General features: G+C 70.1%; 55 protein-coding genes (1 of these 55 only partly in view). 21 read left to right on the top strand and 34 right to left on the bottom strand.

Annotated elements, in window-relative coordinates; all coding sequences use genetic code 11:
- The 3 genes in view from VLK61_RS08380 to czcI are tightly spaced (at most 56 nt apart) and all read right to left on the bottom strand, a layout consistent with a single transcriptional unit that may run on beyond the window.
- Positions 1-1079: the 5' portion of an efflux RND transporter periplasmic adaptor subunit gene (locus tag VLK61_RS08380; protein WP_325420084.1), read on the bottom strand. It extends 148 nt beyond the left edge of the window; 1079 of the gene's 1227 nt are visible here — the first part of the coding sequence; its start codon is at positions 1077-1079; the stop codon falls past the left edge of the window.
- The gene (locus tag VLK61_RS08385) at positions 1076-2362 is read right to left on the bottom strand and encodes a TolC family protein (RefSeq protein WP_325420086.1); all 1287 of its coding nucleotides are present in this window, start codon (positions 2360-2362) and stop codon (positions 1076-1078) included. The genes VLK61_RS08380 and VLK61_RS08385 overlap by 4 nt, the downstream gene beginning before the upstream one ends.
- Before the next feature lie 56 nt (positions 2363-2418).
- A complete protein-coding gene (czcI, locus tag VLK61_RS08390; protein ID WP_325420088.1) occupies positions 2419-2826 on the bottom strand; it encodes a cation efflux protein, CzcI family in 408 nt (135 codons plus the stop codon).
- Positions 2827-3046: 220 nt separating this feature from the next.
- Here czcI and VLK61_RS08395 point away from each other — a divergent pair, with 220 nt between their 5' ends.
- The 7 genes from VLK61_RS08395 to VLK61_RS08425 all read left to right on the top strand — a co-directional run bounded on the left by VLK61_RS08395 (position 3047) and on the right by VLK61_RS08425 (position 7893).
- A complete protein-coding gene (locus VLK61_RS08395; RefSeq protein ID WP_325420090.1) occupies positions 3047-3439 on the top strand; it encodes a DUF4398 domain-containing protein in 393 nt (130 codons plus the stop codon).
- 30 nt (positions 3440-3469) lie between these two features.
- Positions 3470-4423, top strand: a complete 954-nt coding sequence (locus tag VLK61_RS08400) for an OmpA family protein (RefSeq protein ID WP_325420091.1) — start codon at positions 3470-3472, stop codon at positions 4421-4423.
- A 12-nt stretch (positions 4424-4435) separates the two neighbouring features.
- On the top strand, positions 4436-4957 hold the full coding sequence (locus tag VLK61_RS08405) for an OmpA family protein (RefSeq protein WP_325420093.1): 522 nt from the start codon (positions 4436-4438) through the stop codon (positions 4955-4957).
- A gap of 105 nt (positions 4958-5062) precedes the next feature.
- Positions 5063-5695 carry a response regulator transcription factor gene (locus tag VLK61_RS08410; protein ID WP_325420197.1) on the top strand — a complete coding sequence of 211 codons (633 nt, stop codon included), beginning with the start codon at positions 5063-5065 and terminating at the stop codon, positions 5693-5695.
- Positions 5696-5771: 76 nt separating this feature from the next.
- Complete coding sequence (locus tag VLK61_RS08415; protein WP_325420095.1) at positions 5772-6137, top strand: response regulator; 366 nt, start codon at positions 5772-5774, stop codon at positions 6135-6137.
- A gap of 144 nt (positions 6138-6281) precedes the next feature.
- On the top strand, positions 6282-6590 hold the full coding sequence (locus VLK61_RS08420) for a c-type cytochrome (protein WP_325420097.1): 309 nt from the start codon (positions 6282-6284) through the stop codon (positions 6588-6590).
- 16 nt (positions 6591-6606) lie between these two features.
- Positions 6607-7893, top strand: coding sequence for an NAD(P)/FAD-dependent oxidoreductase (locus VLK61_RS08425; protein WP_325420099.1), 1287 nt, complete (start codon positions 6607-6609; stop codon positions 7891-7893).
- Positions 7894-7935: 42 nt separating this feature from the next.
- On the opposite strand, the gene soxB is transcribed toward VLK61_RS08425, so the two are convergent.
- From soxB to VLK61_RS08510, 17 genes are all read right to left on the bottom strand, one after another.
- Positions 7936-9675, bottom strand: a complete 1740-nt coding sequence (gene soxB / locus VLK61_RS08430; protein ID WP_325420101.1) for a thiosulfohydrolase SoxB — start codon at positions 9673-9675, stop codon at positions 7936-7938.
- A gap of 70 nt (positions 9676-9745) precedes the next feature.
- Complete coding sequence (soxX, locus tag VLK61_RS08435) at positions 9746-10390, bottom strand: sulfur oxidation c-type cytochrome SoxX (RefSeq protein ID WP_325420103.1); 645 nt, start codon at positions 10388-10390, stop codon at positions 9746-9748.
- Positions 10391-10410: 20 nt separating this feature from the next.
- Positions 10411-11214 carry a sulfur oxidation c-type cytochrome SoxA gene (soxA, locus tag VLK61_RS08440; RefSeq protein WP_414636786.1) on the bottom strand — a complete coding sequence of 268 codons (804 nt, stop codon included), beginning with the start codon at positions 11212-11214 and terminating at the stop codon, positions 10411-10413.
- Positions 11215-11260: 46 nt separating this feature from the next.
- Positions 11261-11572: a thiosulfate oxidation carrier complex protein SoxZ gene (soxZ, locus tag VLK61_RS08445; protein ID WP_325420105.1), complete on the bottom strand. Its 312-nt coding sequence runs from the start codon at positions 11570-11572 to the stop codon at positions 11261-11263.
- A 31-nt stretch (positions 11573-11603) separates the two neighbouring features.
- Complete coding sequence (soxY, locus tag VLK61_RS08450) at positions 11604-12059, bottom strand: thiosulfate oxidation carrier protein SoxY (protein ID WP_325420107.1); 456 nt, start codon at positions 12057-12059, stop codon at positions 11604-11606.
- A gap of 50 nt (positions 12060-12109) precedes the next feature.
- Positions 12110-13201, bottom strand: a complete 1092-nt coding sequence (locus tag VLK61_RS08455) for a c-type cytochrome (protein ID WP_325420109.1) — start codon at positions 13199-13201, stop codon at positions 12110-12112.
- On the bottom strand, positions 13185-14567 hold the full coding sequence (gene soxC / locus VLK61_RS08460) for a sulfite dehydrogenase (protein ID WP_325420110.1): 1383 nt from the start codon (positions 14565-14567) through the stop codon (positions 13185-13187). The genes VLK61_RS08455 and soxC overlap by 17 nt, the downstream gene beginning before the upstream one ends.
- A 146-nt stretch (positions 14568-14713) precedes the next feature.
- Positions 14714-16132: a CHASE3 domain-containing protein gene (locus VLK61_RS08465; RefSeq protein WP_325420112.1), complete on the bottom strand. Its 1419-nt coding sequence runs from the start codon at positions 16130-16132 to the stop codon at positions 14714-14716.
- A 13-nt stretch (positions 16133-16145) separates the two neighbouring features.
- Complete coding sequence (locus VLK61_RS08470) at positions 16146-16310, bottom strand: DUF1328 domain-containing protein (protein WP_325420114.1); 165 nt, start codon at positions 16308-16310, stop codon at positions 16146-16148.
- Positions 16311-16335: 25 nt separating this feature from the next.
- Entirely contained in the window at positions 16336-16665 is a 330-nt protein-coding gene (locus tag VLK61_RS08475; RefSeq protein WP_325420116.1) for a BON domain-containing protein, read from the bottom strand.
- A gap of 186 nt (positions 16666-16851) precedes the next feature.
- Positions 16852-25593: a GH36-type glycosyl hydrolase domain-containing protein gene (locus VLK61_RS08480; RefSeq protein WP_325420118.1), complete on the bottom strand. Its 8742-nt coding sequence runs from the start codon at positions 25591-25593 to the stop codon at positions 16852-16854.
- 1 nt (position 25594) lies between these two features.
- A complete protein-coding gene (locus VLK61_RS08485; protein WP_325420120.1) occupies positions 25595-25858 on the bottom strand; it encodes a hypothetical protein in 264 nt (87 codons plus the stop codon).
- Between the two features lie 191 nt (positions 25859-26049).
- The gene (locus VLK61_RS08490) at positions 26050-26664 is read right to left on the bottom strand and encodes a PqiC family protein (protein WP_325420121.1); all 615 of its coding nucleotides are present in this window, start codon (positions 26662-26664) and stop codon (positions 26050-26052) included.
- 45 nt (positions 26665-26709) lie between these two features.
- Positions 26710-27741, bottom strand: a complete 1032-nt coding sequence (locus VLK61_RS08495) for an MlaD family protein (RefSeq protein WP_325420123.1) — start codon at positions 27739-27741, stop codon at positions 26710-26712.
- Entirely contained in the window at positions 27738-28517 is a 780-nt protein-coding gene (locus VLK61_RS08500; RefSeq protein ID WP_325420125.1) for an ABC transporter ATP-binding protein, read from the bottom strand. Before VLK61_RS08500 ends, VLK61_RS08495 begins: the two co-directional genes overlap by 4 nt.
- A complete protein-coding gene (locus VLK61_RS08505; protein ID WP_325420127.1) occupies positions 28514-29284 on the bottom strand; it encodes an MlaE family ABC transporter permease in 771 nt (256 codons plus the stop codon). Before VLK61_RS08505 ends, VLK61_RS08500 begins: the two co-directional genes overlap by 4 nt.
- Before the next feature lie 83 nt (positions 29285-29367).
- Entirely contained in the window at positions 29368-29754 is a 387-nt protein-coding gene (locus VLK61_RS08510; RefSeq protein WP_325420129.1) for a BON domain-containing protein, read from the bottom strand.
- Between the two features lie 153 nt (positions 29755-29907).
- Here VLK61_RS08510 and VLK61_RS08515 point away from each other — a divergent pair, with 153 nt between their 5' ends.
- From VLK61_RS08515 to VLK61_RS08540, 6 genes are all read left to right on the top strand, one after another.
- Entirely contained in the window at positions 29908-30414 is a 507-nt protein-coding gene (locus VLK61_RS08515) for a CreA family protein (RefSeq protein ID WP_325420131.1), read from the top strand.
- Positions 30415-30492: 78 nt separating this feature from the next.
- On the top strand, positions 30493-32511 hold the full coding sequence (locus VLK61_RS08520; protein ID WP_325420199.1) for an AsmA family protein: 2019 nt from the start codon (positions 30493-30495) through the stop codon (positions 32509-32511).
- Positions 32512-32549: 38 nt separating this feature from the next.
- Positions 32550-33737, top strand: a complete 1188-nt coding sequence (locus tag VLK61_RS08525) for a phospholipase D-like domain-containing protein (protein ID WP_325420133.1) — start codon at positions 32550-32552, stop codon at positions 33735-33737.
- A 48-nt stretch (positions 33738-33785) separates the two neighbouring features.
- Entirely contained in the window at positions 33786-35369 is a 1584-nt protein-coding gene (locus VLK61_RS08530; protein ID WP_325420135.1) for an ATP-binding protein, read from the top strand.
- A gap of 129 nt (positions 35370-35498) precedes the next feature.
- The gene (locus tag VLK61_RS08535) at positions 35499-35954 is read left to right on the top strand and encodes a PA2169 family four-helix-bundle protein (protein ID WP_325420137.1); all 456 of its coding nucleotides are present in this window, start codon (positions 35499-35501) and stop codon (positions 35952-35954) included.
- 63 nt (positions 35955-36017) lie between these two features.
- On the top strand, positions 36018-37250 hold the full coding sequence (locus VLK61_RS08540; RefSeq protein ID WP_325420139.1) for a cation:proton antiporter: 1233 nt from the start codon (positions 36018-36020) through the stop codon (positions 37248-37250).
- 15 nt (positions 37251-37265) lie between these two features.
- Here VLK61_RS08540 and VLK61_RS08545 read toward each other — a convergent pair whose 3' ends face one another.
- The 4 genes from VLK61_RS08545 to VLK61_RS08560 form a co-directional block, all read right to left on the bottom strand.
- Entirely contained in the window at positions 37266-38645 is a 1380-nt protein-coding gene (locus tag VLK61_RS08545) for a sigma-54-dependent transcriptional regulator (RefSeq protein WP_325420141.1), read from the bottom strand.
- Positions 38646-38652: 7 nt separating this feature from the next.
- Positions 38653-38859, bottom strand: a complete 207-nt coding sequence (locus VLK61_RS08550; RefSeq protein ID WP_325420143.1) for a hypothetical protein — start codon at positions 38857-38859, stop codon at positions 38653-38655.
- Complete coding sequence (locus VLK61_RS08555) at positions 38856-39113, bottom strand: hypothetical protein (RefSeq protein ID WP_325420145.1); 258 nt, start codon at positions 39111-39113, stop codon at positions 38856-38858. Before VLK61_RS08555 ends, VLK61_RS08550 begins: the two co-directional genes overlap by 4 nt.
- Before the next feature lie 141 nt (positions 39114-39254).
- A complete protein-coding gene (locus VLK61_RS08560) occupies positions 39255-40304 on the bottom strand; it encodes an alpha/beta hydrolase family esterase (protein WP_325420147.1) in 1050 nt (349 codons plus the stop codon).
- A 200-nt stretch (positions 40305-40504) separates the two neighbouring features.
- On the opposite strand from VLK61_RS08560, the gene VLK61_RS08565 reads away from it, so the two are divergent.
- The 8 genes from VLK61_RS08565 to mnmH all read left to right on the top strand — a co-directional run bounded on the left by VLK61_RS08565 (position 40505) and on the right by mnmH (position 47177).
- Entirely contained in the window at positions 40505-41053 is a 549-nt protein-coding gene (locus tag VLK61_RS08565; RefSeq protein WP_325420149.1) for a hypothetical protein, read from the top strand.
- 29 nt (positions 41054-41082) lie between these two features.
- The gene (locus VLK61_RS08570; protein WP_325420151.1) at positions 41083-41613 is read left to right on the top strand and encodes a DUF421 domain-containing protein; all 531 of its coding nucleotides are present in this window, start codon (positions 41083-41085) and stop codon (positions 41611-41613) included.
- Positions 41614-41683: 70 nt separating this feature from the next.
- Positions 41684-42127 (top strand): CBS domain-containing protein, encoded by a 444-nt coding sequence (locus VLK61_RS08575; protein WP_325420153.1) that lies wholly within the window; start codon positions 41684-41686, stop codon positions 42125-42127.
- 52 nt (positions 42128-42179) lie between these two features.
- Positions 42180-43619: an RNA polymerase factor sigma-54 gene (gene rpoN / locus VLK61_RS08580; RefSeq protein ID WP_325420155.1), complete on the top strand. Its 1440-nt coding sequence runs from the start codon at positions 42180-42182 to the stop codon at positions 43617-43619.
- A 9-nt stretch (positions 43620-43628) separates the two neighbouring features.
- Positions 43629-43850: a hypothetical protein gene (locus tag VLK61_RS08585; RefSeq protein ID WP_325420156.1), complete on the top strand. Its 222-nt coding sequence runs from the start codon at positions 43629-43631 to the stop codon at positions 43848-43850.
- 316 nt (positions 43851-44166) lie between these two features.
- The gene (locus VLK61_RS08590; protein WP_325420158.1) at positions 44167-45036 is read left to right on the top strand and encodes a LysR family transcriptional regulator; all 870 of its coding nucleotides are present in this window, start codon (positions 44167-44169) and stop codon (positions 45034-45036) included.
- Complete coding sequence (gene selD / locus VLK61_RS08595) at positions 45029-46087, top strand: selenide, water dikinase SelD (protein ID WP_325420160.1); 1059 nt, start codon at positions 45029-45031, stop codon at positions 46085-46087. The genes VLK61_RS08590 and selD overlap by 8 nt, the downstream gene beginning before the upstream one ends.
- A gap of 16 nt (positions 46088-46103) precedes the next feature.
- Complete coding sequence (mnmH, locus tag VLK61_RS08600) at positions 46104-47177, top strand: tRNA 2-selenouridine(34) synthase MnmH (protein WP_325420162.1); 1074 nt, start codon at positions 46104-46106, stop codon at positions 47175-47177.
- Here mnmH and VLK61_RS08605 read toward each other — a convergent pair.
- The 10 genes from VLK61_RS08605 to VLK61_RS08650 form a co-directional block, all read right to left on the bottom strand.
- Positions 47156-47356: a heavy-metal-associated domain-containing protein gene (locus VLK61_RS08605; RefSeq protein ID WP_325420163.1), complete on the bottom strand. Its 201-nt coding sequence runs from the start codon at positions 47354-47356 to the stop codon at positions 47156-47158. The genes mnmH and VLK61_RS08605 overlap by 22 nt on opposite strands.
- 71 nt (positions 47357-47427) lie before the next feature.
- Complete coding sequence (locus tag VLK61_RS08610) at positions 47428-50586, bottom strand: efflux RND transporter permease subunit (RefSeq protein WP_325420165.1); 3159 nt, start codon at positions 50584-50586, stop codon at positions 47428-47430.
- Positions 50583-51893, bottom strand: coding sequence for an efflux RND transporter periplasmic adaptor subunit (locus VLK61_RS08615; protein ID WP_325420167.1), 1311 nt, complete (start codon positions 51891-51893; stop codon positions 50583-50585). The genes VLK61_RS08610 and VLK61_RS08615 overlap by 4 nt, the downstream gene beginning before the upstream one ends.
- A 2-nt stretch (positions 51894-51895) precedes the next feature.
- A complete protein-coding gene (locus VLK61_RS08620; RefSeq protein ID WP_325420169.1) occupies positions 51896-53197 on the bottom strand; it encodes a TolC family protein in 1302 nt (433 codons plus the stop codon).
- 140 nt (positions 53198-53337) lie between these two features.
- Positions 53338-53775, bottom strand: coding sequence for a hypothetical protein (locus VLK61_RS08625; RefSeq protein ID WP_325420171.1), 438 nt, complete (start codon positions 53773-53775; stop codon positions 53338-53340).
- Between the two features lie 51 nt (positions 53776-53826).
- A complete protein-coding gene (locus tag VLK61_RS08630; RefSeq protein WP_325420173.1) occupies positions 53827-53988 on the bottom strand; it encodes a hypothetical protein in 162 nt (53 codons plus the stop codon).
- Between the two features lie 59 nt (positions 53989-54047).
- Positions 54048-54716 (bottom strand): hypothetical protein, encoded by a 669-nt coding sequence (locus VLK61_RS08635; protein WP_325420175.1) that lies wholly within the window; start codon positions 54714-54716, stop codon positions 54048-54050.
- 1 nt (position 54717) lies between these two features.
- A complete protein-coding gene (locus tag VLK61_RS08640; RefSeq protein ID WP_325420177.1) occupies positions 54718-55101 on the bottom strand; it encodes a hypothetical protein in 384 nt (127 codons plus the stop codon).
- A 25-nt stretch (positions 55102-55126) separates the two neighbouring features.
- Positions 55127-55525 (bottom strand): hypothetical protein, encoded by a 399-nt coding sequence (locus tag VLK61_RS08645; RefSeq protein WP_325420178.1) that lies wholly within the window; start codon positions 55523-55525, stop codon positions 55127-55129.
- Positions 55526-55560: 35 nt separating this feature from the next.
- Positions 55561-56085: a pyridoxamine 5'-phosphate oxidase family protein gene (locus VLK61_RS08650; protein ID WP_325420180.1), complete on the bottom strand. Its 525-nt coding sequence runs from the start codon at positions 56083-56085 to the stop codon at positions 55561-55563.
- Positions 56086-56115: the final 30 nt, after the last annotated feature.

The raw sequence follows: 56115 nt of genomic DNA on the forward strand, positions 1-56115 counted from the left end.
TAGGCGCCATGCTCGAACACGAAGACCGTGGGCACGCCCTCCAGCAGCACGATCGCGGCATCGGGCAGTGCGATGGCTTCGCGCTTGTCACCGACGGCTTCAATGGTGGCGGTGGCAAACATCTCGGGCTTCAGGCGGCCATCGGCGTTCGGCAGCTCGATGCGCGCGGCCACCGTGCGCGTGTCCTTGTCGAGCATCGCGCCGATGTGGCCGACGCGCCCGCTGAAGGTCTGGTCCGGGTAGGCTGAGACAGTCACCTTGGCATGGGCTCCCACGCGCACTTTGGCCAGCGCGGCTTCGGGCAACGCCGCCTGGATCCAGACACGACTCAGGTCGGCTATGGCATACATCGGCTCGCTGGGACTGGCGAGTTCACCGAGCGTCACCTTCTTCTCGATCACGGTGCCAGCCAGTGGCGCGATAACGGAGAAGCGGGACACGTTGTTGCCCGTGGCGCCCGGCGCACCGCCCATCAGGCGCAGGCGGTCGGCCGCGGCGCGCACTGCGGCTGCGGCCTTGTCCCGATCTGCCTGGGCGCGCAGGAAGTCCTTCTTCGGGATGATCTCTTCGGCGTTCAGCGACTCGGCACGCGTGAAGTCGGCTTCGGCGATGCGCAGTTCGGTCTGGGCCTGCATCCAGGTGGCATGGCTCTCACCGACCTCCACGCTGTCCATCGTGGCCAGCGTCTGCCCGGCGCGCACATGATCGCCCAGCTTCGCGGGCGCCGACAGGATGCGGCCCGCGATGCGGGGCGACACGCGGACCAGGCGGTCCTGGTCGGCGTGGATCGTCGCGGTGACGACCACCGTCTCGCCGAGCGCTTGCGCCTTGATCTCTTCGAGCTGGATGCCGGCACGTTCGGCCTCTTCGCGGCTCAGCTTCAGTTCGGGTTGGCCTTCAGCATGTTCGTCATGGCCTGCCGCCTTCTTCTCCCCGGCATGCTCGGCGTGCTTGTCGCCTTCGTCGGCGTGTTCGTCCTTGGCGGCGCTCTTGCCACAGGCGGCCACGGCCAGTGCCAAGGCCATGGCCAGCGCCAGCGCGGCCAGGCGAGGCGGGGTTGCGTCGTGCAGCGTGCTCATCGTGAAGATCCTTCCTGCGGCCAGCCGGCCGCACTTTCGAGTTCGATCCGGGTGGCGTGGTAGTCCGCCAGTGCGTCATTCAGTTCGCGCTCGGTATCCAGCGCCTGCCGGCTGATGAGCAGTTGGTCCAGCAGGCCGATCTGGCCGGCCTGGCGCGACTTGGCCGCCAACAGCTGGTTGTCTGCGGAGGCCGGCAGCAGCGCAGCATGGGTGCGTTGAATGCGCTCGCGCTGGCTGGCCAGGCGACTCCAGAGCCGGCGCAGTTGGGCGTCGTGGTCGCGCACGGCGCCGGCACGTTCGATCTCGGCCGTGCTCACATCGCTGATCGCCTGCCCGATGCCGGCTTCGTTGCGCTGGAACAGCGGCAAGGGCATCGACACGCTGAGCGTGGTCACCCGCTCGCGTGCGGCGCCGGGGCCTTCGCGGCCGACGGCCAGGCCCAGCGTCAGATCGGGCAAGCGACTGGCGTGCGCCGTGGCCAGCCGCGCGCGTGCCGCCTGTTCGTGGGCCGCCAGTGCGCGCAGACGGGGCAGGGCCGGCAGGGATGCGCTGAGCTGCTCCAGGCTGTACGGCAAGGTGTCGACGGGGCCGGCCGCCAAGTCGCCCGCCACGTCCGGCAGGGCCGCAGCGGGCAACTGCAGGGCCGTTGCCAGGTCGGCCCGCGCGTCCAGCCACTGCTCGCGCGCCGCTGCCAGCGCGTTGCGCGCGCGCTCGGCCTCCACCCGCGCCACGTTGGCGTCCAGCCGGGTGTCCTCGCCTGCGGCGCGGCGCTTGTCGACGGCCTGGGCCGTGCTGTCGAACAGCGCGGCGGATCGCTGCTCGATCTGGATCCGCCGCTGCGCCTTGAGCACGGCATGGAAGCGCAGCGCGGCATCGCCGCGGGCCTGGCGGCGTGCGTCGTCGATCTCCGCACGCAGCGCTGCCAGCGACGCGGCGGCGGCTTCACGGCGGCGCGCCTGCTGCCCGCCGATCTCGACGGACTGCGCGAGCGCCACGGCCCAAGCGCTGCTGCGGTCGTCGGGCGGCGGCGTCAGGCGCGTTTGCGTGCGGCTGCGCTCCAGGCTCAGTTCGGGGTTGTTGGCCAGCAGCGTCGAGGCCTGGTGGCGCGCCCCTTCGGCCGCAGCCAGCTGGGCTTCGCGCAGCTTGACGGCCGGGCTGACCTGCACGGCAAGGCGCAGTGCGTCGGAAAGTGTCAGTGCAGGGGGTGTGGTCGGCGCCTGGGCAGTGGCCAGACCGGGGGCGGCGGCCAGCAGGCAGGCCACCGCGATAAGGGGCAATCGCATCGAATCATCCTTCTTGTCTCACGACAGAAGCGATGCGGCAGCGGGGTGCGAAGAAGTCAGGCCGGAAGTAAGGCGCCGATCACGACCGCGCCGCCGAATCGCACGGCAGGCGAGGGCGCTTCCCTGTCAGGACGTTCGGGGCCGGGGGGGATGTGGGAGCCGTAACGCGCATGGTGTGCGTCGCACGGCGGCTCGGTGTCCGGTACGAGAAGCGCGGCCGATGTCGGCGGAACCGGCTGCGACGCACCCAGCTGGCAGGTGCCGCAATCGGCGTCGGCCTGCATCGAAGCAGAGCTCGCCTTGTCGGTGGACGCCGCATCCGGACCGGCATGGTGCTGGTGCTCGTGATGCCCGAAGTGCTGCGTCGCGCTGCCGCGTTCATGCCCGCAATACGCCGAAACCCCGGCCCAGCTGAACTGGAGCGGCAGGATCGTCAGCAGAACGATGAACAGGAGTCGGCGCACGGGCCGCAGTGTAGCGGCGCGCGATGTCGGCGCCGCGGTGAGGGAAGTCGAGCAGCGGTGGAAGGACTGAGCGGCGGCCGGCACTTTGTAGGTCGAATCTGACCGTGCTTGGCGCACTCCACCGATACGTGCGTCGTGCAGCGCTGCCTACAGTGGATTCACTGCGGCGCCGTGTGCCAGCGCCGAGAAGACCAAGCACCGTCCTCGAGAAGGAGTACCCATGAGACCCCTTGCCTTGCCAGTCACACCGTCCTTGCGCCGCATGCCCTGGACCGCCCTGGCCGCGGCAGCGCTGGTCGCGCTGCTGTCGGCCTGTGCCAGCGAGTCGCCACCCCGCAGCCAGCTGGCCGTGGGTCAGGCGGCTGTCGATCGCGCTACCGGCCCGGCCGCTGCCGAAGCGCCGGTGGAGTTGGCGATGGCGCGCGACAAGATCGCCCGCGCCAACGTGGCCTATGCGAACAAGGACTACGCGCTGGCTCGCCAACTGGCCGAGCAGGCCGATGCCGACGCGACGCTGGCCGAGGCCCAGGCGCGATCGCTGCGATCGGACCGCGCCTTGACGGCGGTGCGCGACAGCATCCGCCAGTTGCGTGAAGAGATGGCGCGCAAGTAAGCGCGCAGAACAAGCCTGGAGAAACCCACCATGAAGCCCACTCTTGTTGCCAGTACCCTTGCCGCCGGCCTGTTGCTCGGCGCCTGCGCCAGCACCCCGATGCCGCCGCCCGAACTGGTGGAAGCCCGCGCCGCCGTGCGCACCGCCGAGACCGATGCCAACGTGCTGGCGAAGGCGCCGATGGAGCTGAAGAAGGCCACCGATTCGCTGAACCGCGCGAACCTGCTGCATGCCAAGGGCGAATCGCTGGCCGAGGTCAGCAGTGCCGCTCACATTGCGCAGCAGCAGGCCCGCACCGCGATGGCGGTGGCGCAGTCCAAGGCCAGTGAAGACGCGATCCGCGGCGCCGAAGCCGACCGCGAACGCACCCGTGCCGATGTGCGCAGTGCGCAAGCGCAGCGCGCCCGTGTCGAGGCCAACCTGGCGCAGCAGCAGGCGATGAACGCCGAGCAGCGCGCGGCCGGTGCCGAACAGCGCGCAGCCGGTGCCGAACAGCGTGCCAGCGGCGCCGAGCAGCAGGCGGCCTCCGCGCAGGCGCAGGCCAACGAGGCGCAGATGCAGGCTGCCGTGCTGCAGCAGCGGCTGGCCGAATTGCAGGCCAAGCAGACCGAACGTGGCGTGCTGGTGACGCTGGGCGACGTGCTGTTCGAGTTCAACCGCGCCGAGGTCAAGTCCACCGCCGCGGCCTCCTTGACCAAGCTGGCCGATTTCCTCAAGCAGTACCCTGGCCGGCGCGTGCTGATCGAAGGGCACACCGACAACATCGGCTCGGATGCGTACAACGAGAACCTGTCGCGCCGGCGCGCCGAGGCGGTGGCCAGGCAGCTGGAGATGATGGGCGTGCAGGCACCGCGCGTCACCGTCGTCGGCTACGGCAAGAGCTACCCGGTGGCCGACAACTCGACCGACACCAACCGCGCGCTGAACCGCCGCGTCGAGGTCTATCTGTCGGACAACGAGCAACCGGTGCGCATGCGCGGTTGAAAGGACATGACCATGAACGCCTCGCTCGCACACCGCATCGGCCTGTGGTGCATCGCCGCGCTCGCCGCCGGCACCAGCCTGCCCAGCCAGGCGCTGAGCGTGTGTGCCGCGCCGCCGCTGCCGGAGTCCCGCGCCTCGGCCTTCGATGCGCGGCTGTTCCAGCACGACGGGACGGACATCTCGGCCAGCGGCCGCTCGCAGCTCTCGGCCTATGCCCAGGCGCTGGAGTCGGCCACGCTGGAGGTGGTCGTCATCACGGTGCCGGTGCCGGTGCTGACCGATACCGAGATGCCGCGTGAGCTGGCGCAGCAGCGTGCCGAAGCGCTGCGCCAGCAACTGGCGCAGCGCGGCGTGCCGCGCGAGCGCATCTACGTGGAGCAGCGCAGCACCACGCTGCCGCCGCGCGTGGCGCGGGATGCGCCGGTGGTCATCGAAACCATTGCGGCCTGGCCGCGCATGGCCGCGACCGGCCGCGGCTGGCGCTGCGTGGCCGAGGCCGGGCCGTCGATCCGCACGCCAGCGGCGACGCTGTAGGGCACGACCTACAGGCGAATGGGCTTTCTCTGGGCTGCCGATCAGCTCGCCCCGGCAGCACAATGGCGCCGTGTCCGAAGCCGCTGAGGGGCGAGCGTCATGATCATCATCCGGCTGGGTTTGTTCGACGACCACGACATCGTGCGGGCGGGATTCCGCTACATCCTCGAGGGCCACAGCGACATCGACATCGTGGCCGAAGGCGCCACCGGCCGCTCGGCGCTGGAAGCGGTGCGCAAGACGCCGATGGACGTCTGCGTGATTGATCTGTCGCTGCCCGATCTGTCGGGCATCGACGTGCTGCGCCAGGTCAAGGCCTCGACGCCGGAGACCGCGATCCTGATCCTCAGCGCCTACCCGGAAGACCAGTACGGGCTGAACGTGCTGAAGGCCGGCGCCAGTGGCTTCCTCAGCAAGGAACTGGCCACCGACCAACTGGTGGCCGCGGTGCGCACCGTGGCCGCCGGCCGGCGCTACATCAGCCCGGCGCTGGCCGAACTGCTGGCCGCGGGCCTGACCGAAGACATCGAACAACCGGCGCACCTGCGCCTGTCGGAACGTGAATTCCAGATCTTCGCCAAGCTGGCCGTCGGCCGCAGCGTGACCGAGATCGCCAACGAGTTGTGCCTGAGCAGCAAGACCGTCAGCACCTACCGTGCGCGCCTGCTCGAGAAGATGAACTTCAAGACCAATGCCGATCTCACGCAATACGCGGTGCGCAAGAATCTGGTGCAGTGATTTCGTCCGCGCCCACCCGAGACACTCACCTTTCATGGATTCCGAAGCCGGCCCCGTCAAAGACGCTGTTCTGCGCGTGCTGATCGTTGAAGACCTGCCACGTGTGCAAACCCTGCTGCGCGAGTTGATCGACGAACCCGGACGCTTCGAGGTGCTGGCCGTGGCCGACACCGAAGCGCAGGCCATCGCCGACTACCAGGCGCTGCAGCCCGATGCGGTGATCATCGACCTCAGCCTTCGCCAGGGCACCGGCCTGGGCGTGATCAGCGCGCTGCGACGCCGTGACACAGGCAAACGGCCGCTGCTGATCGTGTTGACCAACCATGCCTTCCCGGTGCTGGAGGCGGCCTGCCGCAGCGCCGGCGCGGACCACTTCCTCGACAAGAGCCGCGACGTACCCAAGGTGCGCGGGCTGCTGGAGCAGGCCCGCGCCGCTGCCTGAGCCGCCGGCGCGGCCTGCCGCGTTGGGCGGCGTGTTCCTTGGCGTTTGAAGCTGCACGAAGCCGGTGTTCTCGGCTACGCTCAAGCCTACGCGTACCCATCGACAAGCGGCATCCCGCCATTGGTGACCACCGGAGGAGGACGCATGAAGCCTTGGATCCTTGCCGGCGCGCTGGCCGCGGCAGGCACTTCGTTCGGCGTGCAGGCGCAGGACGCGAACCTGGCCCGCAACCTGGCGGCCACCTGCGCCAACTGCCACGGCACGAACGGCCAGGCGCGCGGCGACATGAAGCCGCTGGCCGGCATGCCAGCCGACAAGATCGTCGCGACGATGGCCGACTTCAAGAGCGGCGCGCAGGCCGCGACGATCATGCACCAGATCGCCAAGGGCTACACCGACGAACAGATCAAGCTGGTCGCGGCCTATTTCGCCATGCAGCCAGCGGCAAAGTAGCCCGAGGATGCGCAGCATGAACACTCGCCTGAACCCCATCGCACCCAGCCGCCGCCGCCTGCTGTCTGCCGGCGCCGCCTGGGGTGGCTTGGCCCTGGCCGGTTGCGCCAGCACGGCATCAGGCCCGTCGCTGGGGCGCGTGGTCGTCGTCGGCGGCGGCTTTGGCGGCAGCACGGCAGCGCGCTACCTGCGCCTGTGGGGCGGCAACATCGATGTCACGCTGGTCGAGCGCAACGCGGAGTTCGTCTCCTGCCCGATCTCCAACCTGGTGATCGGCGGCCACAGGCAGATGGCCGACATCACCCGCGGCTACGACGGGCTGAAGGCACTGGGCGTCAAGCTGCTGCGCGGCGAGGTCACGGCGATCGACGCCGGCGCAAAGAAGCTGCGGCTGGCCGATGGCAGCGAACTGGCCTACGACCGGCTGGTCCTGTCGCCCGGCATCGACTTCATGAACGACCAGGTGGATGGCCTCGCCGCGGCGCTGGACAGCGGGCGCTTCGTGCATGGCTGGAAGGCCGGGCCGCAGACCGTGGCACTGCGCAAGCAGCTGACGGACATGCCCGACGGCGGCGTGTTCGCGATCTCCATTCCGAAGGCGCCGTACCGCTGCCCGCCCGGGCCCTACGAGCGGGCCTGCATGGTGGCCAGCTACCTGAAGGTGGCCAAGCCGCGCAGCAAGCTGCTGGTGTTCGACGCAAATCCCGAGGTCCAGTCGAAGAAGGCCTTGTTCGAGCGGGCCTTCGCGCAGCACTACGCCGGTCTCCTGGAATACCGGCCCAATGCCGAACTCAAGGCGGTGAGCGGTGGTGTCGCCAAGCTGGAGTTCGAAGACGTCAAGGCCGATGTGCTGAACATCATTCCGCCGCAGCGCGCTGCCGACCTGGCCCGCAGCGCCGGGCTGTTGAACATCAACAACCGCTGGGCCGGCGTGAACTGGCTGAGCATGGAATCGACCGCCGTGCCCGGCATCCATGTGCTGGGCGACGCCATCTTCCCGGCGGCGATGATGCCCAAGTCCGGCCACATGGCCAACCAGCATGCCAAGGTCGCCGCGGCGGCGGTGATCCAGCTGCTCAAGGGCGAAGCCGTGAATCCAACGCCGGTGATGATGAACACCTGCTACAGCTTCGTCACCGCGACGGACGTCATCCACGTGGCCTCGGTGCACCAGTACGACGCCGCGGACAAGACCTTCAAGACCGTGCCGGGCTCGGGCGGCGTGTCGGCGGCGGCCAGCCAGCTCGAGGGCCGGTATGCCTTGTCCTGGGCCGAGAACATCTGGAGCGACATGCTGGCCTGAGCTCCGCCCGGTCGTTCCCGCCGTGCGCTTGAAGGTGACGCTTCAAGCCGCGATCATGCCGGGATTGCCCTGCGTGCCCACCAGGGTCGGCGTGTTGATGCGGCGCGGCTTGACGCGGCCGCCCTGGGCCTTCAACCAGGTTTCCACATGCTCCCACACCGGCTTGACGCCGGGCTGGTTCTTCGCTTCCTCGGCCACCGGTGCCCAGCCCGCCACCTTGTAGGTCTTGCCGGCCTCGATGGGCCGGCCGTTCAGCCGCATCTCGCCGATGCGCGCGCCCATCTTCTCGGCGGGCGACATCGTGTAGCTCAGGCCGCCCACGCGCACCATGTCGCCGCCCTGCTGGTAGTAGGGGTCGGGGTTGAACAGGTTGTCGGCCACGTCCTCGAGAATGGTCTTCAAGGTCTCGCCGCTCATCTCGGTGAGCGTGGCGTAGGGGTAGGTGATGGCCAGCTGATCCATCATCAGCTCGCGCGTGATGACATCGCCGGGCAGCAGCGAGGTGCCCCAGCGGAAGCCCGGCGAGAAGGCGATGTCAGCGCCTTGCACGTCCATCAGCGCGTCGCAGATCAGCTGGTCCCAGCTGCCGTTGAAGTTGCCGCGACGGTACAGCAGGCCTTCGGTGATCGCGAGCTTTTCGCCGAGCCGGGCTTCGTAGGGCGCACGCACTTTGCTGATCAGCGCGTCCATCTCGCGGTCGGGGCGCAACTGGTTGGCAAACACCGGCAGCAGGCGGTAGCGGTAGTCCACCAGCTGGCCGCCCTTGACGTCGAAGTCCATCACGCCGAGGAACTTGCCGTTGCTGCCGGCATTGGTCACCAGCGTCACGCCGCCGGGGTTCCTGACCGGCACGGCCACCGGCACGCCGTCGTGCGTGTGGCCGCCGAGGATGGCATCGATGCCGCGCACGCGGCTGGCCATCTTGAGGTCCACGTCCATGCCGTTGTGCGACAGCAGCACCACCAGCTGCGCGCCTTTGCCGCGCGCCTCGTCCACCACCTTTTGCAGGTTATCGTCCTGGATGCCGAAGGCCCAGTCGGCCACCAGGTAGCGCGGGTTGGCGATCGGCGTGTAGGGGAAGGCCTGGCCGACAATGGCCACCGGGATGCCATTGATCTCGCGCAGCGTGTAGGGCTTGAACACCGGGTCGCCGAAGTCGTTGGTCTTGACGTTTTGCGCCAGGAACTCGATGCGGCCCTTGAAGTCGGTGTCGATGATCTGCTTGACGCGGTCCATGCCGTAGGTGAATTCCCAGTGGCCGGTCATCACGTCCACGCCCAGCAGCTTGGCGGCATCGACCATGTCCTGCGCCTGGGTCCACAGCGCGGTGGCCGAGCCCTGCCAGGTGTCGCCGCCATCGAGCAGCAGTGCGCCCGGGCGGCTGGCCTTGAGCCGCTTCACCAGCGTGGCCAGATGCGCAAAGCCGCCCACCTTGCCGTAGCGGCGCGAAGCGGTTTCGAAGTCCAGGCAGCTGAAGGCATGCGCCATCGCCGAGCCAGGGCGCAGTGCAGCGGCCTTCAGCAGGTGCTCGCCCACCCGATGCGGCCATTGGCCGCGCATGCTGCCCAGACCGAGGTTGACGCTGGGCTCGCGAAAGTGGATGGGCTTGAGCTGCGCATGGCAGTCGGTCATGTGCAGCAGCGACACGTTGCCAAAGCGCGGCAGCTCGTACAGGCCTTTCTCGGCGGTGGCGGCGTCGGCCTCCGCGTAGCGGCTCAGCGCCATGCCGGCAGCCGTGGCCGAGGCCATCACCTGCAGGAAGTCCCGCTTCGAAAGATTCATGATTCAGCCATCAACGGTATGACGACGAGACACGGGCCCGCACGATGGCGGGCCGGCGGCCGGCACGGGCCTACTGATTGACCGGCGATGCCGGGTCGAGCAGCAGCGCCATCAGGTGGCGGATCTGCTGCTCGTCGAGCAGCCTGGCGTGGCCGAAGCGCGGCATGTTCGAGCAGGCGGCGTAGGCCTTGCTGTTCCACAGCTTGCCCCAGGTGTACTGGATGATCGGTGCGCTGGCGGGGTCGGTGATGCTCTTCACGCCGCGCAGCTTGCCGTAGTTGTACAGGCTGGGGCCGATGTTGCCGAAGCTGATTTCCTGCTTGCCGATCTGGTGGCAGTTGTAGCACTGCGCGCCGCCGGCGCCCGGGGCTGCGCTGCTGTCGGTCCAGGTCATGCCGCGGCCGTTCTGGGCCAGCTTCTCGCCTTCGCGCCAATCGCCGAGGTACTGGCCGCCGCTGGGCCAGCGGATGGTGGCCAGCGATTCGGCCTCGATCTGTTGGGCCACGGCGTCGGGCGGCGGGGTCGGCGAGGAACAGGCCTTCTGGCCCAGGTCCTGTTCGATGCGGTCGACCTTGGCGATGCCCTGGTCGCGGAACGAGGCCTTCATCATCGCCTGCGCCTGGCGGTCGAGTTCGTCCGGCGAGGGCAGGGTGGCGCAACCCACCACGAGGGTGGCGGCCGCGAGTGTGAGCAGGAGGAGATGCTTGGCGTGCATGGTGCGGGTGGGTCCAGGGGTCAGCGCTTGAGGGCCGGGGCGATGGATTCAGCGCCCTGGGCATTGACGCCCATGTAGACGCCCAGCGCGATGGTCACGTCCGACGCAAAGCCGGGGAAAGGAAAACGCTGCTGGCGATAGCAGTCGTTCAGGCGCCGCTGCATGCTCCACATCTCGCCGCTGGACACGCGGTAGGCCGGCCAGGCGGCGAAGCCGATGCCGTTGCCGGGGTTCTTGGTGAGGTTGGGCAGGTCCTGCATGCGGATGCGCAGCTTGTCCTCGGCATGGCAGCTGGCACAGGAAAAGTCCATCGGTCCGCCGCGGAAGAAGAAGGCGCGCTTGCCGAGTTCGTAGAAGCGGCGCTCCTCCGCATGGCCCTGCGGCAGCGCCATCTTCTGGCCCCGCGATTCGGACGAGATCCAGGCCGCCAGCGCGGCCAGCGTGGCTTGTTCGCCGCGGTCGAAGCCGGTCTTGGCGATCTCGTCCGCTTTGAAGCCCTGCAGGGTTTCCATGCAGGTCAGCAACCGCGACTCCAGGTCCTGCACCCGGCCGGTGTCGGCAAACCAGCGCGGCATCTGCACCCAGGCGCCTTTCACGATGCCCGCACCCAGCCCGAGGTCGCAGCGCTGCAGCGACACATTCTTCGGGCCGCGCGGCGTCTTCCAGAGGTTTTCGCCCTTGGCTTCGAACAGCTCGGCCGGGTTGCCGTCCTCGAGCATCTTGCGGTACTCGGCAATACCGTCGGCGGCTGATTTCTGCTGCGCCGGCGCGCCGGCGGAAACCGCCAGTGCGAGGGCCGTGGCGATCATGCGGTAGCGCGTCATGTCTCCTCTTTCTCGGGTGTGCGTGGCGATGGACCGGCCGGTGTGCTCAGGTCACCGTGGCTTCGTCGGTGCGGGTTTCGCCCTTGTTGTCTTTCCAGGTGATGCTGATCTTGTCGCCGGCCTTCGCGCCCTTGACGCTGAACTGCATGAACGGGTTCTTCGAGACCGACGGGCCCCACTGCGCCGTCAGCACCGTCTTGCCGTTGTGCTGCGCACTCACGTCCTGGATGTACCAGGCCGGAATCGTCTTGCCGGCCGCATCCTTGCGTTGGCCGGTTTCCATTTCATGGCTCATCAGCACACGGACCGTGGCTGAGGCGCCCGCAACTTGCGCGCGAATGCGCATCGGATCTGGCATCGTCAATCTCCTTGAGTTCGGTGTTCAGGCCTCACCCGCCGCAGCCGCCGAGCGTGACCTTGATTTCCTTCTGCGCAAACAGCACCTTGCCGTCGGCCATCATCGCCACCGCGTAGACATTGGACGACTGGCCCATCTTGACCCGCGTGGACACGTTGGCGTCGACCGCATCCGTCAGCTCGAACACGGCCGACAGCACGCTGGGATTCTTCTCGACCAGCACCAGCAGCCGCTTCACGCCGGGCAGCGTGGTGGAGGCGCCGACCGGCACCACCGCGCCGTTTTCCGCGATGTCGGGGCCGGTCACCGTGACGTCCTTGCTCTCGGCCGGTGTGCCACCGCCCAGGCCCTTGACGACATCCGGCATCGACTTGAGTTCGAACGCCGCGGCGTTGTAGGCGGCGTGGGCCGGCTGGGGCAGCAGGCCCACGGTCGCCAGCAGCGCGGCCACGCGGGCCGAATGGGACAGGACTTCTCGGCGGTTCACGGTCTATTTCTCCTTCGATGCATCAACGGTACGGATTCCAAGCGGCGCGCCTACTGCTTCGCCCCCGCGGCCAGCCATTGCGCGATGGCCTGGGCATCGGCCTCCGGCAGGGTCTGGGCCGGCATCGGGATCGCGCCCCATACACCTTGACCGCCGGACCTGATTCTGCCGAGAAGGTAGGCATCCGCATCCTGGCGCCCGGCATATTTCGCTGCGATCTGCCGGAAACCGGGGCCGACTATCCTGCTGTCGGTGCCGTGGCAGGCCGTGCAGGCATGCTTCTGGGCCAGGGCCAGCGTGAGCGCGGCGGCATTGTCGGCCACCGCGGTAGCGGGAGCGCCGGGCGATGGTGGGTCGCCAGGCCTCTGCGGGGCGCCGGCCGGCCGCGTGGTGTCGGCGCCGCGCTGTGCGCCCACGCCGCGCTGCTGCTCGGCCAGGTTGCCGTGGCTGTTGCGCGCGTACTCCGGCAGGAAGGAGGCCACAGCGGTCTGTGTCACGCAATTGCGCATGCAGGCCGTGGCCCGCACGTCCGGCTTGCCGCCGTTGCCCAGGCCCTTGCCCGGCCACAGGCCATGGTCGGTGCTCATGCCCTTGCGGTTGGGCAGGCGCTGCTGCACCTCGGCGATGTTGGTGTTCGACAGCACGAAGTTGTCGGGCAGCACGCCGCCCAGGTTGAGCAGGTAGGCGGTGACCGCATACACCTCGGTCACCGACAGCGACTTCGGCTGGTTCCAGGGCATCGCGCGGTGGATGTAGTCCCACAGTGTCGACACGCTGGACAGCTTCATCAGCATGGTGCGGCCGGGGAAGCCGGCGTCGTTCAGCCGTGCCACGCGGCCGCGCGTCACGTCGTCGGCCGTGGTGCCGCCGACCAGTGGCGAGAACACCGCGTTGCTCTCGCCGAACACGCCGTGGCAGGAAGCACATTGGCCCTCCCACACCACTTGCCCCTGAGCCACCGATCCGCTGCCGGCGGGCAGGCCGGTGAAGTCGGGCCGCACGTCGATGTTCCAGGCCGCCACTTCCTTCGCCGTGGCGGCGCGTCCGATGCCGGGGTAGGCTGTCTGCGCCCAAACGGCAGGGCCGGCCAGCGCCAGCATCAGGCCCAAGGCCAGCGCGCGTACGTCACGACAGCTGGACATTGCGCACCTCCCCGCTGTCCTCCACCAGCCAGGACTGGATGGCGTTGTTGTGGTAGATCGAGCGTGTGCCGCGCACCGCGCGCAGCTGCTGGTAGCTGGGCTGCACGTAGCCGGTGTCGTCGATCGCGCGGCTTTGCACCAGCGCCGGTTTGCCGTCCCAGGTCCAGTCGAGCGAGAAGCGCGTCAGGCACTTGTTCATCACCGGGGCCTGCAGGCGCGCCGGCCGCCAGTTGCGGCCACCGTCGACCGACACGTCCACCCGCCGGACCTTGCCGCGGCCCGACCAGGCCAGCCCGCTGATCTGGTAGTAGCCCTTGTCCAGCAGCACCTGGCCGCCCGAAGGCGTGGTGACGACGCTCTTGCACTCCTGGATGCTGCTGTACTGGCGCTGCAGGCCACCGGGCAGCAGGTCGACGTAGTGCATGACCTCGTCCTTGCTGCCGTAGGGCCGGTCGCCGACTTCGATGCGGCGCAGGTACTTGACCCAGCTGACGCCTTGCACCCCCGGCACCACCAGGCGCAGCGGGTAGCCGTTCTCGGGCCGCAGCATCTCGCCGTTCTGGCCGTAGGCCACCAGCACCTCGCCGCTGTTCACCATCTCCATCGGGACCGTGCGGGTCATGCCCGAGCCGTCGGCGCCTTCGGCCAGCAGGTAGCGGCCACGCTTGGTGTCGGCGCCGGCGATGTCGAGCAGGATCTTCAGCGGCACGCCGGTGAACTCGCTGCAGCTGAGCATGCCGTGGCTGTACTGGCAGGTGGGCACGGCCACGTTGCCCCATTCCATGCCGGTGTTGGCGCCGCATTCGATGAAGTGGAAGCGGCTCACCGAGGGCAGCCGCATGATCTCGTCCAGCGTGAAGACGCTGGGCATGCGGACCATCGCGGCGTCGGAGCCGTTGATCATCAGCCGATGCCGCGCCGGGTCGATGTCCCACCAGCCCTGGTGATGGCGCTCGAAGTGCAGGCCGCTGGGCGTGACGATGCCGAACAGGCTTTGCAGCGGCGCGAACGACACCGACGATTGCGTCGTCTGCGTCAAGCCCGGGCTGGGCCGGCGCTGCACGTTGCTTTCGTACTTCGAGGGCTTGCCATAGCCCTCGGTGGCGACCCCTTGCCCCAGGCCCTTGCTGTGTTCGGGCAGTTCCAGGATGTTCGGGTCACCGCCGCCAGCGGCCACCGACTGGGCCTGGGCCGGGGTCAGTCCGGCAGGCGCTGCCGCAGCGGCCAGCGCCGCGGTGAAGGCGTTGCGCATGAAGTCGCGCCGGCCCGCCTTGGCCTCGCGGAAGACGGTGCGCGCACCCTCGGCGTCGATGAAGTTTTCCGGTGCAAGCGCCAGGCGGCCGGGACGATTTTCGTGGCAACTCACCGGCGCTCCTTGGGCAGGCAACGCGATACATCTACATATGCGTCTTAACGGATATTAGTGATTGCGAATGAATCGACGCCTGGGACTTACCCGGGTGGACTTTCCCCCCGTGCCCGGGGCCGCCGGCGCCGCACTGGCCGCCGGGCCTAGATGCGCGCCACCGGCTCGGCCAGCGGGAAGAAGGCCTCGATGGTGGTGCCCTGGCCGGGCGACGTGCGCAACTCGAAGCGCCCGCCCAGCGCTCGCGCACGCTGGCGCATGCCGGCGATGCCGTGCGACAGGTGCTCGGCGCGGAAGTCGTGGATGCCCACGCCGTTGTCCGACAAGCGCAGCCGGTAGCCGTTGTGGGCTCGCTCGACGGTGATGTTCACCTCGTCGGCCTGCGCGTACTTGATGCAGTTGTTCAGGCCTTCCTGCACCAGGCGGTAGATCGCGATCGCCATTTCCGCGGGCACGGCCTCGTTGTCGTCCAGCATGCGCAAACCGCACTTCAGGTTGGCCTTGCGGCAGGTCTCGTTGACGTACCAGGTCAGCGCCGCGCCCAGGCCCAGGTGGTCCAGCAGCGACGGGCGCAGGTTCTCCACCACCCGGCGCTTCAGGTCCACCGCTTCGTCCAGCACCTTGGCCAGGCGCTGCAGGCGCGGCACCACCTCGGGGTCGGTGGCCTTGCTGTGGCCTTCCAGCCAGCCGATGTCGATCTTGGCCGAGGTCAGGATGCCGCCCAGTTCGTCGTGCAGGTCACGCGCCAGGCGGGCCTTTTCGCGCTCGCTGCTGGTCTGCAGGTAGGTGGACAGCGCCGACAGTTCCTCGGTGCGTTCGTTCACCGTCTGCTCCAGCAGGCCGGCCTGGCGTTCCAGTTCGGCGCGGTGCTCCTCGCGCAGCGTGAACTGGCGGATCATCATGTTGGCCAGCAGCGCCAGGAAACCCAGGTTGATCAGCACGACGATGCCGACGCCGAAGCGCTGCTGCAGCAGCGAGGTGGAGATGGCGCCCTCCTTGTCGCGCAGCGCGGTGAGTTGCTGGGTTTCGAAGGCATTGCAGCGCGCCACCAGGTCTTCCATCAGCTGCACGCCGAAGCCGCCCTTGAGCAGCGTCATCGCCAGGTCCAGCCGGCCCTGTTCGGCCTGCGTCACGGTGATGCGCAACTCGTCGAGCTTGCGGTTGCCCAGCGACACGATATCGACGCTGCGCTGCAGCGCCGAGCGGTCGCTCAGGCTGGACGCCTGCAGGCTGACGAAGGCCTTCTCGGCCCGCGCGGCGGCGTCCTTCATCGGCTGCAGGTAGCGCTGGTCCTGCGTCAGCAGGTAGCCGCGCTGGCCGGATTCGGCCTGCACCAGCGCCTGGCGCAATTCGCTGACATGGGTGGCGCGTTCACGCAGATCCACCGCCTCGGCGCGGGTCTCGTTGACCCGGCCGGCGGCCAACTCCGACACCGCCAGGACCACCACCGACACCACCGCCGTCAGCAGCAAGGCCAGCAACACCTGGGGCGGTGCGGCCAGGAACCAGCGAATCTGGCGTAAGGGCGTGGTGGCGTCAGGGGCGGCGGCGGTCGTGGCTGACAAGGCAGTTCCAGGGCTAGCTGCGCCGGAACAGACCGGCGATCAGCGACACGAGGAAGCCTATCAGGAAGATGAAGAACAGAACTTTCGCGATGCCTGCGGCACCGACGGCTACGCCGCCGAAGCCGAACAGGGCGGCCACCAGCGCGATGACCAGGAAAACGGCGGCGTAGTGCAGCATCACGGAACTCCGGTGGCGTGGGGGATCAGCTGGCAGCCTTCAGGCGGATGTCGTTCTTCACGCTCTTCACGCCCTTGATGCTGCGGGCCAGTTCGGCGGCGCGGGCGCGTTCGTCCGGGCTGTTGGCAAAACCGCTGAGCTGCACCGTGCCCTTGAAGGTTTCCACCGCGATGTTCAAGGCGCTGACGTCCTTGTCTTCGACGAACTTGGCCTTGACCTTGGTGGTGATCCAGGTGTCGTCGACGGCCTCGCCGGCGCTTTCCTGGGTGGGTGTGCTGGCGCAGCCGATGGCCAGCAGCGTACAGCCGAGCGCGGCGGACAAGGCGGCCACAGAGGCCAGTCGTTGGATCTGCATGGTGAACTCCTGAGTTTGAAAGTGATCTGGGTGAAGGTCATGCGGCGCCGCGGGTTTGCGCATTGCCGTGGTAATGACTGTAGGAAGAAGCCTGCATTCGCACTGTCGGCCGGCGCTGATCCGGTGCGCCGCAATGGCGCATCGGCGTGTCAGCATTGCCCTGCACGAGGCCGATCGACCTGGGCCTCATGAGACGCGGCCGGTGGCTGCAGCGGGCTGCTGCGGCTGGCCGCGCAGGCTCAAGGGCGCCAGCGGTGCCACCAGCACATGCAGGCTGCCGTCCGGCAGGTCGTCCAGCAGCACGGATTCGCCGGCACGCACCTGGCGCGCCAGCGGGTCGCGGCGCAGCAGCTCGTGCGCAGTGCGCGGCTCGGCACAGATCGTGAAGCGGTGGTGGCGGTCGCGGTGGCGCAGGGTCACGCTGAGCTGCGGCCAGTGCGGCGGCAGGCAGGGCGCGAAACTGACGCGGCCCTGCGCCAGCACCACCCCGCAGAGCGATTCCAGCGCCGCGCGTGCCATCCAGCCGGCCGAGCCGGTGTACCAGCTCCAGCCGCCGCGGCCCGCGTAGGGCGGCTGGCTGTAGATGTCGCCGGCCATCACGTAGGGCTCCAGCGCATAGGCCGGCCCCAGGCGCTGATCGGTCCAGCGGTGAGCCGGGCTCAGGCCGGTGAACACGCGCCAGGCGCTGCGTGCATCGCCCAGCTTGGCAAAGGCCATCAGCGCCCACACGGCGCCATGCGCGTACTGGCCACCGTTCTCGCGCACGCCGGGCGGGTAGGCCTGGATGTAGCCGGCGCTCGGCCGCGCGTGCTGCAGCGGCGGGTCCAGCAGGCGCGCCAGCTGGAGTTCGTCGTCGAGCAACAGCGTGCGTGCGCTGTCCATCGCCTGGCGTGCGCGCGCCGGGTCGCCGGCGCCGGACAGCACGGCCCAGGCCTGGGCGATGAGGTCGATGCGGCATTCCGCGTTGTCCTGCGAGCCTAGCGGCGAACCATCGTCGAAATACGCACGGCGGTACCAGCGGCCGTCCCAGGCCTGCGCTTCCAGCGCCTGCACCCAGCCGCGGCGCGCTTCGGACCACTGTGCCACCCGTGCAGCGTCGCCCCGGGCCTGGGCGATCGGCAGGAACTCGTCGACCACGCTGCACAGCATCCAGGCCAGCCACACCGATTCACCGCGGCCGTGGTGGCCGACGCGGTTCATGCCGTCGTTCCAGTCGCCGATGCCCATCAGCGGCAGGCCATGGGCGCCGGTGCGCAGGCTGTGGACGATGGTGCGGGCGCAGTGCTCGTACAGCGTGGCGCTCTCCTGCGACACGGCGGGGGTGTCGTAGATGTCCTCGGCGCCTTCGGGCACGGCGGTGCCCTCCAGGAACAGGATGGACTCGTCCAGCAGCGCTGCATCACCGGTGCGGCGCAGGTAGTGGGCCACCGCCAGCGGCAGCCACAGCAGGTCGTCCGACGAGCGCGTGCGCACGCCGGCGCCGCCGGGCATGTGCCACCAGTGCTGCACGTCGCCCTCGCGAAACTGGCGCGCCGCATGTTCGCGGATCTGCTGCGCCAGCAGCTGCGGCGCGGCATGCACCAGCGCCATGGCGTCCTGCAGCTGGTCGCGGAAGCCCACCGCGCCGCTGGCCTGGTAGAAGCCGGCGCGGGCCCAGATGCGGCAAGCCAGCGCCTGGTAGGGCAGCCAGCGGTTGACCAGCGCGTCGAAGGCCGGGTCGGGCGTCTGCACCGTCACCGCACCGAGCAACTGGTTCCACTGCGCCTGCTGGCGCGCCAGGCGGGCGGCCGGGGCCACGCGCCAGACCTGCCGGGCCAGCAGCGTGGCGGCGGCGGGGCTGGGCGCATGGCCCAGCAGCAGCGTCACCTGCGAACGCTGGCCGGGGCGCAGTTGCATCGTGCAGCCCAGCGCGGCGCAGCCGTCCAGGCCGGCGCCTTCGCTGCGGCCCAGCTGCTCGGGCAGCACCAGGCGGCCGCGGGCATCGTGGAACTCGCGGCGGTCGCAGGTCCAGTCCTCATTGTCCAGTTGCGCCGGCACGCCGTCGGGGCTGGCGCGCCAACAGGCAAAGCCGGTGGCCATGCCGAAGCCGCCCAGGTGATCCAGCTGCGTGGCCTGCAGCATCAGCGCTTCGCTGCGCGGCGCGATGTCGCCGCGTTGCGGTGATGCCTGGGCGTCCTCGTCCGGCGCTTCGGGCAGCCAGCGCTCGCTGCGCGTGACGATGGACAGGCGATCGCTGCGCGCCGAACCCAGCGCCCATTCGATCAGGCCCACCAGGCGCAGCCGCCGGGTGCGCGTGCCGGTTGCGGTGATGCTGACCTGCACCTGCTTGACCGATTGTTCGGCGTCGACACACCAGCACAGATCGATGTCCAGGCCGTCGCAGCGCTGGCGCATGCGGGTGTAGCCGGTGCCGTGCGTGATCTGGCGGCCCTGCGCCGGGGTCAGCGAGCGGCCCAGCGCCCAGACGCGCGGGCTGTCGCGGTCTTCGAGCAGCAGCATCTCGCCGCTGGGGTCGGCCAGCGGGTCGTTGGACCAGGCGCTGACCTGGTGCATGCGGCTGTTGCCGGCCCAGGTGAAGCCGCCGGCGATCTCGGACACCTGCGTGCCGAAATCGGCATTGGCCAGCACGTTGATCCACGGCCGCGACGGGTACTGGCGCGGCGACAGCTCGAAGCTGAAGGCGCCGCTGCCGGCCTCGAAGCTGCCGCGGTCGGCCTGTACTGCCGCGGGTGCACCGCCCGGCGTGGCGGCACCGGCAAATCCACCGCTGAAGCCGCTCGGCAGCACGCCGTTCACCGGCAGATTCGTCACGCGTTCGCGCTGCGACAGGGCCTGTTCATGCGCTTCGAGTTCACGTTCGATCTGCTGCGCGAGCGAGCGGCTGTCGGCCTGCAGCCGCAGCCGCGCCAGCACTTGCAGCGTGAACAGCTCGTCGGCGCCGAGTTCGCGCGGCTGCAGCAGGTGCAAGGTGGCGCGGCGGTGCGCCGGCACACGTTCGTCCTGCTGCGCGAGGTGGCGCTCCAGCAGCAACAACAGCTGGTGCTGCACCGGCGCCAGGTAGCTGGCCGGCTCGGCGTTCAGCACCACCAGGTCGATGGCCACGCCGGCGCCGGTCCACAGCCGCAGCGCCTTCTTCAGCGTCTGTACCATCGGCAGGCCTTGTTCGCTGCTGATGGTCACCAGCAGGATCGGCCGGTCGCCGGAGACGCCGAAGCGCCACAGGTTGCGCCGGTCGCAGCGTGCGCTGCTGGCCCGCAACGGGTAGGGCATCTCGCGCGTGGCCTGGCTGGTGAGCAAGGTGTTCAGGCGCAGGATGGCCAGCCACGCATCGGCATCGAACTGCAGCTCGCGCAGCCGGATGCCGGCCATGGCGTGTGACATGCTCGCCGCCCGCTCGGCATGCGCCACCTGGCGGTACTTGTCGACCAGCGCTTCCAGAACATCCCGGTCCCGCGCCGCGGCGGTGCCGAAGGTCAGCCTGGCACTGGCATGGGCCGGCAGCCGGATGCGCAGCGTGATCGCGGCAACCGGGTCCAGCCCGGTGACACTGGCGTCGGCAGCATCGTCCGCGTGCCCCAGGGCCGGCTGCGGCCGGCCGTCCCCGGCGGGCATCGAGGACAGTGGCAGCGCCCCATTGCCTTGAACGCCATCGGGCGCCAGCGGCTGCCCGGCCTCGCGGTAGCGGCCCTGCCAGCGCGCCCGGTCGGTGCAGACGCTGACGCCTTCGACCGCCGCATCGCTGGCGGCCAGGAAGTGCACCGCCTGCACCGCGGCTTCGTCCGGCAGCCGCGGTTTGCGGCGCAGGTACAGCGCCTGTTCGGCAGCATCCCACCGGGTCTCGATGAACAGGTTGGCAAAGGCCGGATGGGCTTCGTCGGCGCGCTGCGGCGACAGCGTGACTTCGAAGCAGGAGCTCAAGGAGAGCTCCAGCGGCACCGGGCCGGTGTTCTCCAGCTCGACCTGGCGCAGCTCGATGTCGTCCTCCGGGCTGACCCACACGGTGCAGCGCGATTGCAGCTCGGGCCAGCGCGCATCGAAGATCACGCGGTCGGCCTGGAAGCGGGTACGGTACTCGGCCGCCGCGTCGGGCGCCGGGTGGTAGGTGAGCGAATGCACCTGCTCGCGGTGCGCACGGCGCAGGAAGAAGAAGCTGCCGCAGCCGTCGCGCAGCAGGTCGTCGCGCCAGCGCGACAGGCCCACGCCGTCCCACTGGCTGTAACCGCTGCCATGGCTGCGTAACGCCACGCTGTAGCGGCCATTGCTGAGCAGGTGCGTAGGCGCCAATGCGTCGACGCCGGGCAAGGTGTCCAGCTCCATGCGCGCACTGCGCGGGCGGCGCGGGCTCGGCAGCGGCGGCGGGTCGCGCAGCGCCGGCACTTCGCGCGGTGCCTGCTCGTGCAGCAGCGCGGTCACCGCGCGCAGGTGCGGGTCGCCCCGGGCCCAGCGGCGCGGCGCACCATCGGCCAGCAGATCCAGCAGCGCCAGCAGGCCCATGCCCTGGTGGTGGGCCATGTAGGTGGCCACCGTCACGCAGCGGCTGCCGCCGCTCTGGCGCTGCGGCGTGAAGTCCAGCGCCTCGAAGAAGCCGCAGGCACCGCGCGCCCCCAGCGCCTGCAGGGCCTGCAGGTTGGCCAGCGCCGCGGCCGGGTCGACCACCAGCGCCATCAAGGTGGCATAGGGGGCGATCACGCGCTCGTCGGCCGGCGTGCGGCGCAGCGCCAGCCGCGCCACGCCTTGCGGGCCGTACTGGTAGGCCAGCGTGTGGTCCTGCCCCGCGTAGGCGGATTCGGAAAGGCCCCAGGGCGTGTCGTGCCGCTCGCCGTCGGCACGCTGCTCGGCCACCGCGCTCTGCGCGGCCTGGTGCAGCACACTGCCTTCGGGCTCATCCAGGACCAGTGACGGCATCAGGTACTCGAACATCGAACCCGACCAGGACTTCAGCCCCACGCCGGCACCGCGCGCAAACAGCGGCCGGCCCAGCGCGGCCCAGTGCCGCACCGGCACATCGCCCTTGGCGATGGCGACCAGGCTGGTCAAACGCGACTCGGACGCCAGCAGGTCGTAGTGGCCGGTGTCGAGTTGCTGCTGTTCGGCGCGGTAGCCGATGTGCAGCAGGTGGCGCTTGGGGTCGTAGAGAAAGGCGTAGTCCGCGGCCAGCGCCAGCGTGCGGCAGCGCACCGCCACGTCCTGCAGGCGCGCGGTCATCGCGGCGGGGTCTTCGCACAGGTCGCGCAGCACAGACGCCAATGTGTCCAGGTGGTCGTGCATCAGCCACAGCGCGCGGTCATCCTCGCCGCTGGCCTGGCCCAGCTGCAGGCTGTCGAGTTCGGTTCGCGCCTGCTGCACGCGGTCCTGCAGCGCCAGGGCCTGCGCCACGTCGCTGGGCCAGGGGGCATCGCCATGGCCGATCTGGGCCAGCGACAGCAGCGTCGGCGTGCTGACCAGCACCGGTGCCAGCGTGCGCACCTGGCGCGACGAAGCGGCGAGCGCCCGCCGTGCCGCGGCCGGCGGCAGCGGCCAGGCCGCCACCTGGTCGCAGGCCTGGGCCAGCACCAGCAGGTGGCCGCTGAGGTTGCCGCTGTCGACGGTGGAGACATAGGCCGGGCTCAGCACCGCCAGCGTGCAGGTGTCGTACCAGTTGAAGAAGTGGCCGCGGTGGCGCGGCAGGCGTTCCAGCGTGTCCAGCGTGTTGGCGACGCGCTCGGCCATTTCGGTGGCGCCGATGAAACCCAGTTCGTGCGCGCAGGCCGTGCTCAGCAGGTACAGGCCGATGTTGGTCGGCGAGCTGCGGTGCGCCACCATCAGCTGCGGCTGGATCTGCACGTTATCCGGCGGCAGGTGGTTGTCGACCTGGCCGACGTGGCGCACGTAGTAGCGCCAGGTGTCGCGGGCCAGCGCGCCCAGCCATTGCCGATCGTCGACCGACAGACGCTGCGGCTGCTGCGCCCGCTGCGGCCGGCTGGCCCACCAGGTGGCCAGCGGCGACGCGGCCCACAGCAGGCACAGGCCGAGACCGGCGCGCCAGGCCACCGGCAGGCCGGCCCAGGTCAGGACCCCCAGCAGCGCCAGGATCAGCCCGGCCGCCAGCGGCGCGCGCACATGGCGGCGCAGCAGCGTCAGCAGTTCCGTGCTGGCGTGGGCCTGCGCGGCTGCAGCGGTCGTCCACTGCAGCAGGTGGCGGCGCGAGACGAACTGCCGGTGCAGCGCCCGGGCGATCGCGTCGGTCGCCAGCATCGCGCTCTGCGGCAGGTGGGCGATGTGCCAGGCGGCAGTGAGCAGCGCGCGGCCAACATCGGTCAAGCCCAGGCGGAAAAAGCGCTGCAGCGAGATGTCGTCGCGGCTGGGTGCCAGCGCGGCGATGGCGCCCAGCAGCGGCCCGGCGCAGAACGCGGCGGCCACCGCCGTCAGCACCACGCCCCAAGGCAGCACGCCGGTGGCCAAGGCCAGCAGCAGCGCGGCCAGCGACAGCGGCGCCACCAGGGAGCGGCGCAAGTTGTCGGCCATCTTCCAGCGATCGATGGCCAGCAGCGGGTAGCGCGCCGGCTGAAACAGGAAGGGCAGCAACTGCCAGTCGCCGCGGGTCCAGCGGTGCAGGCGCGAGGCCACCACGTCGGCATGCTGCGGCGCATCCTCGATCAGCGTGACATCGCTGACCGCGGCGCAGCGCGCCAGCGCGCCTTCGAGCAGATCGTGGCTCAGCACCTGCTCGGCCGGCAGGCGCTGCGACAGTGTGTGGTGGATGGCCTGCACGTTCAGCAGGCCCTTGCCGGTGAAGCTGCCTTCGCCGAAGAGATCCTGGTAGACCTCCGAACTGGCCGCACTGTAGGGGTCGATGCCCGAGCGGCCGCCGAACAGCCGGCGCAGCGGCGTCACGCTGTGCGACGGCGGCAAGGGCGGCACCACGCGCGGCTGCAGGATGCCGTAGCCGGACAGCACGCGGCGGCTGGCCGGATCCAGCTGCGGCTGGTTCAGCGGGTGTGCGGCCAGGCCCACCAGTTCGCGCAGGCGGCCGGGCGGCAGGTCGGTGTCGCTGTCCAGCGTGACGACGTAGCGCACGCCAGGGGCGGGCGCCGACAGCCGGCCGAGGTCGGCGAAGGGGTGGTAGCTGTCGTCGACCAGCGCATGCACCAGCTGTTCGAGCTTGCCGCGCTTGCGTTCCCAGCCGAGCCAGCATTGTTCACTGTCGGACCAGACGCGCGGGCGCAGCAGCAGCAGGAAGCGCGCCGCGGTGTGCGCCGGGCCTTCCGGGCCTTCCAGGACTTCCGCGGCACCGTGACGCTGGTTCAGCAGCGCGATGCCGGCGCTGGCGTGGGTCAGCAGCGCTTCGTCGCCGGCGCCGACTTGCGCCGGGGCGTCGGCAAAATCGGCCAGCAAGGCGAATTGCACGGCGCGCTCGGGATTGGCCAGCGCATGCTGCTGCAGCTGCGCGCACAGCGCGTCGATCGCATCGGGGCTGGTCAGCAGGCAAGGCACGACGACCAGCGTGCGGTGCGCGTCCGGAATGCCCTGTTCCAGCGCCAGCCGGGGCAGGCGCGCCGGTCGCACCGATTCGCTGATCAAACGGTTCACCACCGCGACCAGTGCTTCGCCCACGGGGCCCAGCAGCAGCAGGCCGGCAGCCAGCACCAGCGGCCAGGGTGTGCCTGGCGGCGCGTAGCGGTTCAGCAGCCAGCCCACCAGCAACAGGCTCAGCACCGCCAGGCCGCCCGCATAGGCGCCGACGGCGGTGGGGTGCGCCCGGGCACCGCGCCAGGGCCAGCGGCGGCGGCGCAGGCCCAGTGCCGAGCGCAGCGCATCGCGGCCCGGGCCCTGCCACCACCAGGCCAGCGCGGTGCCGGCCTGTTCAGCATCGCCACCGCCTGCGGCCTGGTCGACCAGCACCTGCGCCACCGCCGATTCGGCACCACCGGTCTCGCGCGCCAGGCGCGCAACGGCCCGCAGCGTGCTGCCTTGCGTGTCTTCCCGCTCGGCCGCATGCACCGGGGACTGCTGCAGGATGCGCAGCGTCGGGCTGGTCTTCTGGAACAGCGCCTGCCAATCGGCCTGGTCCAGCAGGCGCAGCGAGGTGATGGCGTTGCGGATGCTCTGGTGATCCGCCGTGGCCTGCACCTGCTGCTGGCTCAAGGTCTCGGCCGGGTCGGGCAGGCGCTGCGCCAGCCACTGGCGCAGCTGGGTGGCGTCACCGATCGGCAGGTCGTCCTCGCGCTGCAGCAGCTGCAGCGCCAGGGCCGGCGCCAGGCCGCGCACGCTCACTTCGGCGTCCAGACGCTCCAGCGAGGCGAAGTCGCGTGCGCCATCCGGCTGGTCGATCCAGCGGTGCGCGGCCTCACGCACGGCCTGGGTCGCGGCTGTGCGCTCGGCCAGGCGGCGCAGGTTCTCCACCAGCACGGTGCGCAGCGTGGTCGGCAGTGCCCACAACTCGGCCAGGCGCAGTTCGCGCACCGACTGGTAGGCGGCCAGGTAGGCCTCCAGCAGCGGTTCGTCGAAGCCGCTGTCGGTGTGCGCCACCCAGGCCCAGGCCACGCCGTAGATGCGCGGCAGGCCGGCCAGCGGCGGATCGCGCAGCACCGGCAACTCCTTGAAGAAGCGGCGTGGCAGCTGCTGCCGCACGGCATGCAACTGCTCGTCGATCAGCGCGGCGTTGTCGAGCAGCCAGTGGGCCGCAGGGCCGAGCGGCTGGCCTTCGCGCGCGCGGGCTTCGAGCAGTGTGCGGGCTTGCTGCAGCACCGCCATGTTGTTTTCCAGGCGTGGCACGAAGCCATGGCGGGGCGGGCGGCCGTCGGCCGTTTCATGACTCTGGGCGAGGCTGCGGCCATGCTGCTCGAAACGGGCGTGGCCGAACAGTTCAGACCGGATGGCTGGCTCGATGGGCCCCGCGCTGGCCGCCAGCAGGCCAGGGCCTGGCGGCGTTGGGCTGTGCGCGCGCAACTCACATCCCGTAGGCGCTGAGCGCCAGCGCCGCCGCCACCACGGTGACGGTGGTGACGAAGCGGGGGGCCAGCAGGCTGTGAATCAGTTCTGCCGCGCAGCCCAGGCTGTTCCAGCGGCTGCGCGCCTGCTGGCACTGCAACACATGCCGCTGCAGGCTGTGGCGATGCTCATGCAGCGCGCGCTGGCGCTGGGTGTCGCGGCTGGCGGTGGGCAGCGTGACGAGCAGGCCGGAGCCGGTGGACAGCAGGCTGGGGTAGAGCATGGGCGGCATCAAAGAGCTTTCGGGCAGGTCGGCAGCGCTGATCAGCGTTGCGAAGAAGGTTGATGCCACTGTAGGAGCCGGGCCCCGCGCTGTCGGCCGGACGCGCGCGCATCGCCATGTCAGCGTTGGCCTACAAGCGCACCGGCGGTTTGTCCTGCATGTGCGCTGAGCGCAGGGCTCGCCACTGGGGTTTACCAGCGGCCAGCGCGGCGCGTGGGCTCGGTGGCCGGCACGCCCGCCAGCCGCTCGGCCAGACGCCACAGCGCCAGCCGGTGCGCGCTGACCAAGCTGTCGACGTCGCGGCCGTCGGACAGCGCCACCAGTTCGGCGCTTTCATTGCGCGCTGGCGTGCCGCCGCTGGGGTCCTGCACCGACCAGCGCGCGCGCAGCCGCACGCCGCTCAGGTCGGCCAGCGGCTCGAAGGCCAGCAGCTCCAGCCGGATCTGCCGCGTCACCACCACGCCGGCGGGCAGCGGTGCGGTCCAGAGGCGGTCTTCGCCGAGCAAGGCGGCCAGGTCGGTGCGCAGCAGGCGCGGCACGCTGCTGCGCAGGGGTTCGGCCCAGCGATCGCTGCTGTGGGCCTGCAGGCCGGCCTGGCCATAGGGCACGACGATGGCATCGCGGTCCAGGTAGTCGGGCAGTTGCACGGCGGCCAGCTGCCAGGTCCAGCCGGACGGGATGGCCAGCACGCCGATCGCCACCGGCGGCTCTGCGCGCAGCTGGTACAGGCGCACCGGCGGCGAGGCGGCGCAGCCGGCGAGCAGCGCGGCAGCAAGGGTCAACGTGGCGGACAGCGTCTTCTTCATCAGGCCCCCTGTGTGGCTGTGTGCGGCTGTGTGCGGCTGTGTGGCTCATGGCGCGGCCGGCCGGCCGCGCACCAACACCTCGGGCTGGCGGTCCAGCGTATCGGCCAGCTCGCGCAAAGCCCGTGCGGCACGCGAGAGGTCGTGCATCGTCTGCTCGAGGTTCTGGCGCAGCGGCGCATCGTCGGCCGTGGCCTGGCGCAGCGCCTGGCTGGTGCGGGCCAGGTCGTCGGCGGCTTGCTGGATGCTGCGCAGCAGCGGCGAATCCGCCGCCAGCACCTGGGTGACGCGATCACTGGCCTCGCTGACGCGTCCGGCGGTACCGCTGACCCGGTCGGAGGCCGTGCCGACGCGGTCCATCGCCTGGCGCGTGGCGCCCAGCGTGGCCTGGGCGGCATCGGCCAGCGGATCGATGCGTTTGTCCAGCCGCTCGCTCAGGTGCTTGATCGAGCCGGTGATCCGCGCCAGGTCGGCCATCGCCTGCTTCAGCTCGGGCCCGGCCACCAGCGCGCGGGCCGAGCCGGCGATGGCCGACACATCGTCGACCAGCTGGCGCACATCCAGGCCATCGAGCTGGTTCTTCAGGTCCTGGATGGTGGTGGAGACGGTCGGGATCTCCACGCCCTTGCCCAGGGAGCCGAGCGTGCGTGCCGGCTTGCCGGGCCGAAAGTCGAGATCGATGTAGAGCTGGCCGGTGAGCAGGCTCTGCGTCGACAGCTGCGCGCGCAGGCCACGATCGACCAGCGCCTTGATGCGCAGATCATCGCCATTGGCAGGCGTGTTGCCGCCGACATCGCGGATCACCGCGCGTTCCAGGTCGGCCACCACGGGAATCGAGAAGCTGTCGCTGCGGGTGTCGTAGGTCACGCCGATGGACACCACGCTGCCCATGCGCACACCGCGAAACACCACCGGCGCGCCGACCTGCAGGCCGTAGGTGGAGCCACTGAAATGCATCACCGCGCGTTCCTTGCGCACGAACAGCTGGTTGCCGGTGAGCAGGAACACCGCGCCGAACACCAGCACCAGGGCACCGACGACAAAGGCGCCGATCAGCGTGGGGTTGGCGCGCCGGGTCATGCATGCTCCCCGGGCCGCGGCGTGCGCCGCAGGAAGGCGCGCACCGGCTCGGGCCCATGGTCGAGCAGCGCCGCGGGGGTGTCCAGCGCGGTCATGGTCTTCTGGCCGGCATCGAGGAACAGCGCGCGGTCGGCCACCGCGAAGATGCTCTCCAGTTCATGCGTGACCATCACCACCGTGCTGCCGTGCTGGCGGCACAGGCCGAGGATCAACTCGTCGAGCTGCGCCGAGCTCAGCGGGTCCAGCCCGGCCGAAGGTTCGTCCAGGTACAGCAGCGGCGGGTCCAGCGCCATCGCCCGGGCAATCGCCGCGCGTTTGCGCATTCCGCCGCTCAGATCGGCGGGCAGGGTGTCGAAGCTGGCCTCCAGCCCCACCTGGGCGAGCTTGGCGCGCGCCACCTGTTCCTGTGCCGCAGCGGACTTGTCGGTGAACAGGCGCAGCGGCAGCATCACGTTGTCGCCCACCGTCATCGAGCTCCACAGCGCACCGGCCTGGAAGGCCACGCCGAAGCTGCGGCGTATCGCGGCCAGCGCTTCGTCGCTGCAGGCGTTCAGGTCCTGTTCGCCATAGCGTACAAAACCAGCGGCCGGGCGCTGCAGGCCGATCATGTGGCGCAGCAGCGTGCTCTTGCCGCAGCCGCTGCCGCCCATGATGACGAAGACTTCGCCGCGGCGGACCGTGAAGTCCAGGTCGTGCTGCACCACCTTCGGGCCGAAGGCCAGCGTCAGGCGCTCGACCTGTACCAGTCCGTCGGCAGGGGCGGGGTCGGCGTTCACAAGTCCAAGCGCTGGAACGCGATCGTCAGCGCGGAGGCGGCCACCACGATCCACACCAGCGCCTGTACCACGGCGGCGGTGGTGGCCTCGCCCACCGCCTGCGCGCTGCGGCCGGCGAACAGGCCCTGGCGGCAGCCGGCCAGGGCCACCAGCGCGGCGTACACGGTGCCCTTGAGCAGGCCGATGTTCAGGTGCGTGAGCGTCAACGCATCCAGGCTCTTGTGCAGGTATTCGACCGGTTGCACGCCGAAAATGCCCACGGCCACCAGCAGCCCCGCGAACATGCCCACCAGCGCGGCATAGGCGGTGAGCAGCGGCGCCACCAGCACCATCGCCAGCAGGCGCGGCAGCACCAGGTAGTCCATCGGCGTGATGCCCATGGCCTGCAGGGCATCGATCTCCTCGTTGGCCTGCATGCTGCCGAGCTGCGCCGCGAAGGCCGCACCGATGCGGCCGGACAGGATGACGCCGGTCATCAGCGCCGCGATTTCGCGCACCACGCCCACCGTCACCAGATCGGCGATGTAGATCTGCGCGCCGAAGCGCTGCAGTTGCGCGGCGCCCATGTACGCGAGGATCAGGCCGACCAGGAAACAGGTGAGGGTGACGATGGGCAGGCTGCGCGGGCCTGTCTGTTCGATCTGCCAGGCGAGGTCGCTGCGCTGCATCATGCTGCGGCCGCGCAGCAGGCGGCCCAGGGCGAGCAACACATCACCCACGAAGCCCAGCGTGCGCCGGGCATCGGACACCCACGCAGAAGCGCGCAAGCCCAGCGTGGTGACCCAGCCGGGCTGCGTTGGCCTCTGCGTGGATACGGGGCCGGGCGGCAGTGGCTCGGCCCCGTGCACGATCACTGCCGCACGATGAGCTGGTTGTCGACGTTCGACACGCCTTGCACCGCCGACGCCAGCTGCGTCGCGCGGTCCTTCGAGGCAGCGTCAGGTGCCGTGCCGCGCAGCGACACGTTGCCGTGGTTGGTGTCCACGTTGATGCGCAGCGCACTCAGAGAGGCGTCCTTGGCCAGTTCGGCGTTGACACTGGCGGTGATGGTGGCGTCGTTGATGTCGGCCTTGGCTTCCGCCTTGACTTCGGCAGCCTTGTTTTCCGTCTTGGCGATGGCCGTATCCAACTGCTGGCCGGCCGTCTTGCCGTCGTCGGTGCGGTTGCAACCTGTGAGGGCCAGACCGGCCAGTGCTGCGGTAACCAGTGAAGCGATCAGATGCGAGGTGATTTTCATGCTGTGCCTTTCGACAACGATGATGAGGTGTGGTGAGCTTAGGATCCCTCCGCAGCCGAACCTATCGGCGCTTAGCGGGTTCGCGTGTGGGATCTTGCTGACACGCACGCGGCGCGCCCGACACTGAAACAACATCGATCTGGAAATAGCACCATGCGCAAACACCCTGGCCCGTGGGCCCTCACCGCCGGCCTGCGGGCCCTCACGTTCGGCACGTTGGTGCTGCTGGCGCCGGCAGCCCGGGCCGAGCAGATCGGCGAGGTCAGCACCGCCTTCATCCTGCTCGGGCCCAATCACAAGATCGTCGTCGAGGCTTATGACGACCCACGCGTGGCAGGCGTGACGTGCCATGTGTCGCGTGCCAAGACCGGCGGCATCAAGGGCGGGCTGGGGCTGGCGGAGGACAAGGCCGAGGCCTCGATCGCCTGCCGCCAGTCCGGCCCGATCAGCTTCAGCGGGCCGCTGCCGCAGCAGGAAGAGGTGTTCAACGAGCGCATCTCCCTGGTGTTCAAGAAGCTGCGCATCGTGCGCATCGTCGATGCCAAGCGCAACACGCTGGTCTACCTGACCTATTCGGACCGCTTGATCGACGGCTCGCCGCAGAACAGCATCACCGCGGTGGCGGTGGACCGGGCGACGGTGATTCCGGTCAAGCCCTAGCCTAGGGTCACGCCAGCCCGGCGCATCGTCCAGGCACATGCCTTGCCCTGGTGAGGGCATGAGACGAGGTGCTTGCTGATGCTGCTGCGCGCACGCCGCTGGTGGGTCGGCTTGGTCGCGCTGACGGTGCCGCTGGTGCTCGTGCTCGCCGGCGAATGGGCGCGCTGGCCTTTCCTGCAGCGGCCGCTGGAGCACTTTCTGTCGGACCGGCTGGGGCGCTCGGTCGCCTTCGGCCCGCAGTTCGGGCTGCAACTGCTGGGCCCCGTGCGCATGGCCAGCGAGGATTTGCACATCGCGGGGCGGCGGCCGGCCGATGCGCCGCTGCTCGAAGCCGGGCAGGTGAAGTTGGTCTTGCACTGGCACACCCTGCTGGGCCTGGCGCTGGGGCGCAACGTGGCGCCACTGCAAGTGCAGTCGCTCGATGTCGGCCGGCTGGTGCTGAACCTGCAGCGCAGCGCCGACGGCCGCGCGAACTGGCAGTTCGGCCCGCCCGATGCGCCGGCGGCGGCCGGACAGGCCGAGATGGCGGTGCCGCGCATCGGTCGACTGAGCCTGCGTGATGGCTGGATCCATGTCGACGACGCGCTGATGGCACTGCACTTGAGCGCCCAGGTGCAGACCCAGGAAGGCTTGCCGCAAGCGGGCGCCGCAAAACCGGCCGGGCTGCATGCCACCGCGCGGGGCGACTGGCGCGGCCAGCCGCTGACGGCCGAACTGCACGCCGCCGGCCTGCTGCCGCTGGCCGACGACGCGGACCGGTCGCCGCCGGTGCCGATGCGCCTGCAGGCGCAGCTGGGCCGGGCACAGCTGTCGCTGGACGGCAGCGTGCGCGACCTGCTGCACCTGGGCGGGCTGGAGGGCCGCTTCGAGCTGGCCGGCCCGTCGCTGTCGGCGGTCGGCAAGCCGCTGCGGGTGGCGCTGCCGACCACCGCGCCCTTCAAATCCAGCGGCCACGTGCGCAAGTCCGACAAGCTCTGGCAGGTGCAGCTGGCGGCCTTGTCGGTGGGCTCGTCGCGCCTGGCGGGCGAGTTCAAATTCGACACCGCGCCGGCGGTGCCCCATCTGAGCGGTCGCCTCACCGGCGCGCGCCTGGCCTTGCCGGACCTGGGCCCGGCCTTCGGCGCCCCGGCGCCCGGCACACCGCCCGCGGCCAAGCCGCCCCGGCCGGCGGGGCGCGTGCTGCCGCATCGCGAGCTGGACCTGCCCTCGCTGCGCATGATGTCTGCCGACGTGCAGGTGAAGCTGGCCATGGTCGACGTCGGCACGGCGCTGATCGCCCCACTGTCGCCGCTGCAGGTTCAGGTGCGGCTCGAAGGCGGCGTGTTGTCGCTGAAGGACTTGCAGGCCAGCAGCGCGGGCGGGGACGTGCGCGGTGACCTGTCGGTCGATGCCGGCAAGGAGCCGCCGCAGTGGCGGGCCGATCTGCGCTGGGCCGGCGTGCGGCTCGAACAGCTGGTCAAGCTGAAGAACCCGCGCGGCGGTGGCCAGCCCTATGTCAGCGGACAGCTCGCCGGTCACGCCCGGCTGCAGGGCCAGGGCCGGTCGACCGCACGCATGCTGGCCTCGCTGGACGGCACGACACAGCTGTCGGTGCGCGCGGGCCGCATCTCGCACCTGACGATGGAGCTGGCCGGCATCGACCTGGCCGAGAGCCTGGGCCTGCTGTTGCGCGGCGACGAACCGCTGCAGATGCGCTGCGCCGTCGCCCAGCTGGCGCTGAAGGACGGCCGCGTGACGCCCCAGGTGGCGGTGATGGACACGGCGGACACCACGCTGATGATCGGCGGTTCGCTGTCGCTGGCCGACGAGAGCCTGGCCCTGGTGGTCAACGCCAGCCCGCACGACTTTTCGCCGCTGACCTTGCGCGGGCCGGTGCGCGTGAACGGCAGCTTCGCCGCGCCGCAGGTCAAGCTGGACAGCCAGCGCATCGGCCTGCGCGTGGCGGCAGCGGCGGCACTCGGTGCGCTGCTGTCCCCGCTGGCCGCGGTGTTGCCGCTGCTGGACTTCGGCGAGACCGACATGGAGGTCTGCGCCACGGCGCTGGCCGAGATCCGGCAACGTGCTGCGCAGACCGGCGGCGCCAGGGCCACGCGCTAAGCGCTGCCGCAGCCCTTCCCACGCCCGAGGTCTTTGCAATGTTCCCGGCCACCTCCACCGCGCTGCAGCTTCATGCACGCACGCTGGTGCGCTGCCTGGGCGAGCCGCTGCTCGGCGGCAACCGCGTGCGCCTGCTGCTGGACGGCCCGGCCGCCAGCGACGCCCTGTTCAGGGCCATCACGCAGGCCCGCGACCACATCAACATCGAGAGCTACGTCATCGAGCCCGACGGGCCGGGCGCCGAGCTCGCCCGCCGCCTGATCGAACGCTGCCGCGCCGGTGTGCAGGTGAACCTGTTGTTCGACAGCGTCAGCGCGATGCGCGGCTCGGCGCCGTGCTTCGACGCACTGCGCGAGGCCGGAGTCAGCCTGTGCGAATACAACCCGGCGCGCCGCCTGAGCACGCTGCTGAGCCATGCGCTGCACCTGCGGGACCACCGCAAGCTGATGGTCGTCGACGGCCGCATCGGCTTCATCGGCGGCGTCAACTTCGCGGCCGTGCACTCGGCGGGATCGTCAGCGCCGCGCAGTCGCGATGCCGCCTGGCGCGACACCCACGCGCTGGTCGAGGGCCCGGTGGTGGCGCGGCTGCAGCGGCTGTTCGTCGCCCACTGGCAGCGCTTCGCGAGCGAAGCCTTGCCGCCGGCGCGCTACTTTCCGCCCTTGCCGCAGCTGGGCACCCAGCAGGTCGGCGTGGCGGCCTGCGATGCCGGCCGCCGTCGCAACCCCTACTACGGCGCGCTACTGGGCGCCATCGACAGCGCGCGCCATCGCATCCTGCTGACCAGCGCCCATCAGGTGCCGCCGCGTCGCCTGCAGCGGGCCCTGATGCGCGCGGCCGGGCGGGGCGTGGCGGTGCACCTGCTGCTGCCGGCGTCCAGCGACAGCTGGGCACCGCTGCAGCCCGGCGGCTCGCCCTGCAGCCAGTTGCTGCGCGCCGGCGTGCGCATTCATGAACGGCACGATGCGCTGCTGCATGCCAAGACCTGCGTCGTGGACGGCGTGTGGGCCAGCGTCGGCTCCAGCAACACCGACTGGCGCCGCTTCGTGCACAACGCCGAGGCCGACCTGATGGTGGTGGACAGCGGTTTTGCCGACCAGCTGGAACGCAGCTTCTGCGCTGACGTGGCGCAGGCCGTGGCGGTGGAGCCGGCGAACTGGGGCCAACGCTCGTGGCTGGACCGGTGCAAGGACCTGCTGGCGCGGCGGCTCGAATACTTCCTGTAGCGGCGGCCGACGCTTTGTCGCCGTTCATCTCGCCGATACTGCCTGATCATGTCGATCCGCATTCGCCTGATCCTGCTGGTGCTGTCGGTGATGCTGCCGGCATTGGCCGCGGCGGTGTGGGTCATCGCCACCACCCTCGCCGAGGCCCGCGAAGCCCAGGTGCCGCCGGTCGGCTGGATGGCCGCGCTGCTCGATGGCCAGAGCGCCGTGCCGCAGGTGGTGATCTGCACCGTGCTGCTGATCGCGCTGGCATTGGCCGGGGCGCTGTGGGTGTCGCGGCGCATATCCGGGCCGATCGAATCGCTGCAGGCGGCCGCGCGGCAGCTGCAGCAGGGCCAGGCGGTGGAGCGTCGCTCCACCGGCATCGACGAATGCGACATGGTGCTGGCCACGCTGGCCGAGGCCTCCGAAACCCTGCGGCACGCCCGCGGCGACCTGGAACTGCAGGTCGAACACGCGGTGCAGCGCACCCGCGAGGCCGAGCAGCGCGCCAGCCGGAGCCAGCGCATCGAAGCGCTGGGCCGCCTGACCGGCGGCGTGGCGCACGACTTCAACAACCTGCTGGGCGTCGTCAGCAACAGTGCGCACCTGATCCAGCGGCGCGCCACCGGCGATGCACTGGCCGCACCATTGGCCGCACCCCTGGGCGCCATCCTGCGCGCCGTGGAAGTCGGCCACCGGCTGACGCAGCACCTGCTGCGCTTTGCCGGCCGCAAACCGGTGCGGCCGCAAATGCTGGACCTGCGGCAGTACCTGATGTCCTTGAACGAGTTGATGCGCACGGTGCTGGGCTCGGGCATCCAGTTCAAGGCCCGCGTGGCCGCCGACACGCATGCGGTGACGCTGGATTCGGCCGAACTGGAGCTGGCGCTGATCAACCTGGCGCTCAACGCGCGTGATGCGATGCCACGCGGCGGCGAGGTGCAGCTGCAGGCCCGCAACGCCGCCGCCGACGAACTGGAGGGCCTGCCGCGCGAGGCCAGCGGCGACTTCGTGCTGATCACTTTCGGCGATAGCGGCAGCGGCATCGACGAAGAGACGGCCCGCCATGTCTTCGAGCCTTTTTTCACCACCAAGCCCGTCGGCAAGGGCAGCGGCCTGGGCCTGGCCCAGGTGCGCGGCTTCTGCGTGCAGGCCGGCGGCACGGCACGCCTGGCCAGCACGCCGGGGCTGGGCACCACCGTCTCGCTGCTGCTGCCCGCCGGCCAGGGCCAGGTGGAGGCCGCGCCGGCCCGGGTGGCTGCCGATGGCGCGTCGCTGACCGGCCGGCAGGTGCTGCTGGTCGAAGACAACGAGGATCTGGGCGCCATCACCGAGGCCTTGCTGGCCGACTTCGGCTGCCGTGTGCAGCGCGTGAGCGGCGCCGACGAAGCCCTGCGCGCCGTGGCGGCGGTGGCCTTCGACGCGGTGCTCAGCGATGTGGTGATGCCCGGGGTGATGGACGGCCTGGCGCTGGCGCACGAATTGCGCCGCCGCCAACCGCAGCTGCCGGTGCTGCTGATCAGCGGCTATTCCAGCGCGCTGGGTGGCGCGCATGATTTCGAGGTGCTGGCCAAGCCGTGCCCGCCCGAGGCCATGGTGGCCGCGCTGCAGCGCGCGATGCAGCCCGCGGCCGCGCTGCCCGGCCGGTAAACACTGCGGCAGGCGATGCCATGGCCGCCTGCCCCCGCCACCGGGTCCCGGCGCCGGCACGGGCACGCCATCTGCCACCTCCTGGGGGTGTCGGTTCCACCGACTCATTCGACACCGAAAGGATTTCTCATGGACAACCGCGACATCATTGACAGCGTCAACCGATTGATCGAAACCTGCAAGGACGGTGAATTCGGCTTCCGCACCTGCGCCGAACGTGCCAGCGACGCCAAGCTGCGCGATCTGCTCGCCCTGCGCGCCGACGAGTGCCGCCAGGCCGCCAGCGACCTGCGGGTGGTGGTGGGTGAACTGGGCGGCAACCCCGAGGACGGCGGCACCGCCGGCGCCACGCTGCACCGCGGCTGGGTGGCCGTGAAGGGCGCGCTGACCGGCTACACCGACCGCATGCTGCTGGAAGAATGCGAACGTGGCGAGGACGTGGCCAATGCGCGTTATCGCGATGCGCTGCAGGACGACCTGCCGCCCAGCCTGCGGGCGCTGATCGAGCGGCAATACGCCGGCGTGCAGCGCAACCACGCCGAGATGCGCACGCTGCGCAATCAAGAGCGGGCCAAGGCCGCGTGATGCACTGAGGCGAACAGCCGCATGACGCACCAGGGCCAACAGCGGCACATGCACTAAGGTGCCGTGCTCACGGCCAGCCTGCTGCTCTTTGGAACGCTGCTGCTGGCCCTGGCGCTGGCAGAGGGGCCGGTGCGCCGGCTGCCGCTGACGCCGGCGTTGATCTACCTCGCCGCCGGCGGCCTGGCCGGTGCGCTGCTGGGCGGGCCGTCACCGGCGCTGATCCAGCAGCACGCCTTGCCGCTGACGGTGGCCACCGAATTCGCGGTGCTGGTGTCGCTGGTGGCGGTGGGGCTGCGCCTGCGCGTGCCGCCCACGCTGGCCTCCTGGCGCGTGGCCTGGCTGCTGGCCGGGCCCGGCATGGTGCTCACCATCGTGCTGGCCGCCGCTGCCGGCCACTGGCTGCTGGCGCTGTCCTGGCCCGCTGCCTGGCTGCTGGCGGCCATCCTGGCACCGACCGATCCGGTGCTGGCCTCGGAGGTCCAGATCCGCTCCGATGCCGATCGGGATGCAGTACGCCTGGCCATCAGTGCCGAAGGTGGCTTGAACGATGGCACGGCATTGCCGGCGGTGATGCTGGGCCTGGGCCTGCTGGGCCTGCATTCACTGGGCGAGCACGGGCGCCACTGGTGGTGGACCGACCTGGCCTGGCCGATCGGCGGCGGCTTGCTGCTGGGCGTGGCGCTGGGTTCGCTGCTGGGCCTGGCGCTGCAGTCCCGGCTGCGCCGCGACCAAGGCTTGTCGTGGGATGAACTGGTCTATGTCGGCACCGTGGCCCTGGCCTATGGCCTGGCGCGGGCCACCGGCACCTCGGCCTTTGTCGTGGCCTTTGCCGCCGGCGCCACCTTGCTGCTGCCCATCCCCATCGGCCCGGAAAGCGGCGACGGTTTGCGCGCCCGCCTGCATGCCTTTGGCGGCCGTTGCGAGCGCCTGGTCGAGGCCTCGGCGGTGATGGCCGTCGGCGTGGCCTTGAACGGCGTGCCGTTCACGCTGCCGGTGCTGCTGTTCGCGCTGCTGCTGGTGCTGGTGCTGCGGCCGCTGTCGGTGCTGCTGGTGGTGCGCGAACGCAGCATGCCGCGCCGCCAGCGCCGGCTGGTGGCCTGGTTCGGCATCCGCGGCGTCGGCAGCCTGTTCTACCTGGCCTACGCGCTGCAGCACGGCGTGACGGATCCACTGGCCACCACGCTGATCGCCGCCACGCTGTGGTGCGTGGCGATCTCCATCGTGCTGCACGGCGTGTCGGCCACGCCGCTGATGGCCGCTTATCACAGGCGGCAGCGGCGGGAGGGTAGGGCTTGAGCGTGGCCGGCCGATTCAGGAAGCCGGCTCCGTCGGGCCTGCGTATTCCTTCAACCGGTTGTACAGCGTCTTCAGGCTGATGCCGAGCACGGCCGCGGTGCGTTCCTTGTGGTGGTGGTAGTGGCGCAAGGTGGCCAGGATCAGCCGGCGCTCGGCCTCGGCCACCGAAGTGCCGATCGGCAGGTGCAGGCCGGCATCGGCGGCATCGGTGTTGACCGTGGCTTCAACCGCCGCCGCCGCCGATGGCCGCGGCAGCCACTGCGCATCGATCTCGTCGCCCACGGCCATGACGTAGGCGCGCTGCACTGCATTGCGCAGCTCGCGCACGTTGCCGGGCCAGGGGTAGGCTGCCAACTGCGCCAGCGCGTCAGCCGTCAGGCGCTTGCTCCGGCCTTCCTGTTCGCCGATGCCGGTCAGGAAGTGCGCGGCCAGCAGCGGCACGTCGTCCAGCCGATCGCGCAGCGGCGGCAACTCGATCGGGAAGACATTCAGCCGGTACATCAGGTCCTCGCGCAGCTTGCCCGAGGCCACGGCCTCCTGGGGGTCGCGGTTGGTCGCGGCGATGACGCGCACGTCGGCTTCCAGGTTCTGCGTCGAGCCCACGCGCATGAAGCGGCCGGTTTCCAGCACGCGCAGCAGCTTGACCTGCAGCGCCTGCGGCATCTCGGTGATCTCGTCGAGGAACAGCGTGCCGCCGGCGGCACGCTCGAAGTAGCCCTGGTGCTGGCGTTCGGCGCCGGTGAAGCTGCCGCGCTCGTGGCCGAAGATCTCGCTCTCGATCAGGGTCGGCGACACCGCGCCGCAATTGACCGCCAGGAAGGGCTGCTTGCGCCGGCGAGACAGGTCGTGCACGGTCTGCGCCACGACTTCCTTGCCGGAGCCGCTTTCGCCGGTGATGAACACCGTCACGCCGGTGCCGGCGACGCGGGCGATCTGCTCGTAGACCCGCTGCATGGACGGCGCGCGCCCCCACAGGTGGCCGAAGCGGCCGCTCTTGGCCACCGTGGCGCTGAGGTCGGCGAACTCGGCCTGCAGTGCCGCCGGCTTCATGAAGCGCGACAGCACGCCCTGCAGCTGGCGCAGGTTCACCGGCTTGATCAGGTAGTCGGCCGCGCCCAGGCGCAGTGCCTGGATCGAGGTTTCGATGCTGGCGTGGCCGGTGATCAGCACCACCTCGGAGTTGGCGATCAGCGAGGCATCGGTGAACAAGTCCATGCCACTGCCATCGGGCAGCTTCAGGTCCAGCAGCACGATGTCGGGTTGTTGCAGCACGATCTGCCGGCGGGCATCGCGCAGCGTGTGGGCGCAGGCCACGGTGAATTCCTGACCGGCAATCAGCGCGGCCAGCGAGTTCGCGGAGTCGATGTCGTCGTCGACGACCAGGGCGTGGCTCATGACGGCATCACCACGGGTCGGACAGGCCGGGTTCGCGCACCGGGATCTCCTGGCCGGGCTCAGGCGGATCGATGATCTCGGGCGGTGCATCCGGCGACGGGGGGGTATGCGGCGTCGGCGGCAGGGGCACGGTGTCGGGCTCGGGTTCGGGGATGTGGGCCCAGCGGCCCGGCAGGCCTGCCAGCCGTTCGGCGTTCCGGGCGCGTGCGTTCATCGCGGCACTCCCAGCCCGTCGTCGATGAGCCTGGCGGCCGCCACGGTGGCGATCTGCTCGACCGTGGGTGCCGGGCGCTCAATCGCCACGGGCTTCCACGGGCCTCGGGCCACCACCTCGTGCAGCGTGGCGATGAAATAGAACAGCACGGCCAGCGACAGCAGGCTGACCACGGCCATGCAGCGCACATCCGTTGAACGCGCCAGAACCGACCAGCGGTCCGGCAAGGCGGGCGAAACGAGTGTCGAGTTCATGGAGACTCCGGCGAATGGCACAGGCGATGTTCACCGCTGGCCAAGGGCGAAGACATCGGCGCGCTGCGCGTCGCTGTGTAGGGGCTGTCCGACACGCGGCCCGACGGGCCGCTTCAGCGACACGCGGCCCGACAGGCCGCTTCAGGCGCCGAACTGCCGGAGGGCAAAGGCCCAGGCCATGCGCGTGGCGTCCGGTCCCAGCGCATCACTGAAAGGCTGTTTCAGTGCGCCGCCGCTCCAGGCATGGCCCAGCCGGCCCACCTCTGCCAGCGTGACAACGGTCCGGCCTTTGCGCTTGAAATCGGTGAGCGTCATGGCGTGGCGGCGGCCGCGCTGCACCACGCGCGACTTGATGGCCCGCGCACCGGTGGCATCGGCCCAGACCTTGGCCGCGGTGACGCCGTTGCTGGCCGAGACCACGGTGTCGTCGGCGCCGTGAATCACCAGCAGCGGCGGCCAGGCCGAGCCCTCTCCGGGCGTGGCGGTTTGCAGCAGGGGTTGTGGCGCGGGCTGCAGCAGGGGTCGCGACACGGGGGCCAGCGCGGCGCGCTGATGCCCGTGCATGGCCCGCAGCGCCGACATCGGCGAGTGCGCGCTGCCCGGCGGCACGCCCGAGTGCATCACCACGGCCTTGAACCGCTGGGGGTGGCGCGTGGCCAGCAGCGCGGCCATGCTCGCGCCGGCCGACAGCCCCACCAGGGCCACGCGCTGCCGGTCGGCCGGATACAGCAGGCACACCTGGTCGATGGCCGCCAGGATCAGCGTTGCTTCGGCGTAGGCGCGGCCCGAGCGGGTGTCGAACCAGTTCCAGCAGCCCTGGGCATTGGCCAGGCGGTCCTGCTCGGGATAAAGCACCAGGAAGCGCTCGCGCGTGGCGAGGCTGTTCATGCGGGTGCTGAGTGCAAAGCCCTTGGCGTCCTGGCCGCAGCCATGCAGCATCACCATCAAGGGCAGGCGCTCGCCGATCTTGACGCCGGGCGGCCGGTAGAGCCGGAAACGCCGTGCACCGCCCGGTCCGATCGCCACGCCGGGCAGCCAGTCGCCCGCACCCGGCGGCGGCGCGCGGCGCTGGGCGGCGGGCTTCAGGGCCTGCTTCGCCATGCGTGAGCCGGCGCGCAAGGTGTTGCCGGTGAGCAGGGCGACACTGCGCCCGAACAGCTGAGCCCAGGGGTTGTGTTTGCGTCTTGGCATGCGGCGGATTCTGGGGTTGCCGGCCGTGCCCGCGGCTTTGCAAGGGCATGTGCAATTGCTGACGTAACAGGCGTAGGGCTTGCCCTACGGCAGCGCGCGGTGTCTGCCGCTGTTGCCGGCCAGACCCCCTCCCCATACTGAAATCCTGCGATCGAAGCCCTCGAGGCAAATCATCGTCAACCGACATGAAGGACTTGACCATGCGCACCACCACTCCTCTGCATGCAGCGCTCATCGCTGCCGGCTTGCTGGCCATTTCTGCGGTGCAGGCCCAGATGCCCGCTGCCGACTACAAGGCGGCCAAGGACCGCATCAGCGAGACCTACAAGACCGACAAGAAGGCCTGCGATCAACTCTCCGCCAACGCCAAGGACGTCTGCACCGAAGAAGCCAAGGGCAAGGAAAAGATCGCCAAGGCGGAACTCGAATATCAGCACACCGGCAAGGCCGATGACTTGCGCAAAGTGACCCTGGCCAAGGCCGAAGCGGCCTATGAAGTGGCCAAGGAAAAGTGCGACGACCTGGCCGGCAACGACAAGGACGTGTGCAAGAAGGAAGCCAAGGCCGCGGAAGTCAAGGCCAAGGCCGATGTCAAGGTGAGCAAGGTGGATGCCAATGCCCGCCAGGACGCCGCCCAGGACAAGCGCGACGCCGACTACAAGGTGGCCCTGGCCAAGTGCGATGCGATGGCCGGCGAGGCCAAGGTGGCCTGTGTCAACTCGGCCAAGGCGCAGTTCGGCAAGAGCTGATTGCGTCTCGGCATTGACAACACGCCGTGATGGCCGGCCTGCCCAGCCTGCTGCACTTCAGCGCCGACCCGCTGGAGATCGTGCTGCGCGGCACGGTGATGTACGGCTTCCTGTGGGCGCTGTTCCGCTTCGTGCTGCACCGCGACACCGGCTCGCTGGCCATCACCGACATCCTGCTGCTGGTGCTGATCGCCGACGCCTCGCAGAACGCCATGACCGGCGGCGCCCAGTCGCTGGCCGATGGCCTGCTGCTGGTGCTGACCATCGCCGGCTGGAGCTACCTGCTGGACTGGTCCAGCTACCGCTGGCCGGCCGTGCGCCGCTGGGTCGAACCGGCGCCGCTGATGCTGGTGCGCAATGGGCAGCTGCTGCGCGCCAACCTGCGGCGCGAAATGATCACGATCGACGAGGTGAAGGCCTCGTTGCGGGAGCAGGGCATCGAGTCGCTGGATGTCGTGAAGACGGCCCGCATGGAGGCCGACGGCAGGATCAGCGTGATCCGCCGCGCCGATGCACCCGCTGCCCCGGCCGGTGGCACGCCGAAGACAGCGCCGCGCTGAGTCCGGCTTCATCACCCCTCTCCCGCAGCGCAGGCCGCGGTCCGTTTGCACAGTCCCGAAGGAGTCCCGAATGCCTACCGTTTCCGAAATCATGAGCACTGACGTGCAGGTGGTCGGCCCCGAGGAAAGCCTGCAGCGCGCCGCGCAGCTGATGGACCAGCTCAACGTGGGCTCGCTGCCGGTGTGCGACGGCACGCGCCTGCTCGGCATGGTGACGGACCGCGACATCACGATCCGCGGCACCGCAGCCGGCCTGGCGCCGGATGCCGGCTGCGTATCGGACGTGATGACCGAGGAGTTGCAGTGGTGCACCGAAGACCAGGATACCGAGGAAGTGATGCGCGTGATGGCCGACGCCCAGGTGCGCCGGCTGCCGGTGATCAGCATCGAGCGCGACCTGGTCGGCATCGTCTCTCTCGGCGACCTGGCCACACGCACGCCCAGCAACGTCGATGACGTGATGCGCAGCATCTCGTCGCCTTCGGAGGCCGATGGCGGCGCCGCCAGTTCCTGACGCGCTGAAGCCTCGACCTCGACATCAATCGCACATCGCAAAGGAGTACCCGATGGGGGCCATGGACATGCAGGCCGAGCAGCGCCAGCAGCAAACCTTCTCACCGCGGCTGCAGCATGCAGTGCGCTTGCTGCAGCTGTCGTCGATGGATTTTGCACAGGTGGTGCACGACGCGCTGGGGCGCAACCCGTTTCTCGACATCGACGACGGTGATTCGGACGGCACCGGCGACGCGCCGTCGCCGAGCACGGCCGACACCGTGTCGGGCGAAGCAGCCGATGGCGAAAGCGACCGCGACTTCTGGCTCAACGACGGCCATGCCGCCAGCCGGCAGAGCGCCGGCGAGGACCTGAGCGCGCTCGATCACGTGGCGGTGGAATCGTCGCTGGCGGCGCACCTGCACGAGCAACTGGCCGGCCAGCCCTTGAACGACCGCGACCGGCTGCTGGCCCAGGTGATCGTCGAATCGCTGGACGATGACGGCTACCTGCGCAGCGAGCTCTCCGAACTGCTGGCCATCATCGACCTGCGGCCGGCGGCGACGATGGAAGAGATGGCACTGGCCCTGCAACGGGTGCAGGCGCTGGAGCCGGCCGGCGTCGCGGCGCGCGACGTCAGCGAATGCATGCGGCTGCAACTGCCGCTGATTCAGTGCCCGGAAGAGCGCGCGCTGGCCGAGTTGATCATCGACGAGCACCTGCAGAGCCTGGCCGAGCGCGATGTGCAGGCGATGGCCCGGGCGCTGCACCGCACGCCGGCGCAGATCGAGCAGGTCTGCGACCGCATCCGCCACCTGGCGCCGCGCCCGGGCTGGCGCGTGGGCTCCAGCCAGCTGAACTACGTGGTGCCCGATGTCATCGTGCGCAAGGTGCGCGGCGTGTGGGCCGCGCAGCTGAACCCGGCCATCGTGCCCAAGGTCCGGCTCAATCGGGTCGTCGCCGAGATGTTCCAGCGCTGCCGGCGCGACAAGTCCGGTGACCGCGAGGCCGAACAGAACACCGAACTCGCGCAGCACCTGCAGGAAGCGCAGTGGACGCTGCGCAATGTCGAACAGCGCTTCTCGACGATCCTGGATGTCACTGAAGCCATCGTGCGGCGGCAGAAACACTTCCTGGAGTTCGGCGCGATGGCGATGAAGCCGCTGGGCCTGCGCGAGATCGCCGAAGAACTGGGCCTGCATGAATCGACCGTCTCGCGCGTGACGAACAACAAGTACATGGCCACGCCGCTGGGCGTGTTCGAGCTGAAGTACTTCTTCTCGCGGGCGATGAGCACGGCCAGCGGCGGCGCCTGTTCGGGCACCGCGATCCGCGGCCTGGTGCAGGACATGATCGCCGCGGAGCCGCCGGCGGCCCCGCTGTCCGACGCCGAGATCGCGCGCCAACTCGCCCGCCAGGGCCTGGTCGTCGCGCGGCGCACTGTCACCAAATACCGCCAATTGCTGCGCATCGAGGCGGTGGACCGCCGCCGCCGCGTGGCCTCTGCCGCTTAGGAGCACACCATGCCCACGCCTCTGACCTGGATCGTTCTTGCCGCTGCTGGCCTGGTCGGCTGGACGGCGCTGCGCAAGACCCAAGACCACCGCGCCGTGAAACTGTCGCACGCCAAGACACGGGCGCTGCAAACCTGGGAGGGCGAGGGCGGCGGCCTGCCCGACGGCGGCCCGCAGGTCAAGCAGATCGAAACGGGTCTTGCTCTTCCACCGAGCGAAACCCCCAAGTAAGCCAGCGCCAGGCGGCGACGGCTTGATCACGCAGGCGGCGCCGGCCCTGGCGCCAGGCGCGCCGGCTCAGGGTGCCGATGGCCCGTGCGCGCCAGCGGCGCGCGGCATGGTAGGCAGCCCACGAATCCCGCGTGTCGAAGGTGGTGGTCAAGACCGCCAGCGCGGTGGCCGGCGGCTCGGCCCGCAGCAATTGCAGCGGCGGGTTGGACGGTGGGGTCATGTGAGTTCTCCTGGTTGCACTGCAGGCAACTCTAGGCCTCGGCAACGATCCTGAAAAATGATTTATAAGGATCAGATCGTTCCCGGGAGAAGATGCATGGAGTTGGTCGACCTGAGTGTGTTCCGCACCGTTGTCAGTGCCGGCGGCGTGACCCGCGCCGCCAAGCAGCTGCACCGCGTGCAGTCCAACATCACCACCCGCGTGAAGAAGCTCGAAGAAGAGCTGGGCGTGGCCCTGTTCGCGCGCGAGGGCCGGCGCATGCAGCTGTCGGCCGCCGGCAAGCTGTTGCTGGACTATGCCGATCGCATCCTGGCGCTGGCCGATGAAGCGAAGCAGGCCGTGACTGGCGGCGCGCCGCAGCGCGTGCTGCGCCTGGGCGCGATGGAGAGTACGGCTGCCGTGCGCCTGCCGGCGCCGCTGTCTCAGCTGCACCGCCAGCATCCGCAACTGCAGCTGGAGCTGCACACCGGCAGCCCGCAGCAGATGCTGGCGCAGGTGCTGGCCGGTGAACTGGATGTGGCGCTGGTGGCCGAGCCGGTGGCCGATGCGCGACTGCTGACGCGGCCGATCTACGACGAGGCGCTGGTCATCATCACCAGCCTGACCCATCCGCCGGTGCACAAGCCGCGTGACCTGGTCAACGGCACCTTGCTGGTCTTCCATCCCGGCTGCCCGCACCGCCAGCGCCTGGAGGCCTGGTGCGCGCGCGGTCGCGTGGTGCCGCAGCGCATGGTGGAGATGGCCTCCTACCACGCGATCCTGGGCTGCGCGGTGGCCGGCATGGGCGTGGCGCTGATGCCGCGTTCGGTGGTCGAGGCCTACGCCGAGCGCGCGCGCCTGGGCGTGCATGCGATGACCGGGCCGTTCAGCCGCGTGCGCACGCTGCTGGTCTGGCGTCGCGATACGCCGCAGGCCCGGCTGGGTGCGCTGGTCGAAGCGCTGGACGCACAATCGGCGCATGCCTGACACTGCATCCCCACCCCTTCGACTGACCAGTTTTTCCCACGGCGGCGGCTGCGGCTGCAAGATCGCGCCCGGGGTCTTGTCGGAGATCCTGAAACGCAGCGGCGGCGGCTTGATCCCGGCCGAGTTGATGGTTGGCATCGAAACCGCCGACGACGCCGCGGTGTACCGGCTCAACGACCAGCAGGCGTTGATCGCCACCACCGACTTCTTCATGCCCATCGTCGACGACCCGTTCGACTTCGGCCGCATTGCCGCCACCAATGCGATCAGCGACGTGTACGCGATGGGCGGCCGGCCGATCATGGCGCTGGCGCTGGTGGCGATGCCGGTCAATGCACTGCCGGTGGAGCTCATCGGCGAGGTGCTGCGTGGTGGCGAAGCGGTGTGCCGCAGCGCGGGCATCCCGATCGCCGGCGGCCACACCATCGATTCGGTCGAGCCGATCTACGGCCTGGTGGTGCTGGGCCTCGTGCACCCGGACCGCGTGCGGCGCAACAGCGCGGCGCGAGCCGGCGATGTGCTGATCCTGGGTAAGGCGCTGGGCGTGGGCGTGCTGTCGGCGGCGCTGAAGAAGGGCCAGCTCGATGAGGCTGGCTACCGGCAATTGATAGACACCACGACCCGGCTGAACACGCCTGGCATGGCCCTGGCGGAGCTGGCAGACGTGCATGCGCTGACCGACGTGACGGGCTTCGGCCTCGCCGGCCACACACTGGAACTGGCGCGCGGCGCGGGCCTGCGGGCGGTGCTGGACTGGTCGTCAGTGCCGCTTCTTTCTGGTGTTATCGATCTGATCGCCGGCGGCAACGTCACCGGCGCGTCGGCGCGCAACTGGGCCGGTTATGGCGCCGAGGTGAGTCTGGACGCCAAGCTACCCGCGGTGGTGCAGGCCCTGCTGACCGACCCGCAGACCAGCGGCGGACTGCTGGTCAGCTGCGCGCCGCGCGCCGCCGACGAGGTACTGCGCATCTTCCAGGCGCAAGGGTTCGCGCAGGCCGCGGTGGTCGGCCGCGTCGAGGCTGGGGCGCCCGGGCTGGCCGTGCGCGCATGAAGGCGCGGGTGTGGGCATGAAAGCGCCCGTGCGCGTGGCCGACCGCCACGCCTTCGACACGCTGATCGACGCCCGTTCGCCGGCCGAGTTTGCGCTGGACCACATCCCCGGTGCGATCAACTGCCCGGTGCTGGACGACGACGAGCGCCGCATCGTCGGCACGCTGTACAAGCAGCAGGGCGCGTTCTACGCCCGGCGGGTCGGCGGTGCGATGGTGGCGGCCAACCTGGCGCGGCACCTGCGCGAGCAGTTCGCCGACAAACCCGAGCGCTGGAAGCCGCTGGTCTACTGCTGGCGCGGCGGCCTGCGCAGCGGCTCGATGACGCAGTGGCTGCGCCTGGTCGGCTGGGATGCGCAACAGCTGGCCGGCGGCTACAAGAGCTGGCGCCGCCATGTCATCGACCTGATCGACCGCGTGGCGCCGCAGTTGCCGCTGGTGGTGATCTGCGGCGCCACCGGCAGCGCCAAGACCGCCGTGCTGCAGGCGCTGGCGGCGCAGGGCGAGCAGGTGCTGGACCTGGAGGGGTTGGCCTGCCACAAGGGATCCTTGCTCGGCGCGCTGCCGGACCGGCCGCAGCCGTCGCAGACGCGTTTCGAGACCAGCATCGCAGCGGTCTTGGAGGGCATCGATCTGCAGCGGCCGCTGTACGTGGAAGGCGAGAGCCGCCGCATCGGCCGCCTGTCGGTGCCGGTGGCGCTGATCGAGCGCATGCGCGACAGTGCCTGCGTCGAGATCCAGGCCGGCGTGCCGGCGCGGGTCGAGTACCTGCTGCGCGACTACGCCTACCTCGGCGACCGGCCCGAATGGCTGGCCGAGCAGCTGGGGCAGCTGAAGGAACTGCACGGCAAGGACAGTGTGGCCGCCTGGCAGGCGCAGGCCCTGGCGCATGACTTGCCGGCGCTGTTCGAGGCCCTGGCCACGCGGCACTACGACCCGGCCTATGCACGATCGCAGGCCGTGCACTTCAGGCGTTGGGCCGGTCGGCGTGTCGTGCCCGCGCACAGCCTGGCGCCCGCGCAGATCGCAGCGCTGGCGGCGCACATCAGCCGGCTGCCGGCCGCTGAAACTCAGACCGGCACGGGCGTGTAGCCGGCTTCCGCAATCGCCTCGCGCAGCGCGGCGGCATCAGCGGCCGCGGGCTCGATGGATACGCGGTGCGTGGCCAGGTCGATCTGCACCTGGGCCTGCGGATCGGCCGCCATCACCGCCTGCGTGATGACGCTGACGCAGTGGCCGCAACTCATGTCCTTGACTTGGAAAGTGATCATCGTCGTGCTCCGGGTTGACGGGAAGCTTGATGGGAACGTCGCGCATCGCCGCTTCAGTGTCAAGCTTGCCATCATGGCAGGGTCAAGCCCGGTGGTTCACGCCGGCGCCGCATCAGCAGGTAGGCCGCCGGGATCACGAACATCGACAGCAGCGGCGCGGTGATCATGCCGCCGACCATCGGCGCGGCGATGCGCTGCATCACCTCCGAGCCGGTGCCGGCGCCCCCCATGATCGGGAGCAGGCCCGCCAGGATCACCGCCACCGTCATGGCCTTCGGCCGCACGCGCAGCACGGCGCCATCGCGGATGGCGTCGAGCAGATCGGCCGTGCTGGTCGTGCCCTGCAGGGTGCGAAGCTCCCAGGCCTGCTTCAGGTACAGCAGCATGATCACGCCGAACTCGGCCGACACGCCGGCCAGCGCGATGAAGCCGACCACGCCCGCCACCGACAGGTTGTAGCCCAGCAGGTACAGCAGCCAGATGCCGCCGATCAGCGCGAAGGGCAGGGTGGCCACGATCAGCAGCGCCTCGTCGACACGTTGGAAGCTGAGGTAGAGCAGCACGAAGATGATCAGCAGCGTGAAGGGCACCACCAGCTTCAGCTTCGCGGTGGCGCGCTCGAGGAATTCGAACTGGCCCGACCACGAGATCGAGTAGCCCGGCGGCAAGACCACCTGGCCGGCCACCGCGCGCTGCATGTCCTGCACTGCGGACTTCAGGTCGCGGCCGCGGATGTCCACGTAGACCCAGCCCGACAGCCGCGCGTTCTCGCTGCGCAGCATCGGCGGCCCGTCGGTGATGCGGATGTCCGCCACGTCGGAGAGCAGCAGCCGCGCGCCCTTCTCGGTGACGATGGGCAGCACGCGCAGCGCCGCCAGCGAATCGCGCATCTCCCGGGGGTAGCGCAGGTTGATCGGGAAGCGCTGCAGGCCCTCCACCGTCTCGCCGATGTTGTCGCCGCCCACTGCCGCGCTGATGACCGACTGCACATCGGCGATGGTCAGGCCGAAGCGCGCCGCGGCATCGCGGCGGATGTTCACGTCGACATAGCGGCCGCCCACCAGGCGCTCGGCAAGCGCGCTGCTGACCCCCGGCACGGCCTTCAGCGCCTGCTCGATCTGGTGGCTGATGCGGTCGATCACCGCGAGCTCGGTGCCCGCCACCTTGACGCCGACGGGGCTCTTGATGCCGGTGGCCAGCATGTCGATGCGGTTGCGGATCGGCGGCACCCAGAGGTTGGCCAGGCCCGGCACCTGGACGATGCGATCGAGTTCGTCGACCAATCCGTCCTGCGTCATGCCGGGCCGCCACTGGTCCCTGGGCTTGAACTGGATCGTGGTCTCGAACATCTCCATCGGCGCCGGGTCGGTGGCGGTCTCGGCTCGGCCGGCCTTGCCATAGACGCTGGCGACCTCGGGCACGGTCTTGATCAGGCGATCCGTCTGCTGCAGCAGTTCGGCCGCCTTGCCCGCCGACAAGCCCGGCAGCGCCGAGGGCATGTACAGCAGGTCGCCTTCATCGAGACGCGGCATGAACTCAGCTCCGATGTGCTGCAGCGGCCACAGGCTCAGCAGCAGCGCCAGGGTGGCGATCAGCAGCGTCGCCTTCGGCGCACGCAGCACCTGGTTCAGCAGCGGACGGTAGGCCGCGATCAGCAGGCGATTCAGCGGGTTGGTCTTTTCGGCGGGCACACGCCCCCGGATCAGCAGGCCCATCAGCACCGGGATCAGCGTGACCGACAAGCCGGCGGCCGCGGCCATCGCGTAGGTCTTCGTGAACGCGAGGGGTGAAAAGAGCCGGCCTTCCTGCGCCTCCAGCGTGAACACCGGAATGAACGACAGCGTGATGATCAGCAGCGAGAAGAACAGCGCCGGTCCGACCTCGGCCGCGGCATCGCCGATCACCCGCCAGTGGGCTGCGCCTGCCAGCGTTTGATCGGGGTGGTCGTGGCGCCAGCGCTCCAGGTGCTTGTGCGCGTTCTCGATCATCACCACGGCCGCGTCGACCATCGCACCGATCGCGATGGCGATGCCGCCCAGGGACATGATGTTCGCGTTCACGCCCTGGTAGTGCATCACGATGAAGGCCACCAGGATGCCCAGCGGCAGCGAGACGATGGCCACGAACGCCGAGCGCAGGTGGAACAGGAAGAGCCAGCACACCAGCGCGACGACGATGAACTCCTCGATCAGCTTGCGGCCGAGGTTGTTCACGGCCCGCTCGATCAGGCCGGAACGGTCGTAGACCGGCACGATCTCCACGCCTCGGGGCAGGCTGGCCTGCAGGGCCTTCAGCTTGGCCTTGACGGCAGCGATGGTCTCCAGCGCGTTCTGGCCGGAGCGCATCACGATCACGCCGCCGGTGGCCTCGCCTTCGCCGTCGAGTTCGCCGATGCCGCGGCGCATCTCGGGGCCGATCTGGACGCGGGCCACGTCGCCCAATCTCACGACAACATTCGGCACCGACACGCCGGCCGCCGCGCTGAACAGGGGGATCTGGCGGAAGTCGTCCAGCGATTGCAGGTAGCCCGAGGCCCGCACCATGTACTCGGCCTCGCCGAGTTCCAGCACCGACGCACCGGCCTCCTGGTTCGACTTCCGGATCGCGTCGACCACCTGGCCGTGCGCGATGCCGTAGGCCGCCAGCTTGTCCGGGTCGAGCACGATCTGGTACTGGCGCACCATGCCGCCGACCGAGGCCACCTCGGCGACGTTCGGCACCGTCTTCAACTCGAACTTCAGGAACCAGTCCTGCAGGGCGCGCAGCTGCCCGATGTCATGGGTGCCGCTGCGATCGATCAGCGCGTACTGGTAGATCCAGCCGACGCCGGTGGCGTCCGGCCCCAGCGTGGCCCGGGCCCCGGGCGGCAGCCGGGCCTGCACCTGGTTCAAGGACTCCAGCACGCGTGAGCGGGCCCAGTACAGGTCGGTGCCGTCGGCGAACAGCACGTAGACGAAGGAGTCGCCGAAGAAGGAGTAGCCGCGCACCGTCTTCGCGCCCGGCACCGACAACATCGTCGTCGTCATCGGGTAGGTGATCTGGTTCTCGACGATGCGCGGGGCCTGGCCCGGGTAGCTGGTGCGGATGATCACCTGCACGTCCGACAGGTCGGGCAAGGCGTCCAGCGGCGTGCGCTGCACCGCGTACACGCCCCAGGCGCCGAGCATTGCCGTGGCCAGCAACACCAGGAGGCGGTTGGCGATCGACCAGCGGATCAGCGCGGCGATCATGGCTTGCTCCCGGAGGCCGCGGACGCTGCCGGCCCAGGCGGCGGATTCAAGCGGGCCTCGACAGCCTTCAAGCTGGCCTCCGAGTCGATCAGGAACTGCGACGAGACCACGATCCGTTGGCCGGCGTGCAAACCGCGCTTGATCTCCGTCTGGCCGCCGCTCTCGATGCCGGTCTCGACATCCACGGGGCGGAAGCGGCCGTTCTCTTCGGCCACTATCACGACGGCGCGCCTGCCGGTCTGGATGACCGCCTCGGTGGGCACCAGCAGCGCCTTGCGGACCTGCGCGTCGATGAGCTGCATCTGCACGAACATGCCCGGCACCAGGCTGCCGTGGGGGTTGGCCAGTTCGAGCCGGGCCTTCACGGTGCGCGTGCCCGGATTGACCTCGGGCAGGATGGCTTGAACCCGGCCTTCGAACGTCGTGCCCGGTGCGGCGGCGCTCCTGGCCTGCACCTTCGCGCCCGGGCGCAGCAGCGCCGACTGGCTCTCGGGCACTTCGGCATGGGCCCACACCGTGGACAGCCCGTTGATGCGAAACAGCGTGGCGCCGGGCGCCACCGTCATGCCTTCGCGGACCATCAGTTCGGTGACCACGCCGCCGATCGGCGTCCGCAGCGTGAAGCGGGCCTGCAGGCGGCCGCTGCTGTCGACCCGTGCGATCTGCGCCTCGTCCATGCCGACCTGGCGCATGCGCTGGCGCGCGCCATCGACGAGGGAAGCGAGATCGCTGCCCTGCATGCGCCGCACCGACAGGAACTCTTCCTGCGCGGCGATCCAGTCCGGCACATACAGCTCCGCCAGGGCCTGGCCCGGGGCCACCCGGTCGAGCGTGGCACGCACATGCAGCCGCTCGACATAGCCTGCCGCGCGGGCCTGCACGATGACCTGGTCGCGTTCGTTGAAGGCGATGCTGCCGACGGCGGCCAGCGGCGGCGCCAGCATGCCTTCGACCACCGGCGCGGTGCGCAGGCCGAGGTTCTGCTGGACACGGGGGCTGATGCTCACCTGGCTGCTGTCGCCGCCGCCATCCGCGTAGACCGGCACCAGCATCATGTCCATGAACGGCGACTTGCCGGGCTTGTCGAAGCGGGTGCCCGGCACCATGGGGTCGTGGTAGTACAAGACCTTCTTGCCCGTTGACGGGTCGACATCGCCAGCTTGCATGCCGGCGCCTGCGGCCGATGGCGTACTCATGCCCATGCCGCGCTGCAGGCCGAGGCGGTAGAGGCCGTAGGCGCCGGCGGCCAGGAGTGTGGCCAGGAGTGCGGCCGCGATCACGATGCGCGCGAGGGTCTGGGTGTTCATGGTCATTGCTCCGTGGGCTGGGCGGGGCGCTGTGGCGCTGCCGTGTCGTGCCCCGGTGGAACCAGGGTTTCGAGCCGGGCCCACAGCGCGGCTGCGTCCATCTCCAGGCGCAGGCGGTCCAGGCGTGTGTCGATCTCGATGCGTCGGGCTTCGAGCACGGCAGCGAGCGGGCCGCCGCCGCCGCGGTAGGCCGCCAGCGCGGCGCGTGTGCGCTCGGCGGCGAGCGGGATCAGGCTGCCGTCGTAGTGGGCCAGGCGGTTCCTGTCGCTGCGCCATGCCTGCAGCCAGCCGCGGATCTCTGCGCCATGCGCGCGCGTCGCTTCTTCGCGCTGGGCGCGGGCCTGCTCGACCCGTGCGAGCCGGGCGGCGAGCTCGCGGTCCTGCCGGTTCTTCGGATCCACGGGCAAAGGGAGCGAGACATTCACCGAGACCATGTTCGAGTAGGCCGGGCCCCGCTGGCTGAGCATCAGCTCGACGCTCCAGTCCGGGCGCTTGTTGCGCTGCGCGATGTCGGCCTCGGCGCGGGCGATCTCCTCCTGCTTGAGCAGCATCACGATCTCGGGCTGCTGCGCCAACTGCGATTCGACGCGGCCCTCGTCCAGGCGAATCGCGGCCAGCGAGGGCGCCGCGCCCAGCGCCTGCCGGGCCTCGTCGCCAACCCAGCGCGCGAGCCGGGTCTTGGCCACAGCCAGCTGCCCTTCGGTCTGCCGGAGGCGGTCGTCGATCAGCGCGACGGCCGAGCGCGCGGCAAAGACATCGGCCTGCCCGCCACGCCCACCGCGGTAGGCCGCCTCGGCGGCCTCGATCTGCAGGCCGGCCTCCGCCCGCAGCGCCCGCAGCAGGTCGAGCATCTGCTCCTGGAAGTGGCGGTCCAGCCAGGCCATCGCGGTCTCGCGCCGCAGAGTGGCCAGCGCCTGCGCCCGAGCCGCCTCGGCGGCCTCGGCCTCGCGCTCGAAGCGTGCCGATCGCGCGCTGAGCTTGTCGCGGCCGGTGAGCTCCTGCATCGCTGCCACCGAGCGCATGGTCATGAAGTCGCGGGTGACGCTGAACCGGTCCGGGCCATCGACGGGCAGGTTGTTGAGGCCGACCCGCAGCGTGGGATCGGGGCGCTGGCCGGCGGCCACCGCCATCTCGCGCGCGGCCGCGGCGGCAGCGTGCAGGGCAGCGAGTTGATGCGATCGATCCTGCGCGGCGCGCAGCGCCTGATCGAGTGTCAGCGCTGCTTGTCCGTGGCTGGCGGCACTGAACAGCATGCAGCCGGCCAGCACCAGGCAGGCCAGGGGCGGCATTGAGACTGGGACCATGATGACGACTCCAGGCGACGGAACGGGGGCCGTGTGCCGGCCCGGTCCGCTGCCATGGGCCTCTGCCCCGCGGCGCGGTCGGGCACGGGCGATGCGCCGAATCGACCCGCAGGGCCGTCAGCGCAGCGTCGTCTGGACGATCAGGTTCGGAAGCAGCAGTGCAGGATGGCCAGCGGCGGCGAGGCCGCGGCCAGTGCACTCGGTGTGGCAGCCGCAGGGCGCGGCGCAACGAGGGGCTCGGGGGCTGGTGCGGTGATGTAGAGCGCGGTCAGCAGCGCTGCCGGCACCGTCAGCGTCGCGGCCTGATCGCTTTGCTGGCCCTGGCGGCAATGCTCGGCGCAGAGGTTGGCGAAGTCCGGGTCCATCGGCATGGCCATGTCGGCACAGGCAATGGCTTGTGGACCGTTCATCGCCGCGTCGGTGTTGGCCGAGTTGCCGTCGGCCGCCGTGGCCATGGCCTTCTGCAGGCCCGGCGCAGATGACACGCCGGGGCAGGCGTAGGCCGAAACCGCCAGCTGCGCGAACAGCAGCACGCCGATGAGCGTTCGGCAGATCGTGCGCAGGAGCTGGCGGGTCATCGTCAAGCGCTGTTGAGGCGAAGTGTTCGGGTGTAGGGGCGTGGTTCGGCGTCAACAGCGCTGCGGCGGCTCTGTCGGATGCTGCGGCTCGGGGTCGTCCGGATCGTGCGGCTCGCGCGGGCGGTCCGGGCGCGAGCCGGGATCCGGCGGCTCGATCGGCTGCGGGCCCGGATCAGGATCCGGACCCGGGCGGTGGAACAGGGGAGGGGCCATGGTCTTCACCGGAAGTGAATGCCACGATGTTAGGACGGGCCGCACGCGGTGCGCCAGACTCAGGCAGGGTGAATTTCGGGTGCCGGTGCATCGGCCGTCGGGGCAGCCGCGGCTGGCGGCTCCGGTGCGGCCGGTGCGGCCGGCGGGGATGGCGAGGGTGATGGCGGCGGCGCATTGGCAGCCCGCCCCAGCCAGGACATCAGCAGCCCGCCCAGCACCGACTGCACGGCCGGCTGTGCGAACTGGGCCATCAGCCAGCGCCCCACACGGCGCGGCAGCGGGCTGAACTGGCGCGCCACCACCGGCCAGCGCCACGGGCGCCAGGCCATCAGGGCGGCACCGGCCACGCCGGCGAGCAGCACGGCGGCCACGGGGTGGCGCCGCACCACCGGGCCGATCGCGCCCCGCAGTTCGGCAGCGGCGGCTTCAGCGGGTTCGCGCCAGGGCTGCTGCCACCACCAGGCCTGTGCTGAGCCCATCAAGGTCGCCGCCACCGGCGATTGGCGCAGCCGCTGCCGCCAGCAGCGCAGAAGGGCACGCAGGCGCCTTGGCAAGGGGGACGCGCCGGCATTCCCGGCGGCTTCGCTTCGGGCCGCCGGCACCAGCGCGTGGCGCAACTGCAGGCGTGAGGCCTGCAGTCGGGCCAGGGCCTGCTCGACGTCCGATGGGGGTGTCCCGTGCAGCGGCGAAGACAAGGCCGCCGGCCCTGGCGCTGCGGGGTCGGCCATCTCAGCGCTGGCCGGCTTCGCGCAGCAGGGCGGCGTCCGCCGCCATCTGCTCGCGCAACTGCGCAAACGAACGGGCCAGAGGCCGCTGCTGCAAGGCGGCCCAGCAGCCCACCGCCAAGGCCAGCGGCGTCAAAGGCACCACCGCCAGCAGCCAGGGCGCCGGCATGACGGAAATCGGCAAGGCCGCCAGCAGCAGCAGGGCCACACCACCCAGGCCCAGGCCCAGCAGGATGAACAGCACCATCGCCATCATGAAGACGGCCCGCGCGCGCACTGCCAGCGCGGCTTCGCTCACCTCGGCCGATGCCAGCTGGGCATAAGCGCCCAAGTGCTCGGCCAAGACCTCGGGCTGGGTGGCCAGCAGCCTGAACAGCGGATGGATCATGATGCGGCGCTGCGGGCGGGGCAACTCAATCGCGCGTGCGTGAACGGGCCAGCCAGCCGATCAGCGCAGCCATCGCGGCGCCCGCGGCGGCGGCAATCAGCACGGACTTGATGGGCTCGTCCTTGATGTAGCTGACCGTGCGTTCGCCGGTCTCGCTGACTTTCTCGCGCACCTGGGTCGACGTCGCACGGGCCCGCTCGATGCCGCGCCGCGTCAGATCTTCGACTTGCGCAGCGGCATGGCTGAAGGCACTGGGCACCGCCTGGCGCAGATCGTCCACGCTGGTTTGCAGGCTGTCCAGCGCCACATTGGCGACCCGTTTGGTCGACTGGATCACACCGGTGGCCTTGCTCGCGGCACTATCGGCAGCCTGGTCGATACTTTCGTCGGTGGGGGTCAGGGCTGTCTTGCTCATGGTGCTCATGGGTGTTTCCTTTGCAGTGGGGTGGTAGGAAGGGCTCAGGTGGCAGCCGGCCGCGGGTTCGGCGGTAGCACCTCATGTTCGCCAACGCCGATGGGCTGGCCGCTGACGATGGACGCGGCGATCGCCAGGCCGCGAATGAAACGGCTGTTCGGTGCGTCCCAGTACTCGGCGCCGTCGGGCGTGACCTTCAGCAAGGCCAGCCGCGGCGAATCCGGGCCGTCGGGGAACCAGGGCTTGGCCAGCGGCGTCCACAGTGCGTGGATGCGTTCGCGCTCATGCACCAGTTCGCCGTGACCGGGTACCGAAATGAAAGTGGAAACGCTCTCGTCGCTGAAGGCCAGGTTCACGCGGTGGTAGCGCTGCGCGGCAGCGCCGTCCTGTGCATCGTGCTCGACGTAGAACCAGAAGCAGCCTTCATCGTCGAAGGCGAGCACCGTCATCGGCTTGCTCTGCAGCCGCCCGTCGGGCGAGAAAGTGGTGAGCATCACGATGCGCTTGCCGTCGACCAGCTTGGCCAGTTGCCGCGTTTCAGGCGGATTGTGTTGCAAGGTGGCTGTCATGGGGGATTCCTCTTGTGGGGGGCAGGGTCA

The organism is Aquabacterium sp. (assembly GCF_035476535.1).
Taxonomy (GTDB): Bacteria; Pseudomonadota; Gammaproteobacteria; order Burkholderiales; family Burkholderiaceae_C; genus Pseudaquabacterium.

Coding starts and splice junctions, on each gene's coding strand:
- VLK61_RS08385 (WP_325420086.1), bottom strand. CDS start 2,362: ATGCGATTGCCCCTTATCGCGGTGGCCTGCCTGCTGGCCGCCGCCCCC.
- VLK61_RS08395 (WP_325420090.1), top strand. CDS start 3,047: ATGAGACCCCTTGCCTTGCCAGTCACACCGTCCTTGCGCCGCATGCCC.
- VLK61_RS08400 (WP_325420091.1), top strand. CDS start 3,470: ATGAAGCCCACTCTTGTTGCCAGTACCCTTGCCGCCGGCCTGTTGCTC.
- VLK61_RS08405 (WP_325420093.1), top strand. CDS start 4,436: ATGAACGCCTCGCTCGCACACCGCATCGGCCTGTGGTGCATCGCCGCG.
- VLK61_RS08420 (WP_325420097.1), top strand. CDS start 6,282: ATGAAGCCTTGGATCCTTGCCGGCGCGCTGGCCGCGGCAGGCACTTCG.
- VLK61_RS08425 (WP_325420099.1), top strand. CDS start 6,607: ATGAACACTCGCCTGAACCCCATCGCACCCAGCCGCCGCCGCCTGCTG.
- soxB (WP_325420101.1), bottom strand. CDS start 9,675: ATGAATCTTTCGAAGCGGGACTTCCTGCAGGTGATGGCCTCGGCCACG.
- soxX (WP_325420103.1), bottom strand. CDS start 10,390: ATGCACGCCAAGCATCTCCTCCTGCTCACACTCGCGGCCGCCACCCTC.
- soxA (WP_414636786.1), bottom strand. CDS start 11,214: ATGACGCGCTACCGCATGATCGCCACGGCCCTCGCACTGGCGGTTTCC.
- soxZ (WP_325420105.1), bottom strand. CDS start 11,572: ATGCCAGATCCGATGCGCATTCGCGCGCAAGTTGCGGGCGCCTCAGCC.
- VLK61_RS08455 (WP_325420109.1), bottom strand. CDS start 13,201: ATGTCCAGCTGTCGTGACGTACGCGCGCTGGCCTTGGGCCTGATGCTG.
- VLK61_RS08470 (WP_325420114.1), bottom strand. CDS start 16,310: ATGCTGCACTACGCCGCCGTTTTCCTGGTCATCGCGCTGGTGGCCGCC.
- VLK61_RS08475 (WP_325420116.1), bottom strand. CDS start 16,665: ATGCAGATCCAACGACTGGCCTCTGTGGCCGCCTTGTCCGCCGCGCTC.
- VLK61_RS08485 (WP_325420120.1), bottom strand. CDS start 25,858: ATGCTCTACCCCAGCCTGCTGTCCACCGGCTCCGGCCTGCTCGTCACG.
- VLK61_RS08490 (WP_325420121.1), bottom strand. CDS start 26,664: ATGAAGAAGACGCTGTCCGCCACGTTGACCCTTGCTGCCGCGCTGCTC.
- VLK61_RS08495 (WP_325420123.1), bottom strand. CDS start 27,741: ATGACCCGGCGCGCCAACCCCACGCTGATCGGCGCCTTTGTCGTCGGT.
- VLK61_RS08510 (WP_325420129.1), bottom strand. CDS start 29,754: ATGAAAATCACCTCGCATCTGATCGCTTCACTGGTTACCGCAGCACTG.
- VLK61_RS08515 (WP_325420131.1), top strand. CDS start 29,908: ATGCGCAAACACCCTGGCCCGTGGGCCCTCACCGCCGGCCTGCGGGCC.
- VLK61_RS08520 (WP_325420199.1), top strand. CDS start 30,493: ATGCTGCTGCGCGCACGCCGCTGGTGGGTCGGCTTGGTCGCGCTGACG.
- VLK61_RS08525 (WP_325420133.1), top strand. CDS start 32,550: ATGTTCCCGGCCACCTCCACCGCGCTGCAGCTTCATGCACGCACGCTG.
- VLK61_RS08530 (WP_325420135.1), top strand. CDS start 33,786: ATGTCGATCCGCATTCGCCTGATCCTGCTGGTGCTGTCGGTGATGCTG.
- VLK61_RS08535 (WP_325420137.1), top strand. CDS start 35,499: ATGGACAACCGCGACATCATTGACAGCGTCAACCGATTGATCGAAACC.
- VLK61_RS08545 (WP_325420141.1), bottom strand. CDS start 38,645: ATGAGCCACGCCCTGGTCGTCGACGACGACATCGACTCCGCGAACTCG.
- VLK61_RS08550 (WP_325420143.1), bottom strand. CDS start 38,859: ATGAACGCACGCGCCCGGAACGCCGAACGGCTGGCAGGCCTGCCGGGC.
- VLK61_RS08555 (WP_325420145.1), bottom strand. CDS start 39,113: ATGAACTCGACACTCGTTTCGCCCGCCTTGCCGGACCGCTGGTCGGTT.
- VLK61_RS08560 (WP_325420147.1), bottom strand. CDS start 40,304: ATGCCAAGACGCAAACACAACCCCTGGGCTCAGCTGTTCGGGCGCAGT.
- VLK61_RS08565 (WP_325420149.1), top strand. CDS start 40,505: ATGCGCACCACCACTCCTCTGCATGCAGCGCTCATCGCTGCCGGCTTG.
- VLK61_RS08570 (WP_325420151.1), top strand. CDS start 41,083: ATGGCCGGCCTGCCCAGCCTGCTGCACTTCAGCGCCGACCCGCTGGAG.
- VLK61_RS08575 (WP_325420153.1), top strand. CDS start 41,684: ATGCCTACCGTTTCCGAAATCATGAGCACTGACGTGCAGGTGGTCGGC.
- rpoN (WP_325420155.1), top strand. CDS start 42,180: ATGGGGGCCATGGACATGCAGGCCGAGCAGCGCCAGCAGCAAACCTTC.
- VLK61_RS08585 (WP_325420156.1), top strand. CDS start 43,629: ATGCCCACGCCTCTGACCTGGATCGTTCTTGCCGCTGCTGGCCTGGTC.
- VLK61_RS08590 (WP_325420158.1), top strand. CDS start 44,167: ATGGAGTTGGTCGACCTGAGTGTGTTCCGCACCGTTGTCAGTGCCGGC.
- selD (WP_325420160.1), top strand. CDS start 45,029: ATGCCTGACACTGCATCCCCACCCCTTCGACTGACCAGTTTTTCCCAC.
- mnmH (WP_325420162.1), top strand. CDS start 46,104: ATGAAAGCGCCCGTGCGCGTGGCCGACCGCCACGCCTTCGACACGCTG.
- VLK61_RS08605 (WP_325420163.1), bottom strand. CDS start 47,356: ATGATCACTTTCCAAGTCAAGGACATGAGTTGCGGCCACTGCGTCAGC.
- VLK61_RS08610 (WP_325420165.1), bottom strand. CDS start 50,586: ATGATCGCCGCGCTGATCCGCTGGTCGATCGCCAACCGCCTCCTGGTG.
- VLK61_RS08615 (WP_325420167.1), bottom strand. CDS start 51,893: ATGAACACCCAGACCCTCGCGCGCATCGTGATCGCGGCCGCACTCCTG.
- VLK61_RS08620 (WP_325420169.1), bottom strand. CDS start 53,197: ATGGTCCCAGTCTCAATGCCGCCCCTGGCCTGCCTGGTGCTGGCCGGC.
- VLK61_RS08625 (WP_325420171.1), bottom strand. CDS start 53,775: ATGACCCGCCAGCTCCTGCGCACGATCTGCCGAACGCTCATCGGCGTG.
- VLK61_RS08630 (WP_325420173.1), bottom strand. CDS start 53,988: ATGGCCCCTCCCCTGTTCCACCGCCCGGGTCCGGATCCTGATCCGGGC.
- VLK61_RS08635 (WP_325420175.1), bottom strand. CDS start 54,716: ATGGCCGACCCCGCAGCGCCAGGGCCGGCGGCCTTGTCTTCGCCGCTG.
- VLK61_RS08640 (WP_325420177.1), bottom strand. CDS start 55,101: ATGATCCATCCGCTGTTCAGGCTGCTGGCCACCCAGCCCGAGGTCTTG.
- VLK61_RS08645 (WP_325420178.1), bottom strand. CDS start 55,525: ATGAGCACCATGAGCAAGACAGCCCTGACCCCCACCGACGAAAGTATC.
- VLK61_RS08650 (WP_325420180.1), bottom strand. CDS start 56,085: ATGACAGCCACCTTGCAACACAATCCGCCTGAAACGCGGCAACTGGCC.